General features: G+C 72.6%; 51 protein-coding genes and 3 pseudogenes (1 of these 54 running past the window's edge). 35 read left to right on the plus strand and 19 right to left on the minus strand.

The window, feature by feature from the left end; all coding sequences use genetic code 11:
- Nucleotides 1-3: 3 nt before the first annotated feature.
- Entirely contained in the window at nt 4-690 is a 687-nt protein-coding gene (locus QCZ28_RS12770) for an IclR family transcriptional regulator (protein ID WP_007456408.1), read from the minus strand.
- Between the two features lie 49 nt (nt 691-739).
- Between QCZ28_RS12770 and leuC the strand changes: the two genes are divergently transcribed.
- From leuC to QCZ28_RS12790, 4 genes are all read left to right on the plus strand, one after another.
- Nucleotides 740-2,185: a 3-isopropylmalate dehydratase large subunit gene (gene leuC, locus QCZ28_RS12775; RefSeq protein WP_279516866.1), complete on the plus strand. Its 1,446-nt coding sequence runs from the start codon at nt 740-742 to the stop codon at nt 2,183-2,185.
- Nucleotides 2,186-2,199: 14 nt separating this feature from the next.
- On the plus strand, nt 2,200-2,787 hold the full coding sequence (gene leuD, locus QCZ28_RS12780) for a 3-isopropylmalate dehydratase small subunit (RefSeq protein WP_279516867.1): 588 nt from the start codon (nt 2,200-2,202) through the stop codon (nt 2,785-2,787).
- A gap of 172 nt (nt 2,788-2,959) precedes the next feature.
- Complete coding sequence (locus tag QCZ28_RS12785) at nt 2,960-3,628, plus strand: HU family DNA-binding protein (protein WP_347815103.1); 669 nt, start codon at nt 2,960-2,962, stop codon at nt 3,626-3,628.
- 161 nt (nt 3,629-3,789) lie between these two features.
- Nucleotides 3,790-5,745, plus strand: coding sequence for an endonuclease/exonuclease/phosphatase family protein (locus QCZ28_RS12790; protein ID WP_279516869.1), 1,956 nt, complete (start codon nt 3,790-3,792; stop codon nt 5,743-5,745).
- Nucleotides 5,746-5,775: 30 nt separating this feature from the next.
- On the opposite strand, the gene QCZ28_RS12795 is transcribed toward QCZ28_RS12790, so the two are convergent.
- The 5 genes from QCZ28_RS12795 to cofC form a co-directional block, all read right to left on the minus strand.
- Complete coding sequence (locus QCZ28_RS12795; RefSeq protein WP_279516870.1) at nt 5,776-6,654, minus strand: NUDIX hydrolase; 879 nt, start codon at nt 6,652-6,654, stop codon at nt 5,776-5,778.
- Nucleotides 6,642-8,162, minus strand: coding sequence for a CYTH and CHAD domain-containing protein (locus QCZ28_RS12800; protein ID WP_279516871.1), 1,521 nt, complete (start codon nt 8,160-8,162; stop codon nt 6,642-6,644). The genes QCZ28_RS12795 and QCZ28_RS12800 overlap by 13 nt, the downstream gene beginning before the upstream one ends.
- A gap of 24 nt (nt 8,163-8,186) precedes the next feature.
- On the minus strand, nt 8,187-10,535 hold the full coding sequence (locus tag QCZ28_RS12805; RefSeq protein ID WP_279516872.1) for an RNA degradosome polyphosphate kinase: 2,349 nt from the start codon (nt 10,533-10,535) through the stop codon (nt 8,187-8,189).
- A gap of 54 nt (nt 10,536-10,589) precedes the next feature.
- Nucleotides 10,590-10,787: a hypothetical protein gene (locus QCZ28_RS12810; protein WP_030335323.1), complete on the minus strand. Its 198-nt coding sequence runs from the start codon at nt 10,785-10,787 to the stop codon at nt 10,590-10,592.
- Between the two features lie 100 nt (nt 10,788-10,887).
- Nucleotides 10,888-11,532, minus strand: a complete 645-nt coding sequence (cofC, locus tag QCZ28_RS12815; RefSeq protein WP_279516873.1) for a 2-phospho-L-lactate guanylyltransferase — start codon at nt 11,530-11,532, stop codon at nt 10,888-10,890.
- A gap of 128 nt (nt 11,533-11,660) precedes the next feature.
- On the opposite strand from cofC, the gene QCZ28_RS12820 reads away from it, so the two are divergent.
- The 5 genes from QCZ28_RS12820 to QCZ28_RS12840 all read left to right on the plus strand — a co-directional run bounded on the left by QCZ28_RS12820 (nt 11,661) and on the right by QCZ28_RS12840 (nt 16,681).
- Entirely contained in the window at nt 11,661-12,398 is a 738-nt protein-coding gene (locus QCZ28_RS12820; protein WP_279516874.1) for a lysophospholipid acyltransferase family protein, read from the plus strand.
- Nucleotides 12,395-13,402: an NAD(P)-dependent glycerol-3-phosphate dehydrogenase gene (locus QCZ28_RS12825; protein WP_279516875.1), complete on the plus strand. Its 1,008-nt coding sequence runs from the start codon at nt 12,395-12,397 to the stop codon at nt 13,400-13,402. The genes QCZ28_RS12820 and QCZ28_RS12825 overlap by 4 nt, the downstream gene beginning before the upstream one ends.
- Nucleotides 13,403-13,410: 8 nt before the next feature.
- Nucleotides 13,411-14,529, plus strand: a complete 1,119-nt coding sequence (locus QCZ28_RS12830) for a cystathionine gamma-lyase (protein WP_030335318.1) — start codon at nt 13,411-13,413, stop codon at nt 14,527-14,529.
- 144 nt (nt 14,530-14,673) lie between these two features.
- Complete coding sequence (locus QCZ28_RS12835; protein WP_279516876.1) at nt 14,674-15,459, plus strand: putative protein N(5)-glutamine methyltransferase; 786 nt, start codon at nt 14,674-14,676, stop codon at nt 15,457-15,459.
- A 172-nt stretch (nt 15,460-15,631) separates the two neighbouring features.
- On the plus strand, nt 15,632-16,681 hold the full coding sequence (locus QCZ28_RS12840; RefSeq protein WP_279516877.1) for an ROK family protein: 1,050 nt from the start codon (nt 15,632-15,634) through the stop codon (nt 16,679-16,681).
- Between the two features lie 42 nt (nt 16,682-16,723).
- Here QCZ28_RS12840 and QCZ28_RS12845 read toward each other — a convergent pair whose 3' ends face one another.
- Both QCZ28_RS12845 and QCZ28_RS12850 read right to left on the minus strand, forming a co-directional pair.
- On the minus strand, nt 16,724-16,924 hold the full coding sequence (locus QCZ28_RS12845; RefSeq protein ID WP_030335312.1) for a DUF397 domain-containing protein: 201 nt from the start codon (nt 16,922-16,924) through the stop codon (nt 16,724-16,726).
- Nucleotides 16,925-16,929: 5 nt separating this feature from the next.
- The gene (locus tag QCZ28_RS12850; RefSeq protein ID WP_030335311.1) at nt 16,930-17,775 is read right to left on the minus strand and encodes a helix-turn-helix transcriptional regulator; all 846 of its coding nucleotides are present in this window, start codon (nt 17,773-17,775) and stop codon (nt 16,930-16,932) included.
- A 278-nt stretch (nt 17,776-18,053) separates the two neighbouring features.
- On the opposite strand from QCZ28_RS12850, the gene QCZ28_RS12855 reads away from it, so the two are divergent.
- On the plus strand, nt 18,054-18,272 hold the full coding sequence (locus tag QCZ28_RS12855; protein ID WP_030335309.1) for a hypothetical protein: 219 nt from the start codon (nt 18,054-18,056) through the stop codon (nt 18,270-18,272).
- Between the two features lie 197 nt (nt 18,273-18,469).
- Nucleotides 18,470-19,570 (plus strand): D-alanine--D-alanine ligase, encoded by a 1,101-nt coding sequence (locus tag QCZ28_RS12860; RefSeq protein ID WP_279516878.1) that lies wholly within the window; start codon nt 18,470-18,472, stop codon nt 19,568-19,570.
- A gap of 54 nt (nt 19,571-19,624) precedes the next feature.
- Here QCZ28_RS12860 and QCZ28_RS12865 read toward each other — a convergent pair whose 3' ends face one another.
- Both QCZ28_RS12865 and QCZ28_RS12870 read right to left on the minus strand, forming a co-directional pair.
- Entirely contained in the window at nt 19,625-20,287 is a 663-nt protein-coding gene (locus QCZ28_RS12865) for a DUF3515 family protein (RefSeq protein WP_279516879.1), read from the minus strand.
- Nucleotides 20,288-20,317: 30 nt separating this feature from the next.
- Entirely contained in the window at nt 20,318-20,551 is a 234-nt protein-coding gene (locus tag QCZ28_RS12870) for an Lrp/AsnC ligand binding domain-containing protein (protein ID WP_030335303.1), read from the minus strand.
- 96 nt (nt 20,552-20,647) lie between these two features.
- Between QCZ28_RS12870 and QCZ28_RS12875 the strand changes: the two genes are divergently transcribed.
- Nucleotides 20,648-21,637, plus strand: a complete 990-nt coding sequence (locus QCZ28_RS12875) for a thiamine-phosphate kinase (protein WP_279516880.1) — start codon at nt 20,648-20,650, stop codon at nt 21,635-21,637.
- A gap of 29 nt (nt 21,638-21,666) precedes the next feature.
- Nucleotides 21,667-22,128 (plus strand): GNAT family N-acetyltransferase, encoded by a 462-nt coding sequence (locus tag QCZ28_RS12880; RefSeq protein WP_279516881.1) that lies wholly within the window; start codon nt 21,667-21,669, stop codon nt 22,126-22,128.
- A gap of 82 nt (nt 22,129-22,210) precedes the next feature.
- Here QCZ28_RS12880 and rpmB read toward each other — a convergent pair whose 3' ends face one another.
- On the minus strand, nt 22,211-22,402 hold the full coding sequence (gene rpmB, locus QCZ28_RS12885; protein WP_007456456.1) for a 50S ribosomal protein L28: 192 nt from the start codon (nt 22,400-22,402) through the stop codon (nt 22,211-22,213).
- A gap of 287 nt (nt 22,403-22,689) precedes the next feature.
- On the opposite strand from rpmB, the gene QCZ28_RS12890 reads away from it, so the two are divergent.
- Both QCZ28_RS12890 and recG read left to right on the plus strand, forming a co-directional pair.
- Complete coding sequence (locus QCZ28_RS12890; RefSeq protein WP_279516882.1) at nt 22,690-24,303, plus strand: DAK2 domain-containing protein; 1,614 nt, start codon at nt 22,690-22,692, stop codon at nt 24,301-24,303.
- On the plus strand, nt 24,300-26,498 hold the full coding sequence (recG, locus tag QCZ28_RS12895) for an ATP-dependent DNA helicase RecG (RefSeq protein ID WP_279516883.1): 2,199 nt from the start codon (nt 24,300-24,302) through the stop codon (nt 26,496-26,498). The genes QCZ28_RS12890 and recG overlap by 4 nt, the downstream gene beginning before the upstream one ends.
- 165 nt (nt 26,499-26,663) lie before the next feature.
- Here the strand turns inward: recG and QCZ28_RS12900 are convergent, their stop codons facing one another.
- The gene (locus QCZ28_RS12900) at nt 26,664-27,866 is read right to left on the minus strand and encodes an LPXTG cell wall anchor domain-containing protein (protein WP_279516884.1); all 1,203 of its coding nucleotides are present in this window, start codon (nt 27,864-27,866) and stop codon (nt 26,664-26,666) included.
- A gap of 395 nt (nt 27,867-28,261) precedes the next feature.
- Between QCZ28_RS12900 and rsmD the strand changes: the two genes are divergently transcribed.
- The 9 genes and pseudogenes from rsmD to QCZ28_RS12945 all read left to right on the plus strand — a co-directional run bounded on the left by rsmD (nt 28,262) and on the right by QCZ28_RS12945 (nt 36,236).
- Nucleotides 28,262-28,825: a 16S rRNA (guanine(966)-N(2))-methyltransferase RsmD gene (gene rsmD, locus QCZ28_RS12905; protein ID WP_279516885.1), complete on the plus strand. Its 564-nt coding sequence runs from the start codon at nt 28,262-28,264 to the stop codon at nt 28,823-28,825.
- Nucleotides 28,822-29,304: a pantetheine-phosphate adenylyltransferase gene (coaD, locus tag QCZ28_RS12910; protein WP_030335289.1), complete on the plus strand. Its 483-nt coding sequence runs from the start codon at nt 28,822-28,824 to the stop codon at nt 29,302-29,304. Before rsmD ends, coaD begins: the two co-directional genes overlap by 4 nt.
- Before the next feature lie 274 nt (nt 29,305-29,578).
- Entirely contained in the window at nt 29,579-30,076 is a 498-nt protein-coding gene (locus QCZ28_RS12915; protein WP_030335287.1) for a hypothetical protein, read from the plus strand.
- A 109-nt stretch (nt 30,077-30,185) separates the two neighbouring features.
- Entirely contained in the window at nt 30,186-30,749 is a 564-nt protein-coding gene (locus QCZ28_RS12920) for a YceD family protein (protein WP_030335285.1), read from the plus strand.
- A 5-nt stretch (nt 30,750-30,754) separates the two neighbouring features.
- A complete protein-coding gene (rpmF, locus tag QCZ28_RS12925; protein WP_030335284.1) occupies nt 30,755-30,928 on the plus strand; it encodes a 50S ribosomal protein L32 in 174 nt (57 codons plus the stop codon).
- 114 nt (nt 30,929-31,042) lie between these two features.
- A complete protein-coding gene (locus tag QCZ28_RS12930; RefSeq protein ID WP_279516886.1) occupies nt 31,043-32,026 on the plus strand; it encodes a phosphate acyltransferase PlsX in 984 nt (327 codons plus the stop codon).
- Nucleotides 32,023-32,742, plus strand: a pseudogene (rnc, locus tag QCZ28_RS12935) (ribonuclease III); the annotation flags it as partial. The gene QCZ28_RS12930 and the pseudogene rnc, both read left to right, overlap by 4 nt.
- 196 nt (nt 32,743-32,938) lie before the next feature.
- Complete coding sequence (gene mutM, locus QCZ28_RS12940; protein WP_279516887.1) at nt 32,939-33,796, plus strand: bifunctional DNA-formamidopyrimidine glycosylase/DNA-(apurinic or apyrimidinic site) lyase; 858 nt, start codon at nt 32,939-32,941, stop codon at nt 33,794-33,796.
- Between the two features lie 220 nt (nt 33,797-34,016).
- A complete protein-coding gene (locus QCZ28_RS12945) occupies nt 34,017-36,236 on the plus strand; it encodes an MMPL family transporter (RefSeq protein WP_279516888.1) in 2,220 nt (739 codons plus the stop codon).
- Nucleotides 36,237-36,400: 164 nt separating this feature from the next.
- Here QCZ28_RS12945 and QCZ28_RS12950 read toward each other — a convergent pair whose 3' ends face one another.
- Both QCZ28_RS12950 and QCZ28_RS12955 read right to left on the minus strand, forming a co-directional pair.
- Nucleotides 36,401-37,243 (minus strand): endo alpha-1,4 polygalactosaminidase, encoded by an 843-nt coding sequence (locus QCZ28_RS12950; RefSeq protein ID WP_279516889.1) that lies wholly within the window; start codon nt 37,241-37,243, stop codon nt 36,401-36,403.
- A gap of 117 nt (nt 37,244-37,360) precedes the next feature.
- The gene (locus QCZ28_RS12955) at nt 37,361-38,530 is read right to left on the minus strand and encodes a CAP domain-containing protein (RefSeq protein WP_279517039.1); all 1,170 of its coding nucleotides are present in this window, start codon (nt 38,528-38,530) and stop codon (nt 37,361-37,363) included.
- Nucleotides 38,531-38,923: 393 nt separating this feature from the next.
- Between QCZ28_RS12955 and QCZ28_RS12960 the strand changes: the two genes are divergently transcribed.
- The 3 genes from QCZ28_RS12960 to QCZ28_RS12970 all read left to right on the plus strand — a co-directional run bounded on the left by QCZ28_RS12960 (nt 38,924) and on the right by QCZ28_RS12970 (nt 43,702).
- Nucleotides 38,924-39,118 carry a hypothetical protein gene (locus tag QCZ28_RS12960; protein ID WP_007456482.1) on the plus strand — a complete coding sequence of 65 codons (195 nt, stop codon included), beginning with the start codon at nt 38,924-38,926 and terminating at the stop codon, nt 39,116-39,118.
- A gap of 349 nt (nt 39,119-39,467) precedes the next feature.
- Nucleotides 39,468-43,082 (plus strand): chromosome segregation protein SMC, encoded by a 3,615-nt coding sequence (gene smc, locus QCZ28_RS12965; protein WP_279516890.1) that lies wholly within the window; start codon nt 39,468-39,470, stop codon nt 43,080-43,082.
- Nucleotides 43,082-43,702, plus strand: coding sequence for an HAD-IA family hydrolase (locus QCZ28_RS12970; RefSeq protein ID WP_279516891.1), 621 nt, complete (start codon nt 43,082-43,084; stop codon nt 43,700-43,702). The genes smc and QCZ28_RS12970 overlap by 1 nt, the downstream gene beginning before the upstream one ends.
- A 7-nt stretch (nt 43,703-43,709) precedes the next feature.
- On the opposite strand, the gene QCZ28_RS12975 is transcribed toward QCZ28_RS12970, so the two are convergent.
- The 5 genes from QCZ28_RS12975 to QCZ28_RS12995 all read right to left on the minus strand — a co-directional run bounded on the left by QCZ28_RS12975 (nt 43,710) and on the right by QCZ28_RS12995 (nt 48,723).
- On the minus strand, nt 43,710-44,231 hold the full coding sequence (locus QCZ28_RS12975; RefSeq protein WP_279516892.1) for a DinB family protein: 522 nt from the start codon (nt 44,229-44,231) through the stop codon (nt 43,710-43,712).
- Between the two features lie 43 nt (nt 44,232-44,274).
- Nucleotides 44,275-44,769, minus strand: coding sequence for a universal stress protein (locus QCZ28_RS12980; RefSeq protein ID WP_279516893.1), 495 nt, complete (start codon nt 44,767-44,769; stop codon nt 44,275-44,277).
- A gap of 9 nt (nt 44,770-44,778) precedes the next feature.
- Complete coding sequence (locus tag QCZ28_RS12985) at nt 44,779-46,398, minus strand: MDR family MFS transporter (protein ID WP_279516894.1); 1,620 nt, start codon at nt 46,396-46,398, stop codon at nt 44,779-44,781.
- A 146-nt stretch (nt 46,399-46,544) separates the two neighbouring features.
- A complete protein-coding gene (locus QCZ28_RS12990) occupies nt 46,545-46,985 on the minus strand; it encodes a MarR family transcriptional regulator (RefSeq protein ID WP_245233712.1) in 441 nt (146 codons plus the stop codon).
- A gap of 10 nt (nt 46,986-46,995) precedes the next feature.
- Nucleotides 46,996-48,723, minus strand: coding sequence for an alkaline phosphatase D family protein (locus tag QCZ28_RS12995; RefSeq protein ID WP_279516895.1), 1,728 nt, complete (start codon nt 48,721-48,723; stop codon nt 46,996-46,998).
- 116 nt (nt 48,724-48,839) lie between these two features.
- Here QCZ28_RS12995 and ftsY point away from each other — a divergent pair, with 116 nt between their 5' ends.
- The 8 genes and pseudogenes from ftsY to ffh form a co-directional block, all read left to right on the plus strand.
- The gene (ftsY, locus tag QCZ28_RS13000; RefSeq protein WP_030335252.1) at nt 48,840-50,021 is read left to right on the plus strand and encodes a signal recognition particle-docking protein FtsY; all 1,182 of its coding nucleotides are present in this window, start codon (nt 48,840-48,842) and stop codon (nt 50,019-50,021) included.
- A 6-nt stretch (nt 50,022-50,027) separates the two neighbouring features.
- Nucleotides 50,028-50,891: an aminoglycoside phosphotransferase family protein gene (locus tag QCZ28_RS13005; RefSeq protein ID WP_181539524.1), complete on the plus strand. Its 864-nt coding sequence runs from the start codon at nt 50,028-50,030 to the stop codon at nt 50,889-50,891.
- A gap of 276 nt (nt 50,892-51,167) precedes the next feature.
- On the plus strand, nt 51,168-52,580 hold the full coding sequence (locus QCZ28_RS13010; protein WP_030335249.1) for an ammonium transporter: 1,413 nt from the start codon (nt 51,168-51,170) through the stop codon (nt 52,578-52,580).
- A gap of 25 nt (nt 52,581-52,605) precedes the next feature.
- Nucleotides 52,606-52,944 (plus strand): P-II family nitrogen regulator, encoded by a 339-nt coding sequence (locus tag QCZ28_RS13015; RefSeq protein ID WP_172862163.1) that lies wholly within the window; start codon nt 52,606-52,608, stop codon nt 52,942-52,944.
- Nucleotides 52,945-52,961: 17 nt separating this feature from the next.
- Entirely contained in the window at nt 52,962-55,238 is a 2,277-nt protein-coding gene (locus tag QCZ28_RS13020; protein ID WP_279516896.1) for a [protein-PII] uridylyltransferase, read from the plus strand.
- 250 nt (nt 55,239-55,488) lie between these two features.
- Nucleotides 55,489-56,619 (plus strand): annotated as a pseudogene (locus QCZ28_RS34505) (sensor histidine kinase); the annotation flags it as partial.
- A 6-nt stretch (nt 56,620-56,625) separates the two neighbouring features.
- Nucleotides 56,626-57,177: pseudogene (locus tag QCZ28_RS13030) on the plus strand (response regulator transcription factor); the annotation flags it as partial.
- 109 nt (nt 57,178-57,286) lie between these two features.
- On the plus strand, nt 57,287-57,671 hold the beginning of the coding sequence (gene ffh, locus QCZ28_RS13035; RefSeq protein WP_279516897.1) for a signal recognition particle protein. Its footprint extends 1,169 nt past the window's final position; the window shows 385 of its 1,554 coding nt (coding positions 1-385); it begins with the start codon at nt 57,287-57,289; its stop codon lies off the right edge, out of view.

Raw genomic sequence — 57,671 nt, forward strand, 5'->3', positions numbered from 1 at the left:
GGGTTAGAGGCCGGACAGGCGTTGGCCGGCTCTCACCACGGCCATGGCGTGGCGTTCGCCGGGGCGGCGGCCGAGGCGTTCGATCGGGCCGGAGATGCTGACCGAGGCGATCACCCTCCCGGTGCGGTCGCGGATCGGGGCCGAGACGCTCGCCACACCCGCCTCCCGCTCGGCGACGCTCTGCGCCCAGCCGCGACGGCGTACCTCAGCGAGGGTGCGGCCGGTGAACTTGCTGCGCGGCAGCAGCGGCATCACCGCCTCCGGCGGCTCCCAGGCGAGCAGGATCTGGGCCGCTGAGCCGGCCGTCATCGGCAGCACCGAGCCGACCGGGACGGTGTCCCGTAGGCCGCTGGCGCGCTCGGCTGCCGCCACGCAGATCCGCTCGTCGGCGCGGCGCAGGTAGAGCTGCGCGCTCTCACCGGTGGCGTCGCGCAGCGCGGCCAGCAACGGCTCGGCGGCGGTCAGCAGAACGTCGGGTGCGGCGTTGGCCAGCTCGCCCAGCCGGGGGCCGGGCCGCCATCTGCCCTGGGTGTCGCGCACCAGCATCCGGTGGATCTCCAAGGCCTGGGCCAGCCGATGTGCGGTGGCTCGGGGCAGCTTGGTGCGTTCAACGAGTTCGGCCAGGCTGGCGCCGTCCACGCAGGCGGCCAGGATGACCACCGCCTTGTCGAGAACGCCGACACCGCTCATACTGTGTCCCACAAGCCGAAACTTACCTCCCAGAATTTAGGATGTCCAGATGGTGGGAGTCACTCCTGAGCCGAGGACCCTGGCCGAGAAGGTCTGGGACGCGCACGTCGTACGGTCCGCCGCCGGTGAGCCGGACCTGCTCTTCATCGACCTGCACCTGCTGCACGAGGTGACCAGCCCGCAGGCGTTCGACGGGCTGCGGCTCGCCGGGCGCCGGGTGCGTCGTACCGACCTGACCCTCGCGACCGAGGACCACAACACCCCGACCGGGTACGCCGACCCGGCGTTCCGCCTCCGCCGTGGTGACCTGCTCACCATCGCGGACCCGACGTCGCGTACGCAGATCGAGACGTTGCGCCGCAACTGCGCCGAGTTCGGGGTGCGGTTGCACCCGCTCGGCGACGACAACCAGGGCATCGTGCACGTGATCGGCCCGCAGCTCGGTCTCACCCAGCCGGGTCTGACGATCGTCTGTGGCGACTCGCACACCGCCACCCACGGCGCCTTCGGCGCGCTCGCCTTCGGCATCGGCACCAGCGAGGTGGAGCACGTGCTGGCCACCCAGACGCTGCCGCAGAGCCGGCCGAAGACGATGGCCGTGAACGTCACCGGTCGCCTCGCGCCCGGCGTGACCGCCAAGGACCTGGTGCTCGCGCTGATCACGCAGGTCGGCACGGGTGGGGGTCGCGGGCACATCGTCGAGTACCGCGGTGAGGCGATCCGCGCCCTCTCCATGGAGGGGCGGATGACCATCGCCAACATGTCCATCGAGTGGGGCGCCAAGGCCGGCATGATCGCGCCGGACGAGACCACCTTCGCGTACCTCAAGGGTCGCCCGAACGCGCCGCAGGGCGCGGACTGGGACGCAGCGGTGGCGTGGTGGCGGACGCTGCCCACCGACGAGGGGGCGCGCTTCGACGCCGAGGTGACCCTGGACGCCAGCCAGATCACCCCGTTCGTCACCTGGGGCACCAACCCCGGGCAGGGTGCGCCGCTGAGCGCCCCGGTGCCGGACCCGGAGGAGTTCACCACCGACTCGGAGCGCACCGCCGCCCGCCGGGCCCTGGAGTACATGGACCTGCGCCCCGGCACCCCGCTGCGGGAGCTGCCCATCGACGTGGTCTTCGTGGGGTCCTGCACCAACGGTCGCCTGGAGGACCTGCGGGCCGCCGCCGACGTGCTGCGGGGCCACCGGGTCGCCGACGGCGTCCGGATGCTCGTGGTGCCGGGCTCCGCCGCCGTACGCGAGGCGGCCGAGGCCGAAGGGCTGGACAAGGTCTTCGCCGACGCCGGGGCCGAGTGGCGGTTCGCCGGCTGCTCCATGTGTCTCGGCATGAACCCCGACACGCTGAAGCCGGGCGAGCGTTCCGCCTCCACCTCGAACCGCAACTTCGAGGGCCGTCAGGGCCGGGGTGGGCGTACCCACCTGGTCTCCCCGCCGGTGGCCGCCGCCACCGCCGTGGTCGGCCGGCTGGCCGCCCCCGCCGACCTGTAGAAGGGACCGACGAGATGGACAAGTTCACCACCCACACCGGCACCGCCGTGCCGCTACGCCGGTCCAACGTGGACACCGATCAGATCATCCCCGCCGTGTACCTCAAGCGGGTGACCCGGACCGGATTCGCCGACGGGCTGTTCAGTGCCTGGCGGGAAGATCCGACATTCGTGCTCAACGATGAAAACTATTCCGGGGCGTCGATCCTCATCGCCGGCCCGGAGTTCGGCACCGGGTCCTCCCGGGAGCACGCCGTCTGGGCGCTACGGGACTGGGGCTTCCGCGCCGTGGTGGCCCCGCGCTTCGGTGACATCTTCCGCGGCAACGCCCTCAAGGAAGGTCTGTTGCCGGTCGAGTTGGAATTGAAAGCCGTCGAAGAGTTGTGGGACCTGGTCGAGGGTGACCCGAGCACCCCGGTGACCGTCGACCTGACCGCCCGCCAGCTCCGGGCGGGGGATGCGAGCTGGTCGTTCCCGCTGGACGACTTCAGCCGTTGGCGCCTGCTGGAAGGCCTCGACGACATTGGACTCACCCTCCGGCACGCCGCCGACATCGACTCCTACGAGGCGCGCCGACTGCCGTTCCTGCCCTCCGTGGCATAGCCGTTAGGCCGCTCGCACAGCGGATTTCACCCCCATCGGTCCAACCGGTGGGGGTGAATCCGTTACGACACAAGGGCTTTTTTCTACCGAATGTTTGTGTCCCGGCAGCACAGGGCATACCGTGCGCGCAGAATGGCTCGCGACGAGTCAGTTGCACAATCGGGAGGAAGTCGTGAACAAGGCCGAGCTCATCGAGGCGCTCGCCGTTCGCCTGGGGGACCGGAAGATGGCGACGGCCGCGCTCGACGCGGTCCTCACCGAGGTCCAGGCGGCGGTCACCAAGGGCGAGAAGGTGGCGATCACCGGATTCGGAGCATTTGAAAAGCGTGTGCGTGGCGCACGAACAGCGCGCAACCCGCGTACCGGCGAGGCGGTGAAGGTCAAGAAGACCTCAGTCCCGACCTTCCGCCCCGGCGCCGGGTTCAAGGAGATGGTGGCCAGCGGCAAGGTGCCGAAGGCCACGGTGGCGACGAAGAAGGCCGCCACCAGCACCACCACGGCCAAGGCGGCCGGCGCGAAGGCGACCGGCGCGAAGGCGACGGGCACCAAGGCGACCGCGGCCAAGGCGGCCAGCAAGAAGACCGCCGCGGCCAAGGCGACCAAGACCGCCACGGCGACCAAGACGGCCGCCAGCAAGAAGACCGCCCCGGCCAAGGCGAGCAAGAGCACCACGGCGACCAAGACGGCCGCCAGCAAGAAGACCACCGCGGCGAAGAAGACCACCGCGGCGACCCGGTCGACCGCGGCGAAGAAGACCACCGCGGCGGCGAGCAAGAGCACGGCGGCCAAGAAGGCCCCCGCGAAGAAGGCCCCGGCCAAGAAGGCGGCCAGCAAGCGCTGACCGACCCGCTCCGCAAGGGCGTCCACCCGTGGGTGGGCGCCCTTGCGGCGTGCCGGGCCCGAATTCGCGCGTACGGGGACCGTTGACCCGGTTGGCCCGCTCGCGCAGAATCGCCGTGCCGGCCCCCCTCCGCCGGCCCGTCGACGGGAAGTGGGGCGCCGGTGCGCTACCGCCAGCTCACCACCGGGACGCTCGCGCTGGGCGTGCTCCTCCTCATCGACGTGCTGCGGGTCTGGCTGCCCGGCATCATCACCATCTTCGGTCAGGCGGCGTCCACCCCCGCCGAGCTGATGGGGGCGTTCGCCCTCGGCTGGTTCGTGCTCGCGCTGGGCGCACCGGCAGTGGTCCGCCGAGTCGGCGCCCGCCCGGTCACCGTCGTCGCCGCCGTCGCGCTCGCCGTCGCCCGGCTCACCCTCACCGCCGCTCCCGGTGGGCGTACCCAGCTCTGGGTGGCCACCGCCGGGTTGCTCGCCGGCCTGGTCTGGCTGGTCGGCGTCGCCGCCGACACCGACCGACCGGTCCCGGGCCTGGCGTTGGGGTTCGCTGTCAACGCGGCGGTGCACGCGGTGCTCGACACCGTCGATCTGGTCTGGCGGGGCGACGGGGTGGCCTGGCTGCTCAGCGTCGTCGCGGTGACGGTGTTCCTGGTCGGCACGGCGCAACCGGGCCAGCGCGGCGGCACGGACGCCGCCCGTACCGCCACCGTTGACGGCCCTGACGGTCCCGCTGAGGCCCGTAGGGGCCCCGGTGGTGGCCGGGCCTGGCTGGTGGCCGGGCCCGCGCTGCTGTTGGCCGCGATGGTGGCGCTCTCCCCGGCGCTGGCCCGGACCGGCATGTCGTACCTGGTCGGGGACGGGGTGGCTCGTTCGCCGTTGTTCGGCCTGGCACCGGTGCCGGTGGCGGTCGCCGGGTTCCTGGGCGCCGCGTTGACCCGCCCGCCACGGGGGTGGGGCCGGGCGTACGGTCCGGCGGCGCTGCTCAGCGGCGCGGTGCTGTTCGCCCTCGACCGGGGTGACCTGCTCCTGCCGGCCATCCTCCTCGCCGCGGTCGGTCTCGGTGCGTGCCTCGCGCTGACCGACGACAGCGCCGACGACAGCACCGACCACGCCAGCGACGCCGCGGACGCCAGCGCCTCCCGCCGGGGGTACGCGGTAGCCGCCGGCATGCTCGTCTTCGCGCTCGGAGCGGTCGGCTACTACTCGGCCTACGACCTGGGTTACCCCAACGCCGCGGTGCCAGTGGTGGTGGCCGTGCTGATCGCCGCCGTGGCGTTCACCGCCCGTCCCGTCGCCCACCGGCGTCCCGGGCCGTTCCCGCCGTTACGGGCCACCGCCGCTGTCACCTCGCTGGCCCTGCTGGCACCCGTGCTCGCCGACGAGGTGCCGGTGGCCAGCAACCGGGAGGGCCCGCCGCAACGGTTGACGGTGGTGGCGTACAACATCCGGATGGGTTTCGGGCTCGACGGCCGGTTCGACCTGACCGGCCTCGCCGAGGTCGTCGACCGGCAACGGCCCGATGTGGTGCTGCTCAGCGAGGTGGACCGGGCGTGGCTGCTCAACGGCGGGCACGACACCCTGGACCTGCTGGCCGACCGGCTCGGGATGCCGTACGTCTTCGGGCCGGCCGCCGATCCGGTCTGGGGTGACGCGGTGCTCAGCCGTTGGCCGGTGCGCGATCCGCGCAGCCTGCCGCTGGCCGCCGTCGGCGCGCCCACCGGGGCGCAGGCCCTCGCGGTCACGCTGGACCTCGGCGACGGTGTGCGTACCGCGGTGGTCAGCACCCACCTGCAACCGCCGCCGGGCACCGGACCGGTGGTCCAGGCCCGCGCGGTCGCCGACTTCGCCATCCGGTACGCGGCCGGTCGACCGTTGGTGGTGGGAGGCGACCTGAACACCGAGCCGGGCGACGAGGCGTTCGCGGAGTTCACCAGGGCGGGCCTGGTCGACGCGTTGGCCGCCGCCCGACCGTTGGCGACCAGCCCGGCGGACGACCCGCGCCAGCAGATCGACCACATCTTCGTCTCGCCCCAGCTGACCGCCGCTGATCCGGTCGCGCCGCGCAGCACCGCCAGCGACCACCTGCCGGTCGCGGTGACGGTGACCCTGCCGCCCCGCTGACCGGGGACCGGCCCGGGCGAACGCAAGGCCCTACAGGCGGTCGGTGGCCAGCAGCCGGTCACCGGCGAAGGCGAGCAGCCAGCCGCCGCCCTTCGGGGTGGCGAAGTCCTCATCGGTACGGCCGGTCAGCCGCTCCAGGGCACCGGGCAGGACCTTGCCCTGACTGCACACCACCGCCTGCCCACCGGTGCCCGCCAACTCCAGCAGCCGGGCGGCGGTGGCCAGGATCTGCTCGTCGCTCTGCTGGCCGGGCTGCGGCTCGTCCAGGTCGCCGCAGACCTCGATCGGCAGGTCGAGCAACGCGGCGGCCGGGTCGAGCGTCTGCACGCACCGTCGCGGCGACGCCGACACCAGCCGGGCCGGTCGGATCAGGGCGATCAGCTCGGCCAGCGCGTTCGCCTGGGCCCACCCCTCGGCGTCCAGGGGGCGTCCGACGTCCGGGCCGGACCAGGTGGCCCGCTTACCGGCGTGCGCGTGCCGGACCACAGCGATCGTCGCCGTCACCGACGGCAGCGCGGCGAACGCCGCCAACACCTCGGCGTCGTGCGGGTAGCTGACCAACCGGATCGCGTCGTCGACAGGGAGCCAGCGGATGTCGTCCACCTCGGTGTCCGGTTGGAAACCGCCGCTGGCCACCGCGAGCATCGACCAGTAGTCGACCAGCTTGGGCTGCCCCTCGCTGCGGTAGCGCACCGAGGGCAGCCGCACCTGCGGCACACCCCGCACGTCGGACTCCTCGGCCACCTCACGGACCGCCGCGGCCAGCGCATGCTCGCCCGGTTCCAGTTTGCCCTTCGGCAGTGTCCAGTCGCCGTAGCGGGGGCGGTGCACCACGCAGACGCGTACGCCGTCGTCGGTCGGCCGCCAGGCCACCCCGCCGGCGGCCCGGATGCCGGTCACGGCAGCCAACTGGTCCGCCGTCGGCGGGTGGCCCGGTGCCAGGCAGCCGGCAGGCGATCCCGCGCCCGGCGCACCGAGGCGCGGTCCCGTTCGGCCAGCCGCCCGGCGGTGACCGCCAGCTCGTGGTCGTCCGGCCGCGCGGCGGCGATCTCCAGCCAGGTGTCCGCCGCCACCGCCGCGTCCTGGTGCTCGCCGAGCACGTCCTGGACCCGGGCGAGGGCGCGGGACAACCGGCGCGCGCCCTTGCCGACCGTCGGGGCCACCGCGTTGACCGCGTACCGGGCCTGTTTGCCCTCCTTGCGGACGGCGTGCCAGCGGTCGTCCGGCGACTGCGCGTCCAGCCCGTCGACGCCGTCCGGCCCGGTCAACCGCCGCCACGGGCGCGCCACCAGCGCGGGTAGCGCCTCGGTGGCGGGCGCGGCCGCCCGGCGGGTGAGCCGGGGCGCGCCGGCGGCCAGCACCAGGGAGTCCACCAGGGCCAGGTAACGCGCGGAGCGCAGCATCTCGTCGATGGCGGTGAACGCCCGCCGCTGCCGTTCGGCGAGCACCTCGTCGAGCCGGTCCACAGCGCCCCGGTCGAGCGGGCTGAGCGGATCGGCGTCGGCGGTACGACGCAGCCGCGCGCGCAGCACCTCGGCGTCGCGGGCCGCCCCGAGCACCCCGGCCAACCAGCGCAGCTCGGCGCGCAGCGGGCCCGACCAGCTCTTGCGCAGCAACGGTTTGAAGGTGCGCAGATCACTGCGCAGGCGTCGACAGACCACCCGCATCTGATGCACGGCGGTGTCGTCACCGGCGGCCGAGGCGCGCAGCCGGACCAGCGGGTCGTGCGCCAACAGCCGGCGGACCTCCTTGCGGACCGACTCGGTCACCACCTCGCCGGCGCTCGGCTCGGCGGTCAATCCGGCCGGCGCGACCAGGTCCGGCTCGGCCCGCGCTGCCGCGCCCAGCGCCCGGACGTGCTTCGGCGTGAACGACCCGCCCCGGGCGCCGGCCTGGCGCAGCACCCCACCGACCCGGTCGAGCAGCTCCCGGTCGCCGGCTTTGCGCTCCACCTCCACCTCGCGGAACGTGTCGGTGGTGGTGCCGGCGTCGTCGAGCACCGTCACCCGGTCGTCCACCACCTCGGCGAGCACCGTGCCGGCCCGGTCACACACCTCGTATGCGTGCCGTACCGTCCGGACCACCGCCACCGGGGCCAGTGGCGCCCCCCGGTGCAGGACGGTGACCAACTCCACCAGCTCCGGTGGCGGCTGCCGCTTCGGCCCGGGCCGGGAGATCTCGTGCCGGACGCCCGGCGTCCCGGTCGGTAGTTTCACCGTCCAGGGCAGCTCGTCTCCCCGCCGGTGGCGCAACGACGCACCGGACCGGGCCAGCCGCAGGTCGACGGTGTCGAGGTAGCGGGCGACCAGCGTCACCGGTGGCAGCGCCCGGACCCGACCTCCGGCCGGGGCGGCACCGGCCAGGTCCGGCAGCACGTAGGTGTCGTCCACCTCGTACTTCTGCTCCTCCTCGACCATCAGCTCAGCCTATGCGCTGCGCGGTCAGCTGGCCGTGCCACCGACGCGGCGCAGCAACAGTTCCTGCAGATGCTCCCGGGCGGTGTCGTCACCGCCGGTACGCCGGGTCCAGGTGCCGTCGCCGGCCAGCTCGAACGCGTCCACTTCGGGGCTCATCGCGGCGGTGAGCACCTGGTCCAGTTCGGCGCGGGCGATCGGGTCGCTCACCTGCACCAGCGCCTCCACCCGGCGGTCCAGGTTGCGGTGCATGAGGTCGGCCGAGCCCATCCAGAACTCGGCCTCACCGTTGTTGCCGAACCGGAAGACCCGGGAGTGTTCCAGGAACCGGCCGAGGATCGAGCGGACCCGGATGTTCTCCGACAACCCCGGCACCCCGGGGCGCAGCGTGCACATGCCCCGGATGAGCAGGTCGACGTGGACGCCGGCCTGGGAGGCGCGGTACAACGCGTCGGTCACCCCCTCGTCGACCAGCGAGTTGACCTTGAACTGGACCAGGCCGGGCATGCCTAAACGGACGTGCGAGATCTCCCGTTCGATCCGTTCGATCAGCCCGCTGCGGATGCCCTGCGGCGCGACCAGCAGCCGCCGGTACGCGGTCTGCCGGCTGTACCCGGTCAGCACGTTGAACAGGTCGGTGAGGTCGGCGCCGATCTCCGGGTCGGCGGTGAGCATGCCGAAGTCCTCGTACAGTCGGGCCGTCTTCGGGTGGTAGTTGCCGGTGCCGATGTGGCAGTAGCGGCGGATCTGGTTGCCCTCCTGCCGGACCACCAACGCGGTCTTGCAGTGCGTCTTCAGGCCGACCAGGCCGTACACCACGTGACAGCCGGCGCGTTCCAGCGTGCGGGCCCAACCGATGTTGGCCACCTCGTCGAAGCGGGCCTTCACCTCCACCAGCACCACCACCTGCTTGCCGGCGGCGGCCGCGTCGACGAGCGCGTCGACGATCGGGGAATCGCCGCTGGTCCGGTAGAGGGTCTGCTTGATGGCCAGCACGTTCGGGTCGGCGGCGGCCTGCTCGATGAAGCGCTGCACGCTGGTGGCGAACGAGTGGTACGGGTGGTGCACCAGGATGTCGCCGTCGCGCAGGGTGGAGAAGACGCTGCGCGGCACCTCGCCCTCGGCGAGGCGGGGATGGGTGGCCGGCACGAACGGCGGGTCCTTCAGGTCCGGCCGGTCCGCCTCGCCGTAGACCTGCCACAGCGCGGAGAGGTCCAGCAGGCCGGGCACCCGCAGCACGTCCTGGTCGTCCATGTCCAGCTCGCGGACGAGCAGCTCCAACATGTGGTCGGAGATGGACGCGGCGACCTCCAGCCGGACCGGCGGACCGAACCGCCGCCGGGCCAGCTCCCGCTCCAGGGCCTGGAGCAGATCCTCGTCGCGGTCCTCGTCGACCTCCACCTCGGCGTTGCGGGTGACCCGGAACAGGTGGCACTCGACCACCTGCATGCCGCTGAACAGCTGCCCCAGGTGCACCGAGATCAGGTCCTCCACGGGCAGCATCCGGACGCCCGGCTGGTCCCGGTCCACCCGGACGAAACGGGGCACGTTGTTGGGCACCTTGACCCGGGCGAACAGCTCCGAACCGCCGTCCGGGTCACGAACCGCCACCGCCAGGTTCAGTGACCGCCCCGAGATGTACGGGAACGGGTGCGCCGGGTCCACCGCGAGCGGGGTCAGCACCGGGAAGATGTACTCCCGGAAGTAGGTGCGCAGCCGTTCCCGCTCGGCGTCGCCCAACTCGCCCCAGCGCAATATCCGGATGCTCTCGTCGGCGAGCTTGGGCAGCACGTCGTCGACGAAACAGGCGGCGTGCCGGGCGACCAGGGCGGCGGTGCGCTCGGCGATCAGCTCCAACTGGGTACGCAGCGGCAGCCGGTCCCCGCCGCGTACCGGCAGGCCGGCGGAGAGCCGCCGCTTCAGTCCGGCGATGCGCACCATGTAGAACTCGTCGAGGTTGCTGGCGAAGATGGCCAGGAACTTGGCCCGCTCCAGCAGCGGGGTGCGCTGGTCCTCGGCCAGGGTGAGCACGCGGGCGTTGAAGTCGAGCCAGGACAGCTCCCGGTTGAGGAACCGGTCCTCCGGCAGCGGCGGGGCCGGAGGCTCTTCGTCGTCCGCCAGCGGGGCGGCTGTCGATCCGACCGGTTGGACCGCACCGGCGGCCGGACCGTCCGCCTCGGTCTGCGGCACCGGGTCGATGACCTCGTCTAGGCCGGAGGAGGCGGCGCCGGGGTCGTCGGCGAGGGTGTCGGCGCGGGCGGCGCCGGCGCGTTCGGCGCGGGACGGACGGAAGCGCCCATCGGCGCCGCGCGCGGTGGAGCCGTTGCGGAGGTTGGTGGCGGGCGGGCGGGCCGGTTGCTCGCGAGGGGTGCTCACCCGCTCATAATCACCCGATTACGGTAAACGCAAAATGAACTTGGGCCCGCCGGGTCAGATCATCGTCGGCAATGTCACCCGGACAACCTCGCCGTCGGGATCGGTGTCGATGCGGACCCGCTGCCCGAGGCGGAGAAGCCGCAGCCCGGAGGCGTCGAAGGCGCGCGCGGGGAAGCGCATCTCGGTGCCGTCGTCGAGCAGCAGCACCCCGCTGCGCGTCGCCGCGTCGTAGCTGGCCACAGTGCCCTGCATGCTGGCACCGTACACCCGGGGGTCCGGCCGGTGGCGCGGCCCGGGCAGGCTCAGCCCGCGGAGCGGGGCGGGGTCAGCCCGCGGAGCGGGCGGGACAAGCTCAGCCGGTGGCGCGGGCCGGGCGGCCGGCGGCCACCAGCGCGGCCGTGCGCGGCCCCAGCCCGAGCCGGTCGGCTTCGGCCAGGTCCGCGGCGGTGTCCACGTCCCGGCGCAGGCTGGGCCAGTCGCCGTCGAGCGGCAACGCCCCGCTCGCCGCGTGCGCGAGCGCCGAACCCACCCCGAAACGAGGGTCCAGCGGTACCCCCGGCGGAGCGGTGAGCAGCACTGTTCCCTCGCCGGGTGTGTCCGGCAGGAACCGGCGGACCGTGGGTCGGCTGTTCTGCGCCGCGAGCAGCGCGCCGGTCAGTTCGGTCGGGCGCAGCGCCGGCACGTCCGCGGTGATCCCGGCCACCCACCCGCGGGCCCTGGCCGCCCCGTGCCACAACGCGGCGTTCAGGCCGGCGTTCGGCTCGTCCGGCAGCACCCGTGCGCCGGCCGCCCGTGCCGTCGCCGCCACCCGGGCGTCGTCGGTCACCACCAGGACCTCGGCGACCGCCGAACAGGCCAGCACCGCGCGGAGCGTGTCGGCCGCGAGGGCCAGCGCCAACTCCTCGTGCGGTACGCCGGGCAGCGCGCCACGCAGCCGACTCTTGGCCGCGGCCAGCGGCTTCACCGGCACCACCACTGCCCACCTCGGCTGACTCACGTCCGCAATCCTGCCAGCCGGACGACGGGACCCTCGCTGGCCGTACCGGGGGCGAGCAGGCATGATTTCCGCTGCGGGCGTCGCGGGCGGGATTTCGCGGCGGGGTTGGGGCGCGACGAGGAGGCACAGTGGCACGGCGGAGGCTGGGGTTCTGGCAACGGTTCGCCGTGGGGCTGGTGAAGCCGGTGATGATCGTCTGGACCCGGCGTACCTGGCGTGGTCAGGAGCATCTCCGCCGCGACGGCGGCATGATCATCGTGGCGAACCACATCTCCCACGCCGACCCGCTGGTTTCCGCGCACTTCATCTACGACTCCGGGCGTTGGCCGCAGTACCTGGGCAAGGCCAGCGTGTTCCGGGTGCCGGTGGTCGGCTGGATCCTGCACCGGTGCCGGCAGATCCCGGTCGAGCGGGGCAGCGTGGACGCCGTGCGCTCGCTGGACGCCCTGGTCGCCGCGCTCAACGAGGGCGGCGCGGTGGTGATCTACCCTGAGGGCACCACCACACGACAGCCGGAGCTCTGGCCGATGAAGGCCAAGACCGGTGCGGCCCGGCTGGCCCTGGCCACCGGCGCCCCGGTCGTACCGGTGGTGATGTGGGGGCCGGAACGGATCTTCGACCCGCGGACGACCCGCGTCAGCCTGCGCCCCCGGATCCCGGTGACCGTTGCCGCCGGGGAACCGATCGACCTGAGCCGGTGGGCGGACGCCCAGCCGACCCGGGCCACCCTCGAGGAGATGACGGACACCATCATGTTGCGGCTGCGGGACATGCTCGCCGAGATCCGTGGCGGTACCCCGCCGCCACTGTGGGAGCGACCGGCCCGGTCCTCCGTCGGCCGTGAGCAGCGGGACGACGCGGCATGAGCGGTCACGTCGCGGTGCTCGGTGCCGGTTCCTGGGGCACCGCCTTCGCCAAGATCCTCGCCGACGCGGGGCGGGACGTGACGGTGTGGGCCCGTCGCGCGCCGGTCGCCGAGAGCATCCGGGCCGAGCGCCGCAATCCGGAGTACCTGCCCGGCCTGCTGCTGCCCGCCCGCGTCACCGCCACCACCGACGCCGCCGAGGCGATCAGCGGAGCCGAGGTGGTGGTGCTGGCGGTGCCGTCGCAGACGCTGCGCGGCAACCTCGCCGAATGGGCCGGGCACCTGCACCCGGACTCCACCCTGGTGTCGCTGATGAAGGGCATCGAGCTGGGCACCACCAAGCGGATGAGCGAGGTCATCGTGGAGACCGCCGGGGTCGCCGCGGACCGGGTGGTCGTCGTGTCCGGCCCGAACCTGGCCCCGGAGATCGCCGTCGAGCAGCCCGCCGCGACAGTGGTCGCCGGGACGAACAGCGCCCGTGCCACGCTCGTCCAGTCGTCGATCCGGACGCCGTACCTGCGCCCCTACACCAACGACGACGTGATCGGCTGTGAGCTGGGCGGGGCGGTCAAGAACGTGATCGCCCTGTCGTACGGCATCGCCACCGCGATGGGTTTCGGCGACAACACCCGGGCCATGCTGATGACCCGTGGGCTGGCCGAGACGGCCCGGCTGGGCGTGGCGCTCGGCGCGGACCCGATCACCTTCGCCGGCCTCGCCGGCATGGGTGACCTGGTCGCGTCCTGCTCGTCCCCGCTGGCCCGCAACCGCACCTTCGGAGAGCATCTGGGCCGGGGCGAGACGCTGGAGCAGGCCCAGGCCGCCACCCGGCAGACCGCCGAGGGCGTGAAGAGCTGCCTGGCGATCCGCGACCTGGCCCGGGCGCACGGCGTGGAGATGCCGATCACCGAGCACGTCGAGCGGATCTGCCACGAGGGGATGGACCCCCGCCTCGCCGTGGAGACCCTGATGAGCCGCACCGCCAAACCCGAGTCGTACGAGTGAGGAACCCGATGAGCGAGTGGGGAGACGGCACCCGCTGCGTCCGCGCGGGACTGCCCGAGCCGGCACCGGGGGATTCGTTCCTGCCCGGGCCGGTCTTCGCCGCGCCGTACCACCTCGACCCGTTCCAGGGTCAGGGCACGTCGCCGAACGGCTACGGCCGCCCCGACAACCCGACCCGGCGGCTGCTGGAGGCGGCCGTGGGCGAGTTGGAGGGTGGTGACTGCCGGGTCTTCGCGACCGGCCAGGCGGCCATCACCGGCCTGCTGCTCACCCTGCTGCGGCCGGGGGACACCGTGGTGCTGCCCAGCGACGGATACTTCCCGGTCCGGGCGTTCGCCACCGATGTGCTGGAGGCCATCGGCGTCCGGGTGCTGTTCGTGCCGACCGTCGGGCCGTACCCGTCGTTCGAGGGCGTCCGGCTGGTGCTGGTGGAGACGCCGGCCAACCCGGGTCTGGACGTGGTCGACGTGGCCGCCCTCGCCGAGCGGGCGCACGCCGCCGGCGCGCTGCTCGCGGTGGACAACACCACTGCCACCCCGCTCGGTCAGCGCCCCCTGGATCTCGGCGCCGACCTGGTGGTCGCCTCCGGCACGAAGGCGCTCACCGGCCACTCCGACCTGCTGCTGGGCTACCTGGCCAGCCGGTCCGCCGAGCTGATCGACGCGGTGACGACCTGGCGGACCACCACCGGGGCGGTGCCGGGCGCGTTCGACGCCTGGCTGGCCCACCGGTCACTGGCCACTCTCGACCTGCGGTTGGCGCGGCAGAGCGCGAACGCCGCGGCGGTCGCCGACCTGCTCGCCGGCCGGTCGGACGTGACCGGCCTGCGGTGGCCGGGGCGGCCGGACGACCCCGCGTACCCGGTGGCCTCGGCGCAGATGCACCGGATACCGGGGGTGCTCTCGTTCGACCTGGGCGACGCCGACCGGGTGGGCCGATTCATCGAGGCCGCCCGGCTGGTGGCGGCGGCGACCTCCTTCGGTGGCCTGCACACCACGGCGGACCGGCGGGCGCAGTGGGGCGACGACACCGCTCCCGGCTTCGTCCGGCTCTCCTGCGGCGCGGAGGACACCGCGGACCTGGTGGCCGACATCGCCGCCGCGTTGGACGCGGCCGGGCCGGTCTGAGCTAGGGTGTCGACGGCCGCGCCGGCGGCCCCGACCGGAGGAGGTGAGTCCGATCCGCGCACAGACAGGACCGGCCCTTCCTCCCGTGTTCCTGCCGCGATAGCGGCCACGGGAGCGCCGGCGAGCGTTTCCCGGAGGATTCCCATGGCACCACCGTTCCCCACCGACCGTCCTGCCCTCGTGCACCGGCTGCGCACCGCCGGCTGCGTGTACGCCGAGGACGAGGCAGACCTGCTGCTGGCCGCGGCGGACACCCCGGCGGCGCTGGCCGACCTGACCGCCCGCCGGGTGGCCGGCGAACCGTTGGAGTACCTGCTCGGCTGGGCGGAGTTCTGCGGCCTGCGGATCGCCGTCGACGAGGGCGTCTTCGTCCCGCGTGCCCGCACCGCCCTGCTGGTCGAGGCGGCGGCCGAGGTGACCGGTCCGGCGCCGGCCGTGGTCGACCTCTGCTGCGGCTCCGGGGCCACCACTGTCGCGCTGGCGCACCGGCTCGCGCCGCGCTGGCTGGCCGCCGCCGACATCGACCCGGCGGCCGTGGCCTGTGCCCGCCGCAACGTCGTCGGGCTGGACGCCGAGGTGTACGAGGGCGACCTGTTCGATCCGCTGCCCCGGCGGTGGCGGGGCCGGCTCGACCTGGTGGTCGCCAACGCACCGTACGTGCCGACCGACGCAGTGGCGCTGATGCCGCCGGAGGCGCGGCTGCACGAGGCCCCGGTGGCGCTCGACGGCGGCCCGGACGGGCTCTTAGTGCTGCGCCGGGTGGGCAGCGGCGCGGCCGACTGGCTGGCCCCCGGTGGTCACCTGGTGGTCGAGGTCGGTACGACCCAGGTGGATGCCCTCTGCGAGTCATTCCAGAAAGCCGGCCTGATCCCCACCGTCCACCATGACGAACTCCGGAACGCCACCGCCCTAACAGCCCGCCGCCCCTAACTCTCCACCCCCACCCCGGCGATCTTGCAGTTTCGGTTGACGTTACGAGCTGAATGGACCTTATGTCGGGACAGTAAGTGCAAGATCGCGGGGAGGGCGGGGCGGGGCGTGGCGGGGGAGAGGGGTTGGCACTAGCCTCGGCTCACACTCATGACGGCGGGAGGCGGTTTCGGTGGGCAGCGCAGGGGTGCCGGTGGTCGTCGGGTTGGACAACGGCGGCACCAGCAACAACGCCACCGTGCTGACGGTGGACGGTCGCTTCCTGGTGGACGGGCTCTTGGAGATCCCCAGCGAGGTGGGGGCCGGGCCGGAGGCGGCGATCGAGGCGTTGGCCCGGGCGCTGGACGGCGCCCTGGCGCAGACCGGCGTGCCGCGTGACCTGGTCCGGGCGGTCGGGCTGGACACTCCGGGCCCGGCCAGCGCCGAGGGTGTCATCTCCTCGCGGGGTTCCACCAACTTCTCCCAACCGGCCTGGCGCGGTTTCGACGTGCGGGGCGCGTTGGAGCGACGGCTCGGCCTGCCGGTGATCTACCACAACGACGGCAACGCGGCGGCGCTCTACGCCCACCACGTCTACTTCGGGGCCGACGCGATGAGCCGTTCGTCGGTGTCCGCGATCGTCGGCACCGGCCTGGGTGGCGGGGTGGTCGAGAGCGGTCGGGTGATCGCCGGTGCGGCAGGCATGGCGGGGGAGCTGGGCCATGTGCACATCCCGCTGAACGGGCTGCTCGGCCCGGGCCAGCCGGACCCCACCTGCGCCTGCGGCTTCACCGGTGATGTGGAGAGCGTCGCCTCGCTGACCGGCATCGAACGCAACCTGCTGCCGTACTGGCTGACCCGGTACCCCGACCATCCGCTCGTCGCCGAGCCGGTGGCCCGGGCGGCCAAGCTGGTGCGCGGTTACGGCGAACGGGGAGACGCTCTCGCGCGGGACCTGTTCACCCAGCAGGCGATGGCGTTGGGACGGCTGTTCACGGTGGCGGCGAACTTCACCGACCCGCACGCGTACTTCGTCGGCGGTGGGGTGGTCGAGGCGGCGCCGGAGTTCCGGGACTGGTTCCTGGCGACGGTCCGCGAGCACACGGTGCTCCGTGAGGAGCAGGCGGCGGTGGCCATCTTCGCGTTGGTGCCGGACCGGGACATGGCCGGCGCCCGGGGCGTCGCGATCGCCGCGCTGGAGGCGCTGCGCGCCGCTCCGGAGCCCCGACCGCTGGTTGCCTGAGCCGGCGCGGGCCTCGACCCACGCCGGCTCAGGCACGTCTGGTCAGCGCTGGGGTGGCGCCTGGGCGAAGGCGGCCCAGGCCGCCGTGGGGAACAGCAGCGCCGGGCCGGCCGGGTCCTTCGAGTCGCGGACGGCCACCAGCCTCGGTATCGCGGCAACCTCCACGCAGGCGCCCTCGTCGCCGCTGCGGCTGCTCTTGCGCCACGCCGCCGCGGCCAAGGCCGCTGTGATCATCGGTGTCATCGGTCCTACCGTCCCTTCAGGACTGACAGGAGCATCTCGCGGCTGTCCGCCGGGCTGAGCGCCACGCTTCGGAGATGCTCCATGATCTTGGTGCAGGTACGCGTCTCACCGGCGCGGTCGAGGATCATCTGACCTGCGACGGTTTCCACCGACGCGATGATCGGGTCCTCCGGGTCGGCGAACTCCAGGATGTGCAGGGAACCCCGGGTGCCCCGGTGGTAGCCGGCGGAGAGCGGGATCACCTGGACGGTGATGTTCGGCAACTCGGCCATCTTGACCAGGTGCCGTAGTTGCCCGTTCATCACCGACTGCTCACCGACCGGGCGCAGCAGCGCGCCCTCGTCGATGATCGCGTCGAGGATGGGCGGCTGGTCGGCGGTGAGCCGCTGTTGCCGGTCGAGCCGGATCTTGACCCGTTGCTCGACCAGGTCGTCGCCGAGGGTGTGCGGCCCGCCGCGCATCACGCCACGGATGTAGTCGGCGGTCTGCAACAGGCCGGGCACCACCGAGGGCTCGAAGTTGGCGATGGCTGTCGCCTCGGCCTCCAGCGCGATGAAGTCGATGGTGCGGGGGTCCAGCAGGTACGAGTACGACACCCACCAGCCCGGCTTGCGGGCGTCCTTGGCCAGCTGCACCGCCGCGGCCACCTCCTCGGCGCTCACCCCGTACGACGTGAGCAGGGCGCGCACGGTGGCCGGGCTGATCAGGGTCTGGGCGTTCTCGTACCGGGAGAGAGTGCTGCGGGTGCTGTTGATCTCATCCGCCGCGGTCTCCAGCGTCAGCCCGGCGGCTTCCCGGTGATGGCGCAGGGCGATGCCGAGCCGGCGGGCACGGGCGGTCTTCGGGGCCATGCATCGATGGTCGCACACATTTGCGGGAACGTCTGCATGAGAGAACGTCGATGAGAGTTGCATTCACGGCTGTACACGTGTCAATCTGTTATGGCGTCCTCACCGCCGGTTGTCGTGGCGACGGTGGTGGTGAGCGACCGGAGGGGATGGGGCGCGCGGCGATCGGGTTTCTCCCCCGTACCCGATCGTCGCGTGCCGCCCCGCCATCCCGGCCCGCCGGAAGGAGACGACGTGCGAACCCGCCCGGAGCCCCCCGCCGTACCCTGGGTCGGCCCACGATGACCCGTTTCCTCGTGGTGCTCACCGACGTGCGTCCGGTCGAGGGCGTCAACCGCAACGAGCGGGTCGCGCCGGAGCGGCGCCGGCAGGTCGTCGGGGCCAGCAGCCGGGAGGCCGCCGACCGCATCGCCGGCGCGTTCATGGCGCTGGGCATGGTGCGGGCCGGCCGGCAGCGGGTGAAGGTGATAGCGGTCGGTCGCCGGCACTCCCGGGACTGAGCGCAGGCCCAGGTCAGCGGCCTGCGACAGCGCTACCTCCCGGTTACACACCGTATATCCTCTGATGACCAGTTGCCGTGTCGTGCCGTGGCTCGCCGGGTATCGCCTCGCCCTTCCGCCACGCACAGTAAGGTCAACCGGGTGAGCGCCACCGGCGAGCACGACCAGCCGCAGTCGCGTACGAAGAGGTGACCGGAGTGACCACCCCAGGCAAGACCCGCGTGGCGATCGTCTTCGGCGGCCGCAGCCCGGAGCACGGCATCTCCTGTGTCAGCGCCGGCAGCGTGTTCGGCGCACTCGACCCGGACGAGTTCGAGGTGGTGCCGGTGGGCATCACCCGGGCCGGCCAGTGGGTGCTGACCAACGGCGATCCCGCCCAGCTCGCGATCAACGCCCGTCAGCTCCCGGAGATCACCGCCGACTCCGGCGACGACATCGTGCTGCGCGCCGACCCCACCGGCAACGGCCTGATGGTGCTCGACCCCACCGAGGGCCCCCGGGCGCTGGCCGACGTGGACGTGGTCTTCCCGGTGCTGCACGGCACGTACGGCGAGGACGGCACCATCCAGGGAATGCTGGAGATGGCCGGCATCCCCTACGTCGGGGCGAACGTGTTCGCCTCCGCCGCCGCCATGGACAAGGAGTTCACCAAGAAGCTCTGCGCCGTCGAGGGCATCCCGGTCGGCTCGTACGCCGTGCTGCGCAACGGGATGACCCTCAGCGAGGAGGACAAGGAGCGGCTCGGCCTGCCGGTCTTCGTCAAGCCGTCCCGAGCCGGGTCGTCGTTCGGCGTCAACAAGGTCACCGACTGGGCGCAGCTGGACGCGGCGGTCGCCGCCGCCCGGCAGTTCGACCCGAAGGTCATCATCGAGGCCGCGATCGTCGGCCGCGAGATCGAGTGCGGGGTGCTGGAGGGCGAGGCCGGTGGCGCGCCCGAGGCGTCAGTGCTGGCCGAGGTGCGGGTCGTCGCCGACCACGACTTCTACGACTTCGAGGCGAAGTACCTCGACGACTCCTGCGAGTACGACATTCCGGCCAACCTGCCGGACAAGGTGACCCGTCAGGTGCAGGAGTACGCGGTCCGCGCGTTCACCGCACTGGATTGCGCCGGTCTGGCCCGCGCCGACTTCTTCGTCACGCCCGAGCTGGACGTCTACCTCAACGAGATCAACACGATGCCCGGTTTCACCCCGACGTCGATGTTCCCGCGGATGTGGGCGGCCTCCGGCCTGGAGTACCCGAAGCTGGTCAACCGCCTGATCCGTACCGCCCAGCGACGCGGCGTCGGCCTGCACTGAGCCGTCCGACCCCGCCCGCGCGGCCCAGCCGGTGCGGGCGGGGTCGGTTCGTGCTCAGCGCTGGCAGCCGGACGGGACGGCCCCGCCGGACGGCACGCTCGCCACGATCGTGCTGGAGATCGCCGGCAACCACTGCAACGGCTGCTCGTACGCGCCCGGGACGCGCACCGTGATCAGCGTCTCCCGGTCGACAGTGGAGAGCACCGCGTCGTCGGCCTGCTCGGCAAGGTGCCAGCAGACCCCGTTGACCGTCCAGACCTCGTCGGTGCTGGGGAAGGTCGGCTTGGTGCCGCCACAGGCCACGGTGAGCGCGGGGTCGCCGTACGCGGCGTTCTGCTCCGGGCCGGCGGTGACCGGCCGCTGGGCCAGGTCGCGGATGCTCGCCGGGAGTTGGGACAACAGCGCCCGGCAGACCGTGGCCGGGCGGGCGGCCAGCGCCGGGGCGGGCATCTCCACCGGGGCGGTGGACTGCACCCGCGCGGTGGTCGCGGAGGGGCTCGGCGCGGCGGCCGGAGTGTCCGGGCTGAGCTTGTTGAAGGCCAACACGGCCACCAGCAGCGTGATCGGCAGGGCTATCACCGTGGCCAGCAGGGCAGCGCCCCGCATGGTCCGGTCGCGGCCGGCCGGCGCGGCGGCGGCGGGATCGGCCGGCTCGCCGTTACCGTCAGCCGGCCCGGACGTGCCGTCGGTCGCGTCGCGCGCACCGTCGTCGTCCACCGCGGAGGAGGATGATGTCAACTCGTCCACTTACAGCCGCACCACCGAACACGTGAGGGTGCGGGTGATGCCGGGCACCATCTGCACCTTGCTGACGATGAGTTTGCCGAGCTCGTCGACGGTGTTCGCCTCGGTGAGGACGACCACGTCGTACGGCCCGGTGACGGCGTCGACGCGAACCACGCCGGAGATGTCCGCGATGAGACCCGCCACGTCACGTGCGCGGCCGACCTCGGTCTGGATGAGGATGTACGCCTGTACCACGACTCGACCTCCGTCCGTCGCCGCCCGGGAGCGGCCCGAAGGGTGAAACTACCTTACGGACCAGGTCTGATCCCTATCGGTGGTCAAGGAGCAGCGGTGAGCGAGCACGGCGGAGCCGGGCAGCACGGGCGCAACGCCCGCGGTGGCGTCGGCGTGTCCGGGATCGGGGAGTTCGGGCTGATCGGGAAGATCACCGCCCGACTGTCGTACGGGCCGACGACCCTACTCGGTCCGGGTGACGACGCGGCGGTGGTGGCCGCGCCGGACGGCCGGGTGGCGGCCTCCACGGACGTGCTGGTCGACGGGCGGCACTTCCGGCGGGACTGGTCCTCGGCCCGCGACGTCGGGCACCGGGCGGCGGCGGCCAACCTGGCCGACATCGCGGCGATGGGTGCCACACCGACCGCCCTGCTGGTCGCGCTCTGCATGCCGGCGGACCTGGACACCGGTTGGGCGGAGGAGTTGGCCGACGGGCTGTCCGCGGAGGCGGCGACGGTCGGCGCGAGCGTCGTCGGTGGGGACATGTCGGCCAGCCCCACCCTGACCGTCGCGGTCACCGCGCTGGGCGACCTGGCGGGCCACCCACCGGTGCTGCGCTCCGGCGCCCGACCCGGGGACGTGCTCGCCCTGGCCGGGCGCACCGGGTACGCGGCAGCGGGGTTGACAGTGCTGACCCGGGGGTTCCGCACCCCGAGGCTGCTGGTCGAGGCGTACCGGCGGCCACAGGTGCCCTACCAGGCCGGCCCGCAGGCCGCCCGATCCGGCGCCACCTCCATGATCGACATCTCGGACGGGCTCCTCGCCGACCTCGGGCACATCTCGGCGGCCAGCGGGGTGGCCATCGACGTACGCCGGGACGGGTTCGAGGTGCCCCGGCAGATGGCCGACGCGGCGCAGGCACTCGGCGTCGACCCGTACACCTGGATCCTCGCCGGTGGCGACGACCACGCGCTGGCCGCGACCTTCCCCCCGGCGGTGCCGCTGCCGCCGGGCTGGCGGCCGATCGGCCTGGTCACTGACGGTGCCGGCGTGACTGTCGACGGCGTCGGCTACGACGGCCCGGCCGGCTGGGACCACTTCCGCTGAGACCCGGGCCACCGCCGTACGCTGGGCACGTGAGTGAGATCGAGATCCGGGTGGTGCGGTTCGACGCGCCGGTCGCACAGCACCTGATCCAGGCCGCCCTCGCCGACCTCGGTGCCCGCTACGGCGGCACCGGCGACGACACCCCGGTGGACGCGGCCGAGTTCGAGCCGCCCGATGGCGCGTTCCTCGTCGCCTACCTGGGCGGTGAGCCGGTCGGCTGCGGTGGCTGGCGTAGCCACGGCGCGGACACCGCGGAGCTGAAGCGGATGTACACGGTGCCGGCGGCGCGGGGGCGGGGGGTGGCCCGCGCGGTGTTGGCGGCCGTCGAGCGTTCCGCCCGCGAGCACTGCCGCAAGCGGGTGGTGCTGGAGTGCGGCGACAAACAGCCCGAGGCGATCGCCATGTACGACTCCGCCGGGTACGAGCGGATCCCGAACTTCGGCTTCTACAAGGACGCGGAGGGCTGCATCTCCTTCGGCCGCACCCTCTGACCCGCCCGCCGCGCACACGACTCAGCCGGCGGACCCCGAGGGTCCGCCGGCTGAGTCGAACGAGAAGGTGGGTGCTACCGCGTCAGGCGCGGGTGACCTTGCCGGCCTTGATGCACGAGGTGCAGACCTGCAACTTCTTGGTGTTGCCGCCACCGGCCGGGGTACGCACCGACTGGATGTTCGGGTTCCAGCGGCGGTTGGTCCGCCGGTGCGAGTGGGACACGTTGTGGCCGAAGCCCGGTCCCTTGCCACAGACGTCGCACACGCTAGCCACGGGATACTCCTGGGATTGATACGTTCATGAGGTCGCCGGCAGGTGCTGCCCGGGCAACCTGGTCAGGTTACCCGATGACTCGCCGACCCGGCCAACCGGCCCGGTCCGGCGCTCGCCCGTGCCCCGGCTCACGCCTGGTCGTGGGCCCGTCCGCCCGATGGCGGGCCGGCCCGGCGGCAAGGCTACCGGAGCGGTCAGTACCCGCCGTGGCCAGTGCCGACCCGGGGCGCGGCGGACACGCCGGACGAGTCCGACGGGTGTCGGTGTGCGCCAGTAGGCTTCTGCCCGTGCTGGACACCCTCGACGCCGCCGCGGTCCGCCGCTGGTGTGCGGGCGGGTTGGCCGCACTGAAGCGTCACCAGGGCGAGATCGACCAGCTCAACGTCTATCCGGTGCCCGACGGCGACACCGGCACCAACCTGGTGCTCACCCTCACCTCGGCCCAGCAGGCCCTCGCCATGGATCTGGACACCCTGCCCGACAGCGGGCCGACCGCGCACGGGCACGCGCTGCGGCTGATGGCCCAGGGCGCGCTGCTCGGCGCGCGGGGCAACTCCGGGGTGATCCTCTCGCAGATCCTGCGGGGTTTCGCCGACCAGGTCGCCGGGATGCCGGCGGTGCGCGGCCGGGAGTTGGCCGCCGCGTTGCGCTCCGGCACCGCCGCCGCGTACACGGCGGTCTCCCGGCCGGTCGAGGGCACGCTGCTCACCGTCGTCGCGGCCGCCGCCGCGGCGGCCGAGGGCGCGGACAGCGACGACCTGCCGGCGGTGGCCGGCGTCGCGGCCCGGGCGGCGGCCGAGGCGCTCGCCCTGACTCCGGAGCAGCTGCCGGCGCTGGCCCGCGCGGGCGTTGTCGACGCCGGTGGCCGAGGGCTCTGCGTGCTGCTCGACGCCCTGGTCGAGGTGCTGACCGGGGAGAGCGCGGCCCGGCCCGCGCCGACGCCGCGCGCCGCCCGCCCGGCGGCCACCGTCGCCCGCGAGACCGGTTCCGACGAGTACGCGTACGAGGTGCAGTTCCTGCTCGATGCCCGAGCCGAGGCGGTCGCCGGGTTGCGCCGGGCCCTGGACGCGTTGGGCGATTCGCTCGTCGTCGTCGGCGACGGGCGTGAGCCGGAGGGCACCTGGAACGTGCACGTGCACGTCAACGACGTGGGCGCGGCGGTCGAGGCCGGGGTCGCCGCCGGCCGCCCGTACCGGATCTCGGTGACCTGTTTCGCCGACCAGCCGGAGCCGCCCGCCGGCCCGGCGGTGACCGGCCGGGCCGCGGTGGTGGTGGCCACCGGCGGCGGCATCGCCGAGCTGTTCGCCGCCGAGGGGGCGACGGTGGTGCCGGGCAACCCGTCCACCGGTGAGTTGCTCGACGCCGTGCGCAGCACCGGCGCGGCCCGGGTGGTGGTGCTGCCCAACGACGCCAACACCGAGGCGGTGGCGAGCGCGGCGGCCCGCGAGGCCCACCGCTTCGGCATCAAGGTGAGCGTGGTGCCGACCCGCTCGCCCGTGCAGGCGTTGGCCGCCCTCGCGGTCCGCGACGGCGACCGCCGCTTCGAGGACGACGTGATCGCGATGGCCGAGGCGGCGGGCGCCTGCCGGTACGCCGAGGTCTGCCACGCCAGCCGGGAGGCGCTGACAGTGGCCGGCCCGTGCCGTCCCGGTGACGTGCTGGCGCTGGTGGAGGGGGAGGTGCACCTGATCGGCGCCGACCTCACCGACACCTGCGCGGCGGTGGTCGACCGGATGCTCGGCGGTGGTGGCGAAATGGTCACCCTGCTGGCCGGGGCGGACGCGCCGGCCGGGCTCACCGATGCCGTCCGCGCGCACGTCGCGCGACGCTGGCCGTTCGTCGAGGTGCACGCGTACCCGGGCGGCCAGCCGTTTTATCCGCTCCTGGTAGGGATCGAATGAGCGAACCAGCCACGGTGGACACTTCGCTGAAGAAGCTGGTCGGGGAGAAGACAGCCAAGGCGCTGGCCGCACACCTCGACCTGCACACCGCGGGCGACCTGGTCTACCACTTCCCGCGTCGCTACGACGAGCGTGGTGAGCACACCGACATCCGCTCGCTGGACGTCGGTGAGCAGGTCACCGTGCTGGCTCAGGTGCAGCGCACCGCGGTGCGCCCGATGCGTCAGCGGCGGGGCAACCTGCTGGAGGTGACCGTCGGCGACGCTTCCGGCGGGGTGCTGACGTTGACCTTCTTCGGCAACCAGGCGTGGCGCGAGCGGGAGCTGCGCCCCGGCCGGTGGGGGTTGTTCGCCGGCAAGGTCACCGAGTTCCGGGGCAAACGGCAGCTCAACGGCCCGGAGTACGTCCTGCTCGGCGAGGGTGGCGACGGCGAGGCGGCGGTCAACGACGACATCGAGGAGTTCGCCGGGGCGCTCATCCCCGTCTACCCGGCGGCCGCTGCCGTGCCGACCTGGGTGATCGCGCGCTGCGTGCGCGTCGTGCTGGACACGTTCACCCCGCCGGACGACCCACTGCCGAACGCCGTGCGGGCCGGTCGCAAGCTGGTCGGGTTGGGCGCCGCGCTGACCGAGATCCACCGGCCGTCCAGCAAGGAGGCGCTGCACCAGGCGCGGCGGCGACTCAAGTGGGACGAGGCCTTCGCCGTCCAGGTGACCCTGGTGCAGCGCAAGCACCGGGCGGCCGACTGCCCGGCCCGGCCCCGCCCGCCACGCCCGGGCGGGCTGCTGGAGGCCTTCGACGCCCGACTCCCGTACGAGCTGACGGCCGGTCAGCGTGAGGTGGGCGTGGAGATCGCGGCGGACCTGGCCGTCGGGCACCCCATGCATCGCCTGTTGCAGGGCGAGGTGGGCTCGGGCAAGACGGTGGTGGCGTTGCGGGCGATGCTCCAGGTGGTCGACGCGGGCGGGCAGGCCGCGCTGCTGGCGCCCACCGAGGTGCTGGCCGCCCAGCACCACCGCGGCATGCTCGACCTGCTCGGGCCGCTCGGTCGGGCCGGCGAGCTGGGCGCCGCCGAGCACGCCACCCGGGTCGAGCTGGTCACCGGCTCGCTGGGCGCGGCGGCCCGCCGCCGGGCGCTCGGCGAGGTGGCCAGCGGCGCCGCCGGCATCGTGCTCGGCACCCACGCCCTGCTCTACGAGGGGGTCGACTTCGCCGACCTGGGCCTGGTGGTCGTCGACGAGCAGCACCGTTTCGGCGTGGAGCAGCGCGACGCCCTGCGGGCCAAGGCCGATCAGCCGCCGCACGTGCTGGTGATGACGGCCACCCCGATCCCGCGCACGGTGGCGATGACGGTCTACGGCGACCTGGCGGTCTCCACGCTCTCCCAGTTGCCCCGGGGCCGGTCGCCGATCGCCTCGCACGTGGTGCCGGCCGCCGAGAAGCCGGCCTATCTGGACCGGGCCTGGCGGCGGCTGCGCGAGGAGGTGACCGCCGGGCACCAGGCGTACGTGGTGTGTCCGCGCATCGGGGACGGCCCCGGCTCGGAGGAGGAACCGCCACCCGAGGACGACAACGGCCGGCGGGCGCCGCTGGCGGTGACCGAGGTGGCCCCGCTGCTGGCCGAGGGTCCACTGCACGGCCTGCGGATCGGGGTGCTGCACGGTCGGCTGCCGGCCGACGAGAAGGACTCTGTGATGCGGTCCTTCGCGGCCGGTGACCTGGACGTGCTGGTGGCGACCACGGTGATCGAGGTCGGCGTGGACGTGCCGAACGCGACGGTGATGATCGTGCTGGACGCCGACCGGTTCGGTGTCTCCCAGTTGCACCAGTTGCGGGGCCGGGTCGGCCGGGGTGCCGCCGCCGGGCTCTGCCTGCTGGTCAGCGAGGCGCCGGAGGGTTCGTCGGCGCGGGAGCGGCTCGACGCGGTGGCGTCCACGAGCGACGGTTTCAAGCTCGCCGAGCTTGATCTGGAGCAGCGCCGCGAGGGCGACGTGTTGGGTGCCACCCAGTCCGGACACCGCTCGCACCTGCGGTTGCTGTCGCTGCGTCGCGACGCCGACCTGATCCGCGAGGCCCGCGCCGAGGCGATCACCCTGATCGAGGACGACCCGGAGCTGACCCGCAATCCGGCGCTGGCCGCCTCGGTGGCCGCACTTGTCGACGAGGACCGCGCGGAGTACCTGGAAAAGGGCTGATCACGCGCACCGCCGTGATCCACTCCAGTTTCATGAAATCGGGGTGTCCCGTCGACAGGGATACCCCGGTTTCCATGAAGTCGAGTCGATCAGCCTGGCCGCCAGATGGCTGAGGGCGCGCCGACCGGGTGGTCGGCGCGCCCTCAGGTGTCAGAGCGGGTTGTCTCAGGCGGTGAAGCGAACCCGACGACGACGGGCCACCACGAACAGGGCGGCACCGGCGGCGAGCAGCACCACGGCACCCGCGATGATGCCGCCGGTCGCGGCACCGGTCAGCGGCAGAGCCGGCTCGTCCTTGTCGCCGCCACCCTGACCCGGGGTGCAGTCGGCCGGTTTCTCCCACGCGATCGGCGCGGTGTCGTCCAGGCCCTCGGCGGCCGGGGTCACGGTCAGACCCTCGAACGCCTCGAACTCGACGACCACGGTCTTGCCCGGCTCGACGGTCCGCTTCTGCGCCTCACCCTTGTTCGGGGTAAGGGTCACCTCGAAGGCCTTGCCGTCCTCCGGGTTGGCGAAGCCGAAGATCAGCTTGTCGCAGGTGGACTCGAAGCCGGCTTGGGGCTCACCGGGCTTGACGCAGTCCTCGGGGCTCACCCAGGTGTAGGGCTCGCCGACCGGCTTGTCGCCCTCGCTGACGGTGATCTTGCCGGCCTTGGCCGGAACGACGATGTCCTTCTTGCTCTCGCCCGGCGCGACGGTGTAGGTCTCCGAGAAGCCCTTGGCCTTGACGGTGAGCTTGGCCTCGGTCGTGGCGTCCGCGCCGTTGGCGAGCGTCACCGTGACGGCGCCCTCACAGTCGGAGGCGAAGCTGGCGGTGGGGATGCTGACCGCCGGCGGGGTGGTCGGCGGGGTCGTCGGCGGGGTGGTCGGAGGCGTGGTCGGCGGGGTGCTCGGCGACGGCTCCGGCGACGGGCTGGTCGGCGGCTGCTCGCTCTCGCAGGTGCCCTCGAACGTCACCTTCGCCGTGCGGGCGTCCTTCTCGGGGTAGCCGTCGTCCCAGCGGGCCTTCACGGCGAGGGTGGCCTCGGTGGCCGAGCCGGGCACCCGCTGCACGCCGGTGATCGGGGTGTTGACGTCGTACGGGTAGGAGTCCTTCTCCGACGTCGCGACGATGTTGGTCACCGTGGTGTTGGCGGGGGTGAGGGCGACGCTCGACAGCTGGAAGAACTTCGAGGAGTAGTGGTAGACGCTCTTGACGGTCCAGTTCACCACCCACTCGCCGGTGGTGGTGTCACAGACCGCTTGGCCGCTCGGCTGGGTGTAGTGGGCGCTCGCGGGGCTCGCGATGACGCCGACACCGGCGAGGCCGATCAGCGCACCCGCGGCGATGGCCGCGACGCGCCGGAACGGAGACTTGGGAGGGTTCACGCCTGCTCCTGGTGAGGGGGGTACGGATCGCGTGGCGGGAGGCCGGGAGACATGGTGACCGGGGAGTCACCTGCTCACCGGGGCGTCGCGACGCGGTGGTGTTCCCGCGGCGAAAGCGGGGACAGGGGGAGACTGTACTGATGGGTGGTTAATGAGGGGAGTTCAGATCATTGCCATCCGGCAATGTAGTCGATTCGTGATCTTTGATGAACTGAAGGTGTCCGTCCGATCACTGGGGACCGTCCGCCCGCCGCTGCTGCACTGTGGATTCCGGGCCTGCGTGGCTGCTCAGTCGCGCCGCGTCGTCGCCGGCTGGCCGGCCCTCCGGATCCGCGCCGCGCTGACCGGGTCCGCGTCGCATCGCGTAGCGTCGCGGGCATGAGCAGGAGGAGACGGTGACCCGGATCGTGGCCGGGACGCTCGGTGGCCGGCGGATCGCCGCGCCCCCCGGCGCCGGCACCCGACCCACCTCGGACCGGGTCCGGGAGGCGCTGTTCAGCGCCATCCAGGCCGACGTCGATCTCGACGGCGCCCGCTTCGCCGACCTGTACGCCGGCTCCGGCGCGGTCGGGCTGGAGGCGCTCTCCCGGGGCGCTCGGCACGTGCTGCTCGTTGAGTCCGACCCGCGGGCGGCCCGGGTGATCCGGGAGAACGTGGCGGCCCTGCGCGCCGGCCCGGCGGCCCGTCTGGTCGCCGGCAAGGTGGCGACGGTGCTGGCCGCCGGGCCGGACGGGGAGCCGTACGACGTGGTCTTCGCCGACCCGCCGTATGCGGTGCCGGACGAGGAGATCACCGCGCTGTTGGCCGCGCTCGTCGACGGCGGCTGGCTGGCGCCCGACGCGTTGGTGGTGGTCGAGCGGTCCCGCCGCACCAGGGAGTTCGACTGGGTGGAGGGGATCACCGCCGAGCGCAGCCGCCGTTACGGCGAGACCACCCTTTGGTACGGTCGCCGATCATGAGACGTGCGGTGTGTCCCGGTTCGTTCGACCCGGTCACCAACGGACACCTCGACATCATCGGTCGGGCCAGTCGGCTCTTCGATGAGGTCATCGTCGGTGTGCTGGTGAATCAGTCGAAGAGTGGCCTGTTCACCGTCGAGGAGCGCATCGAGATGCTCCGCGAGGTGACCTCGTCGTACGGCAACGTGCGGGTCGAGTCGTTCCGCGGGCTGCTGGTGGACTTCTGCCGGGCCCAGCAGGCGAGCGTGCTGATCAAGGGTCTGCGGGCGGTCAGCGACTTCGACTACGAGTTGCAGATGGCCCAGATGAACATCGGTCTGGCTGGCGTGGAGACGCTCTTCATGCCGACCAATCCGCTCTACTCGTTCCTGTCGTCGAGCCTGGTCAAGGACGTGGCCAAGTGGGGTGGCGACATCTCCGCCCACGTCCCCGACCCGGTCCGCGAAGCGCTCCAGGCCCGGCTGGGCCCCCGCCGCTGAGCTGATCCGCACCACACGGCCCTGTCCGACCCCCTCGCTCCCCGCGATCTTGCACTTATGGTTCCCGGATCGCTCCTTCTGCGGCGATTTGACGCAACAGGACGTGCAAGATCGACGCTGAGGACGGGGACGCGGGGGGTGACTATGTCGCGACTCGCCGGGATGGGGTGAGTGGGGCGGCGGTGGGGCGGGCACGACATGATTGGTGGCGCGGGGAACGGCCGTAGCCCGCATCATGGAGGTCGGCCGACGAACGACAGGAGTGAGGTAGCCGGTGGACCCGCTCGATCGCATCGACGAACTGATCGCCATCCTGGAGCAGGCCCGCTCCGTCCCGATGTCGCGCAACAACTGCATGGTCGACCGGGGTGAGATGATCGCTGCCCTCGACGAGATGCGCGCCGACCTCCCCGCCGACCTGCGTCGTGCCGCCGCCCTGCTGGAGGAGCGCGACAAGATCATGGAAGCCGGCAAGCGCGAGGCGGACCGGATCATCAGCGAGGGTGAGGCAGAACACGCCCGCCTGGTCTCGGTGAACGAGATCACCGTGTCCGCCGAGCACGAGGGCGCCCGGATCATCGGGGAGGCCCGCGCCGAGGCCCAGCGCCTGCGGGAGGAGGTCGACGACTACGTCGACACCGCGCTGGCCAACTTCGAGCAGTTCCTCACCCGGGCGCTGGCCTCGATAGAGCGCGGCCGGGACAAGATGCACGCGTTGCGGGAGATCGGCACCTTCGCTGGGGATGAGGCGGAACGCCCGCTACCCTTCTGAGCGGCACCTCACCAGCCGACTTCTCAGGCGGGCGTCGCCCCCGGTTCGACGGTCCGGCGGTCGTCCAGGTAACCTTTTTTGTCGGCCTCTCACCGGCCGGAGTCTAACTATGCCCAAGCACTCGCCATCGACACTCAACCCCAGGTCGCCGCTGGTCCTCGACACGAGGGACCTGCCGCGTCGCCCTGGCGCGTTGCGTGAGGTCCAGCGGGTCGTGCCGGCACCGGCGGACCTCGGTGTGGAGTTGATCGGCGTGCCGGAGGGCGCGGACCTCGACCTCGATCTGAGGTTGCAGTCGGTGTCCGAGGGCGTGCTCGTCTCCGGGACCATCACCGGTCCCGTCCGGGGTGAGTGCGGCCGTTGCCTGCGCGAGATCAACGACTCGATGGCCGTGACGATCCAGGAGCTGTACGCGTACGAGGACAGCACCACGGACGCCACGACCGACGAGGACGAGGTGGGCCGGATGCAGGGCGATCTGATCGACCTGGAGCCGGCGCTGCGGGACGCGTTGGTGCTCACGCTGCCGACCAACCCGCTCTGCCGGGAGGACTGCCCAGGACTGTGCCCCGAATGCGGGGCGCACTGGGACGATCTGCCGGCCGACCACAGTCACCAGCAGATCGACCCGCGTTGGGCGGGCCTGTCGCAACTGACCGTTACAGAGGAGTAAGAACCGTGGCCGTCCCGAAGCGCAAGATGTCGCGCAGCAACACCCGGTCCCGCCGGGCGAACTGGAAGGCGACCGTGGTCGCGACCGTTGCGTGCCCGCAGTGCAAGTCCCCGAAGCTGCCGCACGCCGCCTGCTCCGTCTGCGGCACCTACAACGGCCGCCAGGTTCTCGAGGTCTGACCTGGACGCCGAGTGACGCCCCCGACCCCAGGTCGGGCGGCGCGCGCATCCTGGCATTCGCCCGGTGCCCCGGCTCCCTCCGACGCCGGCCGGCCTAACCCGGCCGGCGTTCCGGTGGAGCCGGGCGCCGCGCGGATCGCCGTTGACCTCCTCGGCGGGGACGACGCTCCCGCCGTCGTGGTTGACGGCGCTCTGCGGGCCATGCGCGCCGACCCTGACCTGCATCTGCTTCTCGTCGGTCCGACCGAGGTCGCCGACGAGCTGATTGCCGCCCTCGACCCGGCGCAACGCGCCCGGATCACCGTGCGGCCCGTCCGCGATGTCGTCGGCATGGCCGACCATCCCAGCGCCGCCCGCGCCGAGAGCACCGTCCGGGCCGCGGTCACCGCCGTCCGGGACGGGACCGCCGACGCCCTGGTCTCCGCCGGCGCCACCGGTGCCACCGTCACCGCGGCCGTGCTCGGCCTCGGCCGGTCACCGGAGATCCGCCAACCTGCGCTGGCCGCCACCCTGCCCGCCGTGGCGGGGCCGGTCGTGCTGCTCGATGTCGGCGGCTCCCTGGAACCCCGCCCGGCCACCCTCGCCCGGCACGCCGTGCTCGGTGCCGCCTACGCGGCGGTGGCCCACTCGATCGCCGCGCCCCGGGTCGGGCTGCTCTCGGTCGGCACCGAGGCCGGCAAGGGCGACCGGGTCCGCCGCGCCACCGACCCGCTGCTCGCCGTCGAACCGCTGCCCGGTGGGGCGCGCTACGTCGGTCTGGTCGAGGGGTTCGACGTGGCCCTCGGCGCGCGCGCCGATGTCGTCGTCACCGACGGGTTCACCGGTAACGTGCTGCTCAAGGCCATTGAGGGCGCGTACGCGATGGCCGGCGGCCCACCCGCGCAGGGCGGCGCCCCCCGCGCGGCGGCCCTGTTGGGTGTCGCCGGGACGGTGGTCGTCTGCCACGGGTCCGCCCGCGCCGACGACGTCGCCTCCGGCATAGCTCTCGCCGCCCACCTGTGGCGGCGGCGCGCCACCGATCTGGTCTCCGCGTTGCTCGACGGCAACGCCGCGACGAATCGCACCGATCGCTCCACCGACACCGAGGTACGCACATGAGCAACGACAAGCGGCGGCGGGCGTCCGTCGGTCACCTGGAAGCCGCCTTCGGCGTGAGCCTGGAACCCGAGCTGCTCCAGCGCGCGTTGACCCACCGGTCGTACGCGTACGAGAACGGCGGGCTGCCCACCAACGAGCGGCTGGAGTTCCTCGGCGACTCGGTGCTCGGCGTGGTGATCACCACGGCGCTCTTCCACAACCACCCGGATCTGCCCGAGGGGCAACTCGCCAAGCTGCGGGCCAGCGTGGTCAACATGCGGGCGCTCGCCGACGTGGCCCGCGGTCTGGGCCCGGACGGGCTCGGCGCGTACCTGCTGCTCGGCAAGGGTGAGGAGACGACCGGTGGCCGGGACAAGGCGAGCATCCTCGCCGACACGCTGGAGGCGCTGCTCGGCGCGATCTACCTGCAGTACGGCCTGGACACCACGGGGATCGTCATCCACCGGCTCTTCGACCCGCTGATGGCCGAGTCGGCCGGTCGCGGCGCCGCCCTGGACTGGAAGACCAGTCTCCAGGAGTTGACGGCGGCGCTCGGGCTCGGTGTGCCGGAGTACCGCATCGAGGGCACCGGCCCGGATCACCTCAAGACGTTCACCGCCTGGGTGGTGGTGGCCGGCAACCGCTACGGCGGCGCGGAGGGGCGCAGCAAGAAGGAGGCCGAGCAGCGGGCCGCCGAGGCCGCCTGGCGCACGCTCACCGAGCAGAACGACAAGGACGGCGACGACGGCCAGGATGGTCGGGCCGGCGACGACCGCCAGAACCAGCCGACCGACCGGGACGACGCGGCCGACCGGGGTGAGCCGTTCGGGCCGCTGGAGCGCGCCGAGCGGGCCGCTTCGGCCGAGCAGGCCGACCACCTGGCGCAGGCGTTGCCGGCCGGGGGCGCCGACGGCCACGAGACGGGGCCGGCGCGTGCCTGAGCTGCCCGAGGTGGAGACCGTCCGGCAGGGGGTGGCCCAGTGGGTCGTCGGCCGCCGGATCGCCTCGGTCGAGGTTCGTCATCCGCGTGCGGTCCGCCGGCACGCTCCCGGCGACGTGCACTTCGCCGACGTGCTCGCCGGCCGGACGGTGCTGGACGCCCGCCGTCGCGGTAAGTACCTGTGGCTGCCACTGGACAGCGGTGACGCGATCGTCGGGCACCTCGGCATGTCGGGTCAGCTGCTGCTCCAGCCACCCGGCACAGTGGACGAGACCCACCTGCGGGTCCGGTTCCGGTTCAGCGACGACGGCCCGGAGCTGCGCTTCGTCGACCAGCGCACGTTCGGTGGGCTCTCGGTGAGCGAGGGCGGCGCCGAGTTGCCCGACGAGATCGCGCACATCGCCCGCGACCCGATGGACCCGGAGTTCTCCGACGAGGCGTTCGTCGCGGCGCTGCGCCGCCGGCACACCGAGGTGAAGCGGGCCCTGCTCGACCAGACCCTGATCTCCGGGGTGGGCAACATCTACGCCGACGAGGCGCTCTGGCGCGCCCGGCTGCACGGCACCCGACCCACCGACGCGCTGACCGCTCCCGCCGCGCAGCGCCTGCTCGGTCACGTCCGCGACGTGCTGGCCGAGGCGATCAAGGAGGGCGGCACCAGCTTCGATGCCCTCTATGTCAACGTCAACGGCGAGAGTGGCTACTTCGACCGGGCGCTCAACGCCTACGGCCGCGAGGGCGAGCCGTGCCGCCGGTGCGGCGCGCCGATCCGCCGGGAAGCGTTCATGAACCGGTCCTCGTACAGCTGCCCGCGTTGTCAGCCACGGCCCCGGGGTTCCCTTCGGGGATGACCCGGAGCCGGCTCGGGGCGGTGCCGGCGGGTCGCGGCGGGTCGCTCCGGGTTGGACCCGGGGGTACGCCCGGATCGCGGGCTGACGCCCGTCGCACGCACCCCCGCTCCCGGTCCGGTGGTTCCAGGGTGGGCCGGGGTCGATCCCCGATGTGACCGCCTCGTCGCGCGCCTAGCGTCAGCACAGTTGACCGGGGGCTGACGTGACAGGGGGATCCGAGATGGGCAGAAGACCGGTGACGGTGCGGCTGGCGCGGTGGAGCGCCGAGCACCCGTGGCGGGCGATCGCACTGTGGGCCGTGTTCGTGGCGGTGTGCTTCGTCGGCGGCAACGCCGCCGGACTCAACGAGGCCACCAACGGCGACCAGGCGATCGGCGAGGCGGGACGGGCCAGCGTGATCGTGGACGCCGGTGACTTCGCCGACCCGGCCGTGGACAACGTCCTGATCACGTCCCCCGGTGGTGCGCTGGACCAGGCGGCGGCGAAGGCGGCGGCCGACGACGCGGCGGCCCGGCTGCGTACCGTCGCCGGGGTTGCCGGGGTGGGCCAGCCGGTCACCGCGCGGGACGGCTCGGCGCTGTTGCTGCCGATCACCATGTCGGGTGACCCGGAGACCGCCTCGGAGCGGGTGCAGCCGCTGCGGGACGCCACCGCCGCCGTGCAGGCGGCGCACCCCGAGCTGCGCGTCGAGCAGGTCGGCGGGCCGTCGATCGGTCAGGCCCTCGACGACACCCTGGGCAAGGACTTCAAGCGCGCCGAGCTGCTCAGTCTGCCGGTCACCCTGGCAATCCTGATCATCGCGTTCGGCGCGCTGATCGCGGCGAGCGTGCCGGTGCTGCTGGCGCTCTCCTCGGTGGCCGCCGCGATGGGTCTGTCCACCCTCGCCTCGCACCTGGTGCCGGCCACCGACACCACGGCACCGGTGATCCTGCTGATCGGCATGGCGGTCGGTGTCGACTACTCGCTGTTCTACATCCGTCGGGAGCGGGAGGAACGCGCCAAGGGCCGGTCCGGGCTGGACGCGGTGGAGATCGCCGCGGAGACCTCCGGGCACGCCGTGGTGGTCTCCGGCTTCGCGGTGATCATCTCGATGGCCGGGCTGCTGCTCGCCGGCGACGTGGTCTTCTCGTCCCTCGCCATCGGCTCGATCCTCGTGGTGGCCGTCGCGGTGACCGGTTCGCTGACCGTCCTGCCGGCGCTGCTGGCCCGACTCGGCCGCTGGGTGGACCGACCCCGGGTGCCGCTGCTTTGGCGACTCACCGCGCCGCGCACCGGCCGGCACGGTGGACCCCGCTCGCCCCGGCTGTGGCCCGCGGTGCTCCGGCCCGCGCTGCGCGCCCCGGTGGCGACGCTGGTCATCTCGGTCGGGCTGCTGCTCGCGCTGGCCGCGCCGGCGCTCGGGATGAAGCTGAAGTTCCCCGGCATGGAGGACCTGCCCCGCACGACTGCGGCGATGCAGGCGTACGACCGGCTCACCGCGGCCTTCCCGAGCGCCGGGACCAACCACGTGGTGGCCGTCCGGGCGCCCGCCGACCAGGCCGACCGGGTCCGCGCCGCCCTCACCGACCTGTCCGCCCGGGCGGCCGGCGATCCGCTGTTCGCCCCGGCCGAGGCGGACGGCCCGAAGATCGAGGTGTCGGCCGACCACCGGGTCACGGTGCTGGACGTGCCGACCCCGTACGCCAGTCGCGACGACCGGTCCGTGCGGTCGCTGGAGAAGCTGCGCGGCGACCTGGTCCCGGCCGAGCTGCGGGGCATCCCCGGCATCGAGTACGCGGTGGGCGGGGGCGTGGCCGACAGCGAGGACTACGCACAGCACGTGCGGGACAAGTTGCCGCTGGTCATGGGCTTCGTGCTGGTGCTGACCTTCCTGGTCATGGCGTTCACCTTCCGGTCGGTGGTGATCGCGGCCAGCTCGATCGCGCTGAACCTGCTCTCCGCCGGTGCCGCGTACGGCCTGCTGGTGCTGGTCTTCCAGGGCGAGTGGGCGCAGGGACTGTTGGGCTTCACGTCGATGGGCGCGATCGTGTCCTGGCTGCCGCTGTTCCTCTTCGTGGTGCTGTTCGGCCTCTCGATGGACTACCACGTCTTCGTGGTCAGTCGGATCCGCGAGGGCGTCCGTTCCGGCCTGGCCAACCGTGACGCCGTGTCGTACGGGATCACCTCGTCGGCCGGCGTGGTGACCAGCGCGGCGATCGTGATGGTCGGAGTGTTCTCGATCTTCGCCACGCTGAGCACCATCGACATGAAGCAGCTCGGCATCGGCCTGGCGGCGGCGATCCTGCTGGACGCCACCATCATCCGGGGCGTGGTGCTGCCGGCGTTGATGACCATGCTCGGCGACGCCAACTGGTGGGCCCCGCGCTTCCTGCGCCGCACCCCGGCACCCGCCCCCACAGACCCCCCAGCCCCAACCCCAGAGCTACTCCCCATCCCCTAACCCCCGCCCCGCCCTCGCCCCTCCGCGCCCCGTCCCCGCCCCCTCAATCCGCCGATCTTGCACTTTCGGTGACGACAAAGTCGGATAAATCTGGCATATCGACCACCGAAAGTGCAAGATCGCGGGGTGCGGGGTGCGGGGTGCGGGGTGCGGGGTGCGGGGGGTTAGGGGAGGGGGCAAGGGTCGCGGGAGGCGTCGAGGGTGCGGTCCTTGCGGATCGACGCGAAGCCGTAGCCGACAGTGGTGACACAGAAGTCGTCGGTGGAGTCGGTGTACTCGACGTGGAAGACCGGCTTGCCGGCGTCGCTGAACGGCAGCAGTTTGGCGCACTGGGCCAGCCGGACGCACTCCTCGTTGACCGCGAAGTCGAAGTCCGGGGCGAGCGCGGCGAGCTGCGGCACGTCGTTGGCCAGTCCGGGGGAGAGGCTCAGCGAGCGGGCCAGCTCGGCCAGCCGGCGGTTGAACAGCAGTTGGTCGTCGAAGTCGAGCGGAAAGCCGGTGCGGGCCGCGTATCCGTCGGCGTCGAAGAGCGCCACCGCGCCGAAGCCCTTGCCCCGGCAGAGCCGGAACCGGTCGGCCAGCACCGGCCGGAGCGCGTCCCAACTCCGGACGTCCAGCCACTGGCTGTCGGGTCGACGCCCGGCCGAGCCCCGGACGATCTCCGGGAACCGGTTGGCGTCCGGGTCGTCGGAGCCGACCGACCCCACGTTCACCTGGCAGATCAACCGGCGGTCCCGGGAGCGCAGCTCGGCGGTCTGGGCGGCGGTGGTGGTCACCGGGTCGAGCAGGAAGACGTCGGCGTCCACCGCCGGATCGAGCGGGCCGCTGAGCTGCCACTGCCACTGCCAGTGCCGGGCCTGTTCCGTCGGCCACGCGGTGGGCGCGCCGGGTGGGGTGAGCGCGGGCCGGCACCCGTACGCCGGCAGCACCAGCAGGAGCACGACGCTTGCCGACAGGGCGCGGTGCAGCGGGCGTACGGCGACGCGTCGCCGCGGCCGGATCCGCATCGGCAGCTCCCGGGTCCCGGACGGCCGGTCGCCGCCCGCACCGGTACGCGGCCCCCACGCTCCGGCCCGACGTACCTCACCGGGTCAAACGAGCGCGGGGGCGGGAACGACGCGCGGTCAGCGCGGCGCTGCGAAGACCTGCGTCCAGTACGGTCCGTTGCTGCTGGCGATGCCGACGCCGATCTCGGTGAACGCGCAGTTCAGGATGTTGGCCCGGTGGCCGGAGCTGTTCATCCAGGCGTCCATGACCGCGGCCGGGGTCTTCTGGTTCCAGGCAACGTTCTCGCCGTACGTGCGCCAGGTGTAGCCGACCCGGTCCAGCCGGGTGCCGGCGTTGCTGCCGTCGCTGCCGGTGTGCGACATGTTCTGGTGGTCGGCCTGATCCTGGCTGTGCCGCTGGGCGGCGGTCATCAGCTTGTCGTCGATGCTGAGCGCCTTGCAGCCGGCCTTGGCCCGTTCGGCGTTGACCAGGTCCACCACCTCGCGGGCCTGGGCGCTGACCGAGCCGCTGGAGCCGCCGGTGTTGGTGGAGCCGCCGGTGCTGCTCGGCGCGCTGGTGCGCGTGACGCTGCGCCGCGACGCCGCGGTGCTCCGCGACGATGCCGGCGTGGGCTTGACGACCTTGCTCGGCGTCGGGCTCGGCGACGTCGGGCTGGGTGTTACGGACGGGGAGGGCGCGGCGAGGGTGTCCAGCACCGGCTCCTCGGTCGGTACGGCCGACGCGGCGTAGGAGTCGTCGACGGCCGTCGGTTGCGCCGCCCCGTCGTCACCGCCGGGAAGCGCGAGCGCGCCGACGCCGAAGCTCACCACGAGGGTGGCGGCCGCGGCGGCGCCCCCGATCATCAGCGGCTTGCGCCAGCGGCGTGGGGAGCGGTGCCGTCCCTCTGCGGTCCGCCCGGTCTCGGCGGCGGCGCGCCAGCCGTTGCTGGTCTCCGGGTCGCTGTCGGCGTGCCACCCGCCGGGCGTCTCGTTCTCAGCGTGCCACCCGCCGGGCGTCTCGCTCTCGGCGTGCCAGACGCCGGTGTCCTGCGTCGCCGGGCGGTTGTTGCCCCAGCGGCTGTTCGTACCGTCCGGCTGGTGGGCCGGCCATGGCGCGGTGTGCGCCTCCGCGGGCGGCGTCGGCTCCGGCTGTCGGCCGCTGGTGGGCTGCTCCCGGTGCCACTCGTCGCCCGGCTGACCGGGCTCGTCACCGAACAGGTAGGCCGAGCGGGGCTCCGGGCGGTCGTGCAGCCAGGCCGGCTCGTCGGTCGGCCCTCCGGTGCGCCGGGGGGCGCCGTTCGGGTCCATCGGATCGGTCCAGCCGTACACGCCTATGCCTCCAGGGGTCGGTTGCGGGCCGGGGTGACGCTACGGCGCGCCTACGACCTGCGGCAACGTGGCTAAGAAAGAGTTAAGGCGAAGTCGGACGCCAGGGTGCGGACTTCTGCGGATCCGGGCGTACAGTAAAGGCGTCCGGACAGAGAGTGTCCGTGCCTTGCGGCAGCCCCCCCGACAAGTGGACAGGTCGACGTGGAGATGATCTACGGCCTGCGAGAACTTGACGAAGGAGGGGTTTGCGGCTCAATATATAGGTGTCGCCAGTCGCGCCCGGTCATGCCCAGATACAGCCTGGAATGACAGCCGCGTACAAATGGGCGCGCGTTGGCCGGCCTTTCCGGCAGCGCATATCAAGGAGTCAGCATGGCGAAGGCCCTCTACGGCCACGTAGGTGCAGCGCCCGACCGGCGTCTGCTCGACGAGGTCACCCGACTGCGTGCCAGGGTCCAGGCACTGGAGTTCGAGATCACGCGTCTGCGTGCCGACAATGATCGGCTCGCGGCGGCTGCGGCGGAGGCGGACGATCTGCTCCGTCTGGCCGAGCCGGCGCTGACCTGATCTTCAGGTCCTCAAAACTGAATCGCACCACCGCAAAAATGCGCGCCGACACCTCTGTGCCGGCGCGCAACACTGTCCGGCACCTTTTCGACACCGACCATTCATGATCTTGCGATGGGTCGGTGGGGGAAGCGCACCTCGCAGTTACCGAAAAGCGCGTCGATGGATAAGCGATCATGAAAGGTGCTTGTCTTTCTTTGCGGGCGAGAGAACGGCAGCGCCCCCGCGCTCGACGCGACGCGGGGCGGGTCGCGTGCCGGCCCGCTCCCACCGCCGGGTTAGTCTGCGAGTTCACCCAGGTCCCCACAGCCGGCGACGGTACGGCGGCCACCGGACGAGGATCGAGTAGGTGTATCTCAAGAGCCTGACGGTGAAGGGATTCAAGTCCTTCGCCTCCGCCACGACGTTGAAGCTGGAACCCGGGATCACCTGTGTGGTGGGCCCGAACGGCTCGGGCAAGTCCAACGTCGTCGACGCCATCGCCTGGGTGCTCGGCGAGCAGGGCGCCAAGGCGCTGCGTGGCGGCAAGATGGAGGACGTCATCTTCGCCGGCACCGCCGGCCGGGCGCCGCTGGGCCGCGCCGAGGTCACCCTCACCATCGACAACACCGACGGCGCGCTGCCGATCGAGTACACCGAGGTCTCCATCACCCGCCGGATGTTCCGCTCCGGCGAGAGCGAGTACGAGATCAACGGCAACTCCTGCCGGCTGCTCGACATCCAGGAGCTGCTCTCCGACTCCGGCATCGGCCGGGAGATGCACATCATCGTCGGGCAGGGCCGCCTCGACGGCATGCTGCACGCCAAGCCGGAGGACCGCCGCGCGTTCATCGAGGAGGCGGCCGGCGTCCTCAAGCACCGCAAGCGCAAGGAAAAGGCGCTGCGCAAGCTCGACGCGATGCAGACCAACCTCAACCGCCTCACCGACCTCACCGCCGAGCTGCGTCGTCAGCTCAAGCCGCTGGGCCGCCAGGCCGAGGTGGCCCGACGCGCCGCCGCCATCCAGGCCAACCTGCGCGACGCCCGGTTGCGCCTGCTCGCCGACGATCTGGCCACCCTGCGGACCACCCTGGACCGGGAGATCGCCGACGAGACCGCGCTGCGTGAGCGGCGTGAGCAGATCGAGGGTGAGCACGCCGAGGTGCAGGGCCGGCTCGGCGAGCTGGAGGCCGCCCTCGCGGAGGACGCGCCGCTGCTCGCCGCCGCCCAGGACACCTGGTACAAGCTGTCCGCCCTGCAGGAACGCTTCCGCTCGATCGAGCAACTGGCCCGGGAGCGGCTGCGGCACCTGAGCGCCACCGGCGACGACGAGCGACCCGGCCGCGACCCGGACCAGCTGGAGGCCGAGGCGGAACGCGTCCGCGAGCAGGAGGAGGAGCTGCGCGGCGCGCTCACCGACGACCAGATCCGACTGGCCGAGGCGGTCGAGCACCGCCAGGAGCTGGAACGGCAGCTCGCCGCCGCCGAACGGGAGCTGGTCGCCGCCGCCAAGGCCATCGCCGACCGGCGCGAGGGAATGGCGAGGCTCACCGGCCAGGTCAATTCCGCCCGGGCTCGGACCACCAGCGCCGGCGAGGAGATCGAACGCCTCGCCATCGCGCACGCCGACGCGCTGGGCCGCGCCGAGCAGGCGCAGGCTGACCTGGACGCGGTCGCCGCCCAGTCCACCGAGGCCGACCGGGACAACGCGGACCTGGACGCCCGGCACGCCGAGGCCGTCGCCGTGCAGGAGCGGGCACAGGCCAGCGTCCGATCACTGACCGACGCCGAGCGGGCGGCCGAGAAGGACGCCGCCACCTGGAAGGCCAGGGAGGAGGCGCTCGCCCTGGGGCTGCGGCGCAAGGACGGCGCCGGGGCCCTGCTCGCCCGCGCCGGGGACGTGCCCGGCCTGCTCGGCAGCCTCGCCGGGCTGCTCACCGTCGCCCCGGGCCACGAGGCCGCGCTGGCCGCCGCGCTCGGCGGCCTCGCCGACGCGGTCGCCGTCAGTGGGGTGGACGAGGCCGTCGAGGCGATGCGGCTGCTGAAGATCTCCGACGCCGGCCGGGCCGGCCTGCTGGTCGGCAGCCCGGCGGGGCCCGGCATGACCGGCTCCGCGGACGCGCTGCGCCCGAAGCTGCCGGACGGCGCCCGGTGGGCGCCCGACCTGGTGGAGTGCGGCGACGAGCTGCGGCCGGCGGTGCACCGGGCCCTGCGCGACGTGGCGCTCGTCGATGATCTCGCCGCCGCGGCGGAGCTGGTCGCCACCAACCCCGAGCTGCGGGCGGTCACCCCGGACGGTGACGTGGTCGGGGCGTACGCGGCCGCGGGTGGGTCGGCCAAGGCCCCCAGCTACATCGAGGTGCAGGCGGCCGTCGAGGAGGCGCGTGCCAACCGACTGACCGCCGAGCGCACCGGCGCGGAACTCCGTGAACAGCTCGTCGAGGCGCGCGCCGAGGTGGCCGCCGCCAAGGAGGCAGTGCAGCACGCCGCCGCCGAGAAGCGCGAGGCGGAGAGCCACCGCAACGCCGCCGCCCGCCGCCTGGCCGAACTGGGCGCGGCAGCCCGGTCCGCGAAGGCCGAGACGGATCGGCTCGGGGATTCCCGCTCCCGCGCCGAGGCCGCCCGGCAACGGGACCTCACCGCCCTCGCCGAGCTGGAGGAGCGGCTGCGGTTGGCCGAGGAGACCCCGGTCGACGCCGAGCCCTCCACCGAGGAACGCGACCAACTGGCGGCCATGGTGCCGCAGGCCCGGCAGAACGAGATGGAGGTCCGGCTCGCCGTCCGTACCGCCGAGGAGCGGGTCTCCTCGATCGCCGGCCGGGCCGACTCCCTCGCCCGGCAGGCCACCGCGGAACGGGCCGCCCGGGAACGCGCGGCGGCCCGGCGGGCCGCCCGCGCCCGGGGCGCGAGCATCGCCCGGTCCGTCGCCGGTGGTGCCCGGGAGGCGCTGACCCGGCTGACCACCTCGATCGCGACGGCCGAGGAGCACCGCGACGCGGTCGCCCTGGAACGGGCCGCGCGCGAGGCCGAGCTTCAGGAGGTACGCGGCGCCGCCAAGCGGCTCGGCGCGGAGCTGGAGCGGCTGACCAGCCAGGTGCACCGCGACGAGGTGGCCCGGGCGGAGCAGCGGCTGCGCATCGAGCAGTTGGAGGCGAAGGCCGCCGAGGACTTCGGGCTGGACGTGGAGACGCTCGTCGCCGAGTACGGCCCCACCCAGCCCGTGCCGCCGACCCAGGTCGACGTCGCGGCGGCCGAACGGGACGGTCTGCCGGTGCCCGAGCCGGTGCGCTACGAGCGGCCGGTGCAGGAGAAGCGGGCCGCGAAGGCGGAACGCGAACTCGCCCTGCTGGGCAAGGTCAACCCGCTCGCGCTGGAGGAGTTCGCCGCGCTGGAGGAGCGTTTCAAGTTCCTCTCCGAGCAGCTGGAGGACCTCAAGGCCACCCGCCGGGACCTGCTCACCGTGGTCAAGGACGTGGACGAGCGGATCCTGGAGGTGTTCGCCAGCGCCTTCGAGGACACCGCCCGCGAGTTCGAGCAGGTGTTCACAGTGCTCTTCCCCGGCGGCGAGGGACGGCTGATCCTCACCGAACCGGAGGACCTGCTCACCACCGGCGTCGAGGTGGAGGCCCGCCCGCCGGGCAAGAAGATCAAGCGGTTGTCGCTGCTCTCCGGTGGCGAGCGGTCGCTGACCGCGGTGGCCATGCTGGTGGCGATCTTCCGCGCCCGACCCAGCCCGTTCTACATCATGGACGAGGTGGAGGCGGCCCTGGACGACGTCAACCTGGGCCGGCTGATCACACTGCTGGCACAGTTGCGGGAGAAGAGTCAGCTGATCGTCATCACGCACCAGAAGCGGACGATGGAGATCGCCGACGCGCTCTACGGCGTGACCATGCGCAGCGGGGTCACCCAGGTGATCAGCCAACGGCTCAACCGGGCCGACGAGGACGACCAGCGGCACGGCCGCGGCGAGGAGAACGGGTAGTGGCTCGGGAACGCGCGACGGCGCTCCTGCTGGACTTCGACGGCGTACTGCGCCGGTGGGACCCGGCGGTGGCCGCCGTTGTGGAGCGGGAGTACGGCCTCTCCGAGGGGGTGCTCGGCGAGATCGCCATGCAGTGGGGGCGGCTCCAGCCGGTGCTCACCGGTCAGGTCAGCCACGCCGAGTGGATGAGCAGTGTGGCGGACGCCCTGACCGAATCGGTGGGCAGCCCGGAACGGGCCCGTGCCGCGGTGGAGCAGTGGCAGAGCTACCGGGGAGAGGTCGACCAGGAGGTGCTGGCGTTCGTCCGGGAGGTCCGCGCGGCGGGCGTCCGGGTCGGGCTGGGCACCAACGCCACCGACCTGCTCGACGCCGACCTGGCCGCGTTGGGCCTGGTCGGCGAGCTGGACGTGGTGGTCAACTCCTCGGTGGTCGGCGTGCACAAGCCCGCCCCGGAATACTTCCAGGCCGCCTGCGTGGCCCTGGCCACCCCGCCGGCCCGGGTCCTGTTCGTCGACGACGAGGACTGGGCCGTGCGAGGTGCCCGGTCCGCCGGGCTGTCGGCGCACCGCTGGGGCGGCCACGCCGACCTCCGCTACCTGCGGGCGGCCCTCGACTACTGAGGGCGTGTCACTCGCCGGTGACGCCGTCGATGCGTTCGCGGATCAGGTCGGCGTGCCCGTTGTGCCGGGCGTACTCCTCGATCATGTGCACGTACACCCAGCGCAGGTTGAACGTGCGCTTCTTTGGGCCGACCTCGGTGAACGTCTCGTCGAGCGAGTGACCGGCGGCGGCCTCGCGGGCCAGCGCCACCTCGCGGTGGAAGATGGCGAAGTCGGCCTCGGCGTTGGCGGCGCTGACGTCGTGGTCGGCGTCCGGCGTCTCCGGGGTGAAGTACGGGTAGTCGACCCGCGCGCCGGCGAAGTTCTCCCGGAACCACCAGGCCTCGACCTCGGCCAGGTGCCGGACCAGGCCGAGCAGTGTCAGCCCGGACGGCTCCACGCTCGGTGTGCGCAACTGCTCCTCGGTGAGGCCGGCGCACTTGAGCAGCAGGGTCTGTCGGTGGTAGTCGAGCCAGCCGTCGAGCATGGTGCGCTCGTCGCCGACGTACGGTTCGGGGGTCCGGGTGATCTCCGGTGCGATCCAGGTCATGCCGCGCATCCTGCCCGGCCCCTCCGACAGCCGCGACCCGTTATCAGGGCACCACGACGACGGGCCAGCGGCCGGCCCGGACCAGCCGGGTGGCGACCGAGCCGACCAGCCGGTGCCCGGCCTGCTCGGAGGCTCCGACCACCAGCATGTCGGCCTGGAACTCGTCGGCCGCCGCGCGCAGCTCGCCATACGCGTCGCCGCGCCGCACCACCAGGGTCACCGGAATGCCCCACTGCTCGGCCCCGCGCCGACACTCCCGGCGCAGCTCGTCGGCCAACTCGTCGTGGGTGCGCTGGACCGCGCCGGCATCCATCCCGGGCACCAGGGCGGTCAACCCGCTCGGTGAGCTGACGAAGACCACCACCAGCGCGGCACCCTGCCGACGGGCCAGGCCCGCGGCGTAGGAGCCGGCCCGCTCGGAGGTGCGGGTGCCGTCGACGCCCACCATGATCACCCGTGGCCCGTCCGTGCCGCGCTCGAAAGGCAGCGGCCGGGCCCGGGGACCGTACTCCTCGCGGTCCGGTGCTCCCACGCCCATGGTTCTACCTCACCTCTGCTCGCCGGTACGGATCACGGGTGCGCCAGCGCCGGCGGCGAGTGTCGATTCCCGCTCGACCTCGTCGGAAACCGGGTTGCCGTTGTGCTGGCGCAGCGGCACCTCCTTGATGAAGGCCACCGCGATCAGCGCGATCAGCGCGAACGGGGCCGCGGTCAGGAAGATGTCTCCGGCGCCGTGGCCGTACGCGCTCTCCACCACCGCCCGCAGCGGGCCGGGCAGGGTGTGCACGTCGGGCAGGGTGCCGCCGCCGCCCGAGCTGGATGCCGGGATGCCGAGCTGGGCCAACCCGTCGGCGGTGTAGTCCTTGACCTTGTGGGCGAGCACCGCGCCGAGGGCTGACACACCGATCGCGCCGCCGAGGCTGCGGAAGAACGCCACCACCGAGCTGGCCGCGCCGAGTTCGTGCGGGCCGACGGTGTTCTGCACGGCGAGGACCAGGTTCTGCATGGTCATGCCGAGGCCGACGCCGATCACCAGCATGTAGACGCTGAGCAGTGTGAAGTTGGTGTCGGCGCGGAGGGTGCCCATCAGCGCGAAGCCGATGGTGAGCAGCGCCGAGCCGATCACCAGGTACCGCTTCCAACGGCCGGTCCTGGTGATGACCCGGCCGATGACAGTGGAGGAGACCAGCAGGCCGAGGATCATCGGCAGGGTCATCAGACCGGACATGGTCGGGCTCTGACCGCGGCTGATCTGGAAGTACTGGCCCAGGAAGATCGACGCGCCGAACATGCCCACACCGACCGCGATGCTGGCGACGACGGCGAGGGTGATGGTGCGGTTGCGGAACAGCCGCGGCGGGATCATGGGCTCGGCGGCCCGGGTCTCGACCCGGATCGCCAGGGCGCCGAGGATCAGCGCGCCGACGACCATGGCGGCGGTCTGCCAGGAGGCCCAGGCGTACTGGTCGCCCGCGAGCGAGACCCAGATCAGCAGCAGCGACACGGCGGCGGTGATCAGGGTGGCGCCCCACCAGTCGATCTCGGCCTTCCGCTTGACGACCGGCAGGTGCAGGGTCTTCTGAAGCACGATCAGCGCGACGATGGCGAACGGCACGCCGACGTAGAAGCACCAGCGCCAGCCGAGCCAGGAGGTGTCCACGATCACGCCGCCGATCAGCGGTCCGCCGATGGTGCCGACGGCCATCACCGCGCCGAGGTAGCCGCTGTAGCGGCCGCGCTCGCGGGGCGCGATCATCGTGGCCATGATCACCTGGGCCAGCGCGGTGAGGCCGCCGGCGCCGACGCCCTGGAGCACCCGGCACGCGATCAGCTCTCCGGTGCCCTGGGCGAGGCCGGCCAGCACCGAGCCCAGCACGTAGATCCCCAGGGCCAGTTGGACCAGGGTCTTCTTGCTGGTCAGGTCGGCTAGTTTGCCCCAGATGGGGGTCGTCGCGGTGGTCGCGAGCAGGGCCGAGGTCACCACCCAGGTGTACGCGGACTGGCCGCCGTGCAGTTCGGTGATGATCCGTGGCAGCGCGTTCGAGATGACCGTGGATGAGAGGATCGCGACGAACAGGCCCAGAAGGAGGCCGGAGAGTGCTTCCAGGATCTGCCGGTGGGTCATGGTCACGGCGGTTGCCTGGGGAGGCACTGTCGCCTGGCTCATCGTTTGTTGCCTCCGAGCGGAGTCGAGGTGGAACGGCGGAGGGCGGGGGTGCGCGGCCGCCTGAGAGTTGCCTGAAGCAACCGTATGCCTTAGTTGCCTGAAGCAACAACTTGTCCGACCGGCACCCTATTCCCGTTCACCGGGCGCTACTGCCAGGAGTCGTTGAACCGGCCGAGCAGTCGGGCGAAATCCTCGATGTCGCGCTCCGACCAGCCGTCCAGGGCACGCACGAACTCGCCCAGCCGGGCCGCGCGGGCCACGTCGAACCGACGCTGCCCCTGCTCGGTCAGGCTGATCTGCGCGGCCCGCCGGTCACTCGGATCGGGGTCGCGGTGCACCAGACCGAGCACCTCCAACGCGTTGATCTGCCGGCTCAGCGTCCCCTTGCCCACGCCCAGCCGCGCCGCCAACTCGGTCAACCGGATCGACCCGCTACGCCGCAACCAGAGCAGCAACCCGTAGGTGTTCGGCTCCAGGTTCGGGTGCACCTCCCGGGCGATCTCCCAGGAGACCGCCCGGCCGCGGCGCAGCAGAGCGGTCAACTCGTGCTCAACCGCCCGGATCGGCTCCGGCAGGTGCTCATCCACGGCGTAGAGACTACGGCGCGCCCGCGCCGCTGCTCCCGGAGAGTCGACGCCGCATCACCGGGCGTAGGTGCCCGTCACTCGTGGTGCCCTCGATGACCACGTCGGCGTCGCGCCCCCGATGGGTCAGGGTGGCGACCGCGTTACCGAAGTACGGGCCGGCCAGCTTGCGCCAGCGCACCCCCGGCCGGCGTACGCCCGCCGAACGTGCCAACGCCCGGGTCGCCCCGGCCGGACCGGGCGACCAGCCCAGCCGCATCAGCGGACGGATGCCCGCCGGCACCTGGTTGTGGATCGGCGAACAGGTGAGTTGGTGCACCGGAGTCACCACCGCCGGATCGGCGAACCGGGCCCGCGCCACGTACGAGTGGTGCACGTCACCGGAGAGCACGCTGATCGACGCCGGTGGGGCGTACGCCGGACCGGCCCCGACCCGCGCCCCGGACTGCCGCGGCGTGCCGGTGCCGATGCGCGCGAACGTCTCCGCGAGCGCCTCGAAGGAACGCCGGAACGCCGCCCAGTGCTCCAGGTCCAGAGCGCGGCGCAGCTTCTCCGCCCCGCGCGCCACCCACGGTCGGCGCGAGTCCGCGAGTTTCTCGTTCCACGCCTCGATGTGGTGAATGCCCTGCGGCAGCAGCCAGGGCAGCGAGGCACCCACCACCAGGTGGTCGTAGACCCCGTGCGCCTGGTCGAGGAACCAGGCCCACTCGCCGGGCGGCAGCATCGCCCGGCTGTTGGACTCGAGCACCCGGCTGCACCTGTTGTCCAGCATCACCAGCCGGGTCCGGCCCAGATCCAGCGCGTAGCTCCACTGGTACTGCACCGCGCGCCAACGCTCGGTGTCGTGCGCCAGATCGGACTCCTGGTCGACCCGGTGGCCGAACTCGCGCAGCACGCTGGTGGCGTCCTCGGCGGCGACGACCTTCGCGAAGACCGGATCGGCGACGATCTCGTCGGGGGAGAGGTTGCCCAGGTGCTGGTAGACCCAGTACGAGGCGAGCCCGCTGCCGATCCGCTCCTGCCACCACGGCTGCTCGCGCACCTCGGCACGCCACGCCGCCGAGGTGTTCCAGTCGTCGATGATCTCGTGATCGTCGAAGATCATCACGCTCGGCACGGTGGAGAGCAGCCAGCGGATCTCCGGATCACGCCAGGACTCCAGGTAGAGCTTGGTGTACTCGTCGAAGCTCACCACCTGGTCGGCCGGAGCGCCCTTCGGCCGCCGCCGCCGTCGACGCAGCAGCCGACGCACGGTCGGCGAGGTGACGTCGGCGTAGACCTGGTCACCGAGCAGCACCAGCAGGTCGGGCAGCGGGTTCGACTCCGGGTCGGCCATCAACCGCCGGGCGTACGCGTCCAGCGCGTCCGGCGGCAGCTTGCGGGTGGTGGCGTGCTGGGTGGTCTCCCGGCACGAGCCGAAGATTATGTTGACCGGCTGGTCCCGGTCGTCGGCGGCCCGGGTGCGGATCACGCTCGGCGGGAACCCGCTGCTCGGCACCGGCCAGACCATTTCGTCGTCGACCAGGACCTCGTAGGTGGTCTCGCTGTCCGGAGTGAGCCCCTGCACCACCACGAGGGCGTAGTGGTGGTCGTACGCCGAGAAGGTGGGCGCGGTGCCGGTGGCGCCGCCGGCGGTGCGGACCGTGACCACGGCGGGCGCCGCCGTCTCGACCCAGATCGTCGCCCGGGTGTCCACCACGCGCCGCAGCAGTGGGCCGATGAGGAGGTGTGCGGCGGGCATGCGGCCGAGCCTACCGCCGGTCAGCGGCCCCGGCCGGGCGTGGTGGCTGAGACGCCGGGCACCGCTCAGGGAGCGGTGGCTGGGACGCCGCCGCCGGCATCTGACAGGATTCCGGCATGGCCGAATATCTCGTCCTCGCTCTGGTCCTGCTCGGTGTGCTGATCGCCGGCACAGTCGGGCTGGTCGTGCCGCGATTGCGGCGGCGGCCCGAGCCCCCGCTGCCGCGCACGGAGGTCGACACCAGGGCTGAGGAGGATCTCGCCGGCCCGCCGGTCGAGGCACCGGAGTCCGATCTGTCCACCGGCGTCCTGGTCGAGCCCCCTCCGGTGCTCGAACCGCAGGTGGAGGTCCCCGAGCCGACCGCCGGGCGGCTGGTCCGGCTCCGCTCGCGGCTGTCCCGCTCACAGAACGTGTTCGGCAAGGGTCTGCTCGGCCTGCTCGCCCGGGACCACCTCGACGAGGACGTCTGGGAGGAGATCGAGGACAGCCTGATCACCGCCGACGTCGGCGTCGACGCCACCCGCGACATCGTCGACCGGCTCCGGGAGCGCACCAGGGTGCTCGGCACCCGCTCGGCCTCCGAGCTGCGGGCACTGCTCGCCGCCGAGCTGGTCAACGCGCTCGACCCGAGCCTGGACCGCTCGCTGCGGACCGCTCCCAAGGACGGCGTGCCGGCGGTGGTCCTGGTCGTCGGCGTCAACGGCGCCGGCAAGACCACCACCTGCGGCAAGATCGCCCGGGTGCTGGTGGCCGACGGTCGCAGCGTGCTGCTCGGCGCGGCCGACACCTTCCGGGCCGCCGCGGCCGACCAGCTGGAGACCTGGGGCTCACGGGTCGGCGCGGAGACCGTCCGGGGGCCCGAGGCCGCCGACCCGGCGAGCGTCGCCTTCGACGCCGTCAAGCGCGGCATCGACACCGGCGTGGACACCGTGCTCATCGACACCGCCGGCCGCCTGCAGAACAAGGTTGGCCTGATGGACGAGCTGGGCAAGGTCAAGCGGGTGGTGGAGAAGCAGGGCCCGATCGACGAGACACTGCTCATCCTCGACGCGACCACCGGGCAGAACGGCCTGGAGCAGGCCCGGGTCTTCACCGAGGTGGTCAACGTGACAGGTGTGGTGCTGACCAAGCTCGACGGCACCGCCAAGGGTGGCATCGTGATCGCCGTGCAGCGCAAGCTCGGCATCCCCGTGAAGCTGGTCGGCCTCGGCGAAGGCAAGGACGACCTGGCCCCGTTCGACCCGGCGCAGTTCGTCGACGCGTTGCTGGGGACCGAGGCCACCGGCCGGGACGCGTAGTCTCGAGTGACCACTGACGATCGCGCGTACGCGGGTTGGCGTGACCCCGGCCATCCTTCGCAGCGCCTCGGGAGACCGTACGTGACTTCGCAGGAGATCCCGCTGCACGGCGGCAACGTGAGCACCGTTGTCCGCGTGGGTGACACGGTGCGGCGCAACGCCGGGCCGTGGACCCCGTCCGTGCACGCGCTGCTGCGCCACCTGGAGTACGTGGGGTTCACCGGCGCCCCCCGGGCGCTCGGGATGGACGAGCGCAACCGTGAGGTGCTGTCGTACCTGGAAGGGGAGTGCGGAGAATATCCGCTCGCCCCGCACTGGGTGACCGACGAGGCCCTGGTCACCGTCGCCACCATGCTGCGGATGTTCCACGACGCGCAGTACGGGTTCACCCCGCCGCAGGCGGCGGTCTGGCGCTCGTTCGGGCCCCCGCCGCCGGACACCGAGGTGATCTGCCACCACGACGCCGCGCCGCACAACGTGATCTGGCGTCCGGACGGCACCCTCGGGCTGATCGACTTCGACCTCGCCTCACCCGGAGCGCGGATCTACGACGTGGCGTACGCGGCCTGGACCTGGGTGCCGATCTTCGCGGACCGTGACTCGATCACGCTCGGGTGGAAGCACCCGGACCGGCCGCGCCGGCTCCGGCTCTTCGCCGACGCGTACGGGCTGATCCCCCGGGACCGGCACCGGCTGATCCGGACCATCCGCAAACGGATCGTGGATCACGTCGAGGGGATCCGTCGGATGGCCGCCGCCGGTGAGCCGGCGTTCGTGCGAATCGTGCACAAGGGCCACCTGCGCCGACCGATGCGCGATCTGCGGCTGCTCGACTACGAGCGGCACGCCTTGGAGAACGCCCTGCGTTGAGCGCCGCCCCGGCGATGCTCGGCCGGTCCCGTCAAGCGGACCGGTCGATGTCTCTGGCCGGTCAGTCATCGACGGTCGCCGTCCGGTCGATCCACAATCGTCCATGCTGATGAGTGTGCGGAGTTCGTGACACGTCCGAAACAACCCGTCACGAAACGGAAACCCGCACGGGACCCAAAGTGAAACAGCCGGCCGCGAAGCTTCCGCGCAACCGGCCTACGGGCGACGCTGCCCCGGAAAGCCGCGAAGGAGGACTTCACCTTTTAGGAGGCCAGCGTGCCTGAAGCACCGACGATCGACGGCGCCAATACCACGTGGCTGCTGGTTTCGACCGCGCTCGTGCTGCTCATGACCCCCGGACTGGCGCTGTTCTACGGCGGCCTCAACCGGGCCAAGGGCGTACTCAACATGATGATGATGAGCTTCTCCGCTATCGGGCTCATCTCTATTCTGTGGTGGTTCTACGGTTTCAGCGTCGCCTTCGGGACCGACGTGAACGGCTTCTGGGGCGACCCGGGCGCGTACCTCGGCACCAAGACCTTCCTCGCCGAGACCGACCTGTGGGGTGCCACGGCGGAGAACCCCAGCGGCATCGGGGTCCCGCTCTACGTGTTCATGGCCTTCCAGATGGTCTTCGCGGTGATCACCGTCGCGCTGATCAGCGGTGCCATCGCCGACCGGGCCAAGTTCGCCGGCTGGCTGCTGTTCGCGTTCGGTTGGGCCACCCTGGTCTACTTCCCGGTCGCGCACTGGGTGTGGGGCGGCGGGATCATCGGCGCCGACATCCACGCGCTGGACTTCGCCGGTGGCACCGCCGTGCACATCAACGCCGGTGCGGCGGCCCTGGCCGTGGCCCTGGTCCTCGGTAAGCGGCTCGGTTGGCCGCGGGAGGGCATGAAGCCGCACAACATCCCGTTGGTCGCGCTCGGTGCGGGTCTGCTGTGGTTCGGCTGGTTCGGGTTCAACGCCGGCTCGGAGCTGACCGTCGACTCGGTCGCCGGCCTCGCCTTCATCAACACCCAGCTCGCCACGGCGGCGGCGGTGCTCGGCTGGATCGCCGTCGAGTGGGTCAAGACCCGTAAGCCGACGATGGTCGGCGCCTCGTCCGGCGCCGTCGCCGGCCTGGTCGCCATCACCCCGGCCTGTGGCTTCATCGCACCGTGGGCGGCCGTCCTGCTCGGCATCGTCGCCGGCGCCGTCTGCGCGCTCGCCGTCAGCCTCAAGTACAAGCTCGGTTACGACGACTCGCTCGACGTGGTCGGTGTGCACTTCGTCGGTGGTTGGATCGGCTCGCTCTGGCTCGGCCTGTTCGCCACCAACTCGGTCAACGCCGCGATCAGCGACGTGGTCGGCGCCTCCGACGGCCTCTTCTACGGCGGCGGCGCGACCCAGCTCGGGCGGCAGGCCCTCGCCGGCCTGATCGTCACCGCCTGGTCGTTCGGCATCGCCTGGGTGCTCGCCTTCGTCATCGAGAAGACGATCGGCTTCCGGGTCAAGGGCGAGGCGGAGGTCGAGGGCATCGACATCGCCGAGCACGCCGAGAGCAGCTACGACCTGTCCCCGGCCGGCGGCGGCACGGGCAGCGCGTTCGCGATGGCCGGCATCGGCACCCCCGGTGGCGGTACGACGAGTGGTGCCAAGCCGGAGGCGGAGCCCGCCGAGCCGGTCAGCGAAAAGGTCGCCGGTTAACGTTCCTGGGATGGAGGGGTTGGACATGAAGCTGGTGACCGCAGTCATCAAGCCGTACCAGCTGGACGCGGTGAAGGAGGCCCTGCACGCCCTCGGGGTGGCCGGGCTGACCGTCAGCGAGGTTCAGGGGTACGGGCGGCAGAAGGGGCACACCGAGGTCTACCGGGGTGCCGAGTACACGGTCGAGTTCCTGCCCAAGATCCGGGTCGAGGTGCTCACCGACGAGATCGACGTGGACAAGGTCGTGGACGCGATCGTCGGGGCGGCCCGCACCGGCAAGATCGGTGACGGCAAGGTCTGGGTCACCGGTGTCGAAGAGGTCGTCCGGGTACGTACCGGCGAACGCGGCCTCGACGCACTCTGACCTCGGCCACGACTGAGATGACCTCGTTGATCAGGAAGAACGCGTCGGGGCACGCCGCCGATGGCGACGCGAACCTCTTGATCAACGAGGTCGTCGGCGTACCCGGAGGGATCGGGGAGTCGGCTCGGCAGCGGCGGGCTGCCGCGTACGACAGCTTCCTGCGCGGGCTGCTGCCGGCGCGCGACGGGGTGGCGCTGCTGGCCGTCGGCGGGTTGGGGCGGCGGCAGTGCGCCCCGTACAGCGACCTCGACCTGGTGCTGGTGCATGCCGGGGTGCCCGGCACTGACGAGTTGGCCGCCTCGGTCTGGTACCCGATCTGGGACGCTGGCCTACGGCTCGACCATTCCGTCCGCACCGTCGCCGAGGCGCTGTCGGTGGCCCAGGACGACGTCAAGGTCGCGCTCGGGTTGCTCGACGCCCGGCTGGTCGTGGGGGACCAGGCGCTGGCCGACGCGCTGATCAGCACAGCCGCCGATCACTGGCGGCGCACCGCCGTCCGGCACCTGCCCGGCCTGCGGGAGGTCACCACCAGCCGCTGGCAGACCCACGGTGAGCTGGCGTTCCTGCTGGAGGGCGACCTCAAGGAGGCCGCCGGTGGTCTGCGCGACGTGGGGCTGCTGCGGGCGATCTCCGCCGCCGGGATCACCGATGCGCTGCGTCCCGCCGTGCGCGCCGCCCACCTGCGCCTGTTGGACACCCGCGACGCCCTTCACCAGCAGGTCGGTCGGCGGGTCGACCGGCTGGTCGCCCAGGAGGGCGACGGGGTGGCCGCGCTGCTCGGGCTGGAAGACCGCGACGCGTTGCTGCGGCGGGTCGCCGGTGACGCCCGCACGGTCAGCCATGCCCTGGACGACGCCTTCCGGGCCGCCGACCGGTTACGCTCCGGCCGCTCCCGGGGCGGGAACGGCCGCCCGGCCCGCCGCCCGGTCGCCCGCGACGTGGTGGAACACGACGGCGAGCTGGTGCTCGCCCGCACGGCGATCGGGGCACGCCCGGACCCGAGCCTCTCGCTGCGGGTGGCCGCCGCGTCGGCCACCACCCGAATCCCCATCGCGCGGGCCACCTGCGAGTGGCTGGCGGCGTACTGCCCGCCGCTGCCCGCCCCGTGGCCCGCCGAGGCCCGGGCCGCGCTGGTCACCCTGCTCGGCGCCGGCGCCGGGCTGGTGCCGGCCTGGGAGACCTGCGACCGGTACGGGCTTGTCGACGGCTGGCTGCCCGAGTGGACCCGGCTGCGCAGCCTGCCCCAGCACAACCCCGTGCACCGCTTCACCCTCGACCGGCACCTCGTGCAGACCGCGCACGAGGCCAGCCGGCACGCCCGCGAGGTGGAACGCCCCGACCTGCTGCTCCTCGGCGCCCTCCTGCACGACATCGGCAAGGGTCTCCCCGGTGATCACAGCACCGTCGGCGTGCCGGTCGCCCAGGCGGTGGCCACCCGGGTCGGCCTGCCGGCCCCGGAGGTCGAGCTGATCGGCAGGCTGGTCCGGCTGCACCTGCTGCTGCCCGACGTGGCGACCCGCCGGGACCTGGCCGACCCGGTCACCATCGCCTCGGTGGCCGAGGCGGTCGGTGACACCGGCACCCTCGACCTGTTGCACGCGTTGGTCCGCGCCGACGCGGCGGCGACCGGGCCGGCGGCCTGGTCCGACTGGAAGGGCCGACTCGTCGCCGAACTGGTCGCCAGGGTTCGTACCGCGCTGGACACCGGCGTACTCCCCGAACCACCCGCCCCGGACCCGGAGCTGCTGGCCGGGCCGCTGCCGGTCATCCATCTGACCGGCGACCGGGTGTCGGTGGCGGCGGCCGACCGGCGTGGTCTGCTCGCCACGGTGGCCGGCTGCCTGGCGCTGCACCGGCTGGAGGTGATCTCCGCCGACGCCTCCGCTGTCGATGGCCGGGCTCTGGTCGAATGCCGGGTGCAGCCCCGCTACGGCCTCCCGCCGGACCCGGTCCCGCTCCGCGCCGACCTGCGCCGGGCGGTCGCCGGCGACGTGTCGGTCACCCAACGGCTGCGCGGCCGGGCGCTCGCCAGCCGGGGCGGTGGCGCGGCTCCACGAGTGGTCTGGCACCGCGAGGCCGCCACCGGGGCCGTACTCCTGGAACTGCGCGCCGCCGACGCCGCCGGCCTGCTCTACCGGGTCGCAGGTGCCCTCGACGAGGCCGGCGCCCTGGTTCGGGCGGCCCGCATCTCCACCCTCGGCGCCGACGTGGTCGACGCGTTCTACCTGGTCGGCGGTTGGCCGGACGACGCCACCCGGGCCCGCCTGGAGGCCGCGGTCCTCGCCGCCGTGTGACCCACGACGGCACTGTCGGCCGTCGTGTCAGCCCGGTCACCCCCACGAGCGTGATGCCTCACAGTCATCGTGATGCCTCACAGTCGTCAGGCTCGTGAGGATGTCTGCCGGCAGCGCGCGGCGATCGGGAGTTCCGTCCCTGTGGCGGGTACGTCCGGGGGCGCGCTGTGGCGGGTACGTCCGGGGGCGTAGCGGCGGTGCCGCTCGTGGACGCACGTCGAGGGGCGTCGGCGTGGGCAGAATGACGGCCATGCGACGAGGCGGGCAGTGGCGGTGGCGCGAGCAGGCGGCAGACGCCGTGCTCGCCTTGGCGCTGCTCGGCTTCGGGCTGCTCGCCACCGGTCTGGCCGGGAACAACCAGCCGGGGGCGAGGCCGGTGGACGCTGCCTGTCGGGCGCTGATCGCCGTCGCCGCGCTCGCCCTGCTGGTCCGGCGGCGCGCTCCGCTCGCCACCCTCGCCGTGGTCACCGTGGCCACCTCGACGTACCTGCTGATCGGCTACCCGTACGGGCCGATTCTGCTGACGTTCCTGATCGCGGTGTACAGCGTGGCGGTGCGGCTGCCGGTGCGTCCGGCGGCGCTCGCCGCCGGTGGCGCGTTCGTGCTGTTGTTGGCGCACGTCTTCTCCGGTCGCGGGCCGGCGCCGGGTTGGACGGGAGTGCTGCCCGCGTCGGCCTGGGTGGTCGTACCGTTCGCGGTGGGGGTGGTGGTGCGGGTGAGCCGTGAGACGGTGGCGCGTACCCGTGCCGAGGCGGCCCGCAGCCGTGCCGAACAGGCCCGACGGCAGGCCGACGAGGAGCGGCTGCGCATCGCGCAGGAGGTGCACGACGTGGTCGGGCACGGACTCGCCGCGATCAGCATGCAGGCCGAGATCGCCCTGCACCTGCTGCAGAAGCGTCCGGAGCAGGCGGAGGTGGCCCTGACCGCGATCAGCCGGACCAGCCGCGAGGCCCTGGACGAACTGCGGGTCACACTGGGCGCGGTACGGCGTGGTGCCGAGCGCGAGCCGGTACCCGGCCTGGCCCGACTCCCCGCGCTGCGCGACCGGCTCGCCGGGGCCGGGCTCGCGGTCGAGGTGCGCGTGGTGGGTGACCCCAGGGAGTTGCCGGCAGCGGTGGACCTGGCCGCGTACCGGGTGGTGCAGGAGGCGTTGACCAATGTGCTGCGGCACGCGGGGGTGTCGAGCGCGCAGGTGACGGTGGACTACCGCGCTGATGAGGTGACCGTCGAGGTCACCGACCGGGGGGTGGGGCCGGGCCGCGCCGGGACCGCGCCGGCCGACGACGAGGGCGGTCACGGTCTGGCCGGGATGCGGGAGCGGGTCGCGGCGTTGGGCGGGCGGTTGAGCACCAGGCCGCGCGCCGGCGGCGGGTTCCGGGTGTACGCCGGGCTGCGGGCGGTCGAGTTGGCCCGCCGGGAACGGCCGGACGTGGTGCTGATGGACATCCGGATGCCCGGCATCGACGGCATCGAGGCGACCCGCCGGATCGTCGCCGACAGCGACCTGGCCGGTACGCGGGTGGTGGTGCTCACCACGTTCGAGCGGGACGAGTACGTCTTCGACGCGCTGCGCCACGGCGCCAGCGGGTTCCTCACCAAGGACACCAGGCCGGCCGAGCTGCTGCGGGCGATCCGGCTCGTCGCCGAGGGGGAGGCGCTGCTGTCGCCGTCGGTGACCCGTCGGGTGGTACGGGAGTTCGCCACCCGGCCGTCCCGGGTGCTTCGTCCGCATCCCCGGCTGGACACGCTGACCGATCGGGAGCGTCAGGTCGTCGGCCTGGTCGGTGAGGGCCTGAACAACGAGGAGATCGCGGCACGGTTGGTGGTCAGCCCGGCGACCGCGCGGACCCACGTCAGCCGGGCCATGGGCAAGCTGGGAGCCCGGGACCGGGCCCAGCTCGTCGTCTTCGCGTACCAATCGGGCTTGGTCTCGGGGTGAGGCCGGGCCGCCAGCGGCCTTGCGGCCGGGCGGCTACCCTAGCGGTGGTCGGACTCCGCAGTGCCGGCCGTGTTGTGCCCGCCGGAACACTGACAAACGGGATGTTCGCGTGTTTGACACCTTGAGTGACCGCCTGTCCGGGATCTTCACCAAGCTCCGCGGCAAGGGGCGGCTCACCGACGCCGACATCGACGCCACCGCGCGCGAGATCCGCCTCGCGCTGCTGGAGGCGGACGTCGCGCTGCCGGTGGTCAAGGGCTTCATCGCGGCCGTCAAGGAGCGCGCCCGCAGCGCGGAGGTCTCGCAGGCGCTGAACCCGGCCCAGCAGATCATCAAGATCGTCAACGAAGAGCTGATCAACGTGCTCGGCGGTGAGGGGCGACGGCTCCAGTTCGCCAAGCAGCCGCCCACGGTGATCATGCTGGCCGGCCTCCAGGGTTCCGGTAAGACGACCCTCGCCGGCAAGCTGGCCCGCTGGCTCAAGGGCCAGGGCC

This window comes from Micromonospora sp. DH14, from assembly GCF_029809455.1.
In the GTDB taxonomy this organism is placed as follows: Bacteria; Actinomycetota; Actinomycetes; order Mycobacteriales; family Micromonosporaceae; genus Micromonospora; species Micromonospora parva.

Coding starts and splice junctions, on each gene's coding strand:
- leuD (WP_279516867.1), top strand. CDS start 2,200: ATGGACAAGTTCACCACCCACACCGGCACCGCCGTGCCGCTACGCCGG.
- QCZ28_RS12850 (WP_030335311.1), bottom strand. CDS start 17,775: ATGGCCCCGAAGACCGCCCGTGCCCGCCGGCTCGGCATCGCCCTGCGC.
- QCZ28_RS12770 (WP_007456408.1), bottom strand. CDS start 690: ATGAGCGGTGTCGGCGTTCTCGACAAGGCGGTGGTCATCCTGGCCGCC.
- QCZ28_RS12985 (WP_279516894.1), bottom strand. CDS start 46,398: ATGAGCCAGGCGACAGTGCCTCCCCAGGCAACCGCCGTGACCATGACC.
- QCZ28_RS12945 (WP_279516888.1), top strand. CDS start 34,017: ATGGGCAGAAGACCGGTGACGGTGCGGCTGGCGCGGTGGAGCGCCGAG.
- QCZ28_RS12995 (WP_279516895.1), bottom strand. CDS start 48,723: ATGCCCGCCGCACACCTCCTCATCGGCCCACTGCTGCGGCGCGTGGTG.
- QCZ28_RS12800 (WP_279516871.1), bottom strand. CDS start 8,162: ATGGTCGAGGAGGAGCAGAAGTACGAGGTGGACGACACCTACGTGCTG.
- QCZ28_RS12960 (WP_007456482.1), top strand. CDS start 38,924: ATGGCGAAGGCCCTCTACGGCCACGTAGGTGCAGCGCCCGACCGGCGT.
- QCZ28_RS12810 (WP_030335323.1), bottom strand. CDS start 10,787: ATGCAGGGCACTGTGGCCAGCTACGACGCGGCGACGCGCAGCGGGGTG.
- leuC (WP_279516866.1), top strand. CDS start 740: ATGGTGGGAGTCACTCCTGAGCCGAGGACCCTGGCCGAGAAGGTCTGG.
- QCZ28_RS12920 (WP_030335285.1), top strand. CDS start 30,186: ATGCCCAAGCACTCGCCATCGACACTCAACCCCAGGTCGCCGCTGGTC.
- QCZ28_RS12855 (WP_030335309.1), top strand. CDS start 18,054: ATGACCCGTTTCCTCGTGGTGCTCACCGACGTGCGTCCGGTCGAGGGC.
- recG (WP_279516883.1), top strand. CDS start 24,300: ATGAGCGAACCAGCCACGGTGGACACTTCGCTGAAGAAGCTGGTCGGG.
- QCZ28_RS12975 (WP_279516892.1), bottom strand. CDS start 44,231: ATGACCTGGATCGCACCGGAGATCACCCGGACCCCCGAACCGTACGTC.
- QCZ28_RS13015 (WP_172862163.1), top strand. CDS start 52,606: ATGAAGCTGGTGACCGCAGTCATCAAGCCGTACCAGCTGGACGCGGTG.
- QCZ28_RS12835 (WP_279516876.1), top strand. CDS start 14,674: ATGGCACCACCGTTCCCCACCGACCGTCCTGCCCTCGTGCACCGGCTG.
- QCZ28_RS12980 (WP_279516893.1), bottom strand. CDS start 44,769: ATGGGCGTGGGAGCACCGGACCGCGAGGAGTACGGTCCCCGGGCCCGG.
- QCZ28_RS12825 (WP_279516875.1), top strand. CDS start 12,395: ATGAGCGGTCACGTCGCGGTGCTCGGTGCCGGTTCCTGGGGCACCGCC.
- QCZ28_RS12830 (WP_030335318.1), top strand. CDS start 13,411: ATGAGCGAGTGGGGAGACGGCACCCGCTGCGTCCGCGCGGGACTGCCC.
- QCZ28_RS12955 (WP_279517039.1), bottom strand. CDS start 38,530: ATGGACCCGAACGGCGCCCCCCGGCGCACCGGAGGGCCGACCGACGAG.
- coaD (WP_030335289.1), top strand. CDS start 28,822: ATGAGACGTGCGGTGTGTCCCGGTTCGTTCGACCCGGTCACCAACGGA.
- QCZ28_RS12845 (WP_030335312.1), bottom strand. CDS start 16,924: ATGACACCGATGATCACAGCGGCCTTGGCCGCGGCGGCGTGGCGCAAG.
- QCZ28_RS13020 (WP_279516896.1), top strand. CDS start 52,962: ATGACCTCGTTGATCAGGAAGAACGCGTCGGGGCACGCCGCCGATGGC.
- ftsY (WP_030335252.1), top strand. CDS start 48,840: ATGGCCGAATATCTCGTCCTCGCTCTGGTCCTGCTCGGTGTGCTGATC.
- QCZ28_RS12950 (WP_279516889.1), bottom strand. CDS start 37,243: ATGCGGATCCGGCCGCGGCGACGCGTCGCCGTACGCCCGCTGCACCGC.